General features: G+C 39.3%; 56 protein-coding genes (1 of these 56 running past the window's edge). 24 read left to right on the top strand and 32 right to left on the bottom strand.

Going from position 1 to position 57,671, the window contains the following annotated elements:
• Nucleotides 1-268: the 3' portion of a rod shape-determining protein RodA gene (gene rodA / locus LO761_RS03555; protein ID WP_272816953.1), read on the top strand. 1,190 nt of this gene lie to the left of the window's left edge; the window shows 268 of its 1,458 coding nt (coding positions 1,191-1,458); the start codon falls outside the window, past its left edge; its stop codon occupies nt 266-268.
• On the opposite strand, the gene LO761_RS03550 is transcribed toward rodA, so the two are convergent.
• From LO761_RS03550 to metF, 4 genes are read right to left on the bottom strand one after another with little or no spacing between them, the layout of a single operon-like run.
• Nucleotides 262-813: a gliding motility lipoprotein GldH gene (locus LO761_RS03550; protein WP_272816952.1), complete on the bottom strand. Its 552-nt coding sequence runs from the start codon at nt 811-813 to the stop codon at nt 262-264. The two genes, rodA and LO761_RS03550, sit on opposite strands and share 7 nt — an antisense overlap.
• Nucleotides 722-2,254 carry a PSP1 domain-containing protein gene (locus tag LO761_RS03545; protein ID WP_407951541.1) on the bottom strand — a complete coding sequence of 511 codons (1,533 nt, stop codon included), beginning with the start codon at nt 2,252-2,254 and terminating at the stop codon, nt 722-724. The genes LO761_RS03550 and LO761_RS03545 overlap by 92 nt, the downstream gene beginning before the upstream one ends.
• Before the next feature lie 9 nt (nt 2,255-2,263).
• The gene (locus LO761_RS03540) at nt 2,264-3,391 is read right to left on the bottom strand and encodes a DNA polymerase III subunit (RefSeq protein ID WP_272816950.1); all 1,128 of its coding nucleotides are present in this window, start codon (nt 3,389-3,391) and stop codon (nt 2,264-2,266) included.
• 2 nt (nt 3,392-3,393) lie between these two features.
• The gene (gene metF / locus LO761_RS03535; RefSeq protein WP_272816949.1) at nt 3,394-4,347 is read right to left on the bottom strand and encodes a methylenetetrahydrofolate reductase [NAD(P)H]; all 954 of its coding nucleotides are present in this window, start codon (nt 4,345-4,347) and stop codon (nt 3,394-3,396) included.
• A gap of 931 nt (nt 4,348-5,278) precedes the next feature.
• Here metF and purB point away from each other — a divergent pair.
• The 4 genes from purB to LO761_RS03515 all read left to right on the top strand — a co-directional run bounded on the left by purB (nt 5,279) and on the right by LO761_RS03515 (nt 10,097).
• Nucleotides 5,279-6,625 carry an adenylosuccinate lyase gene (purB, locus tag LO761_RS03530; RefSeq protein ID WP_272816948.1) on the top strand — a complete coding sequence of 449 codons (1,347 nt, stop codon included), beginning with the start codon at nt 5,279-5,281 and terminating at the stop codon, nt 6,623-6,625.
• Between the two features lie 58 nt (nt 6,626-6,683).
• Nucleotides 6,684-8,027 (top strand): pseudouridine synthase, encoded by a 1,344-nt coding sequence (locus LO761_RS03525; protein WP_272816947.1) that lies wholly within the window; start codon nt 6,684-6,686, stop codon nt 8,025-8,027.
• Between the two features lie 28 nt (nt 8,028-8,055).
• Nucleotides 8,056-9,447: an asparagine--tRNA ligase gene (gene asnS / locus LO761_RS03520; protein WP_272817007.1), complete on the top strand. Its 1,392-nt coding sequence runs from the start codon at nt 8,056-8,058 to the stop codon at nt 9,445-9,447.
• A gap of 161 nt (nt 9,448-9,608) precedes the next feature.
• Nucleotides 9,609-10,097 carry a DUF4488 domain-containing protein gene (locus LO761_RS03515; RefSeq protein WP_272816946.1) on the top strand — a complete coding sequence of 163 codons (489 nt, stop codon included), beginning with the start codon at nt 9,609-9,611 and terminating at the stop codon, nt 10,095-10,097.
• Here LO761_RS03515 and LO761_RS03510 read toward each other — a convergent pair.
• Complete coding sequence (locus tag LO761_RS03510) at nt 10,090-10,788, bottom strand: phosphatase PAP2 family protein (RefSeq protein WP_272816945.1); 699 nt, start codon at nt 10,786-10,788, stop codon at nt 10,090-10,092. The two genes, LO761_RS03515 and LO761_RS03510, sit on opposite strands and share 8 nt — an antisense overlap.
• Before the next feature lie 382 nt (nt 10,789-11,170).
• Here LO761_RS03510 and thiD point away from each other — a divergent pair, with 382 nt between their 5' ends.
• The 12 genes from thiD to ispF all read left to right on the top strand — a co-directional run bounded on the left by thiD (nt 11,171) and on the right by ispF (nt 20,322).
• Complete coding sequence (gene thiD / locus LO761_RS03505; RefSeq protein WP_272816944.1) at nt 11,171-12,256, top strand: bifunctional hydroxymethylpyrimidine kinase/phosphomethylpyrimidine kinase; 1,086 nt, start codon at nt 11,171-11,173, stop codon at nt 12,254-12,256.
• Between the two features lie 14 nt (nt 12,257-12,270).
• Complete coding sequence (gene pdxS, locus LO761_RS03500) at nt 12,271-13,146, top strand: pyridoxal 5'-phosphate synthase lyase subunit PdxS (RefSeq protein WP_272816943.1); 876 nt, start codon at nt 12,271-12,273, stop codon at nt 13,144-13,146.
• A gap of 19 nt (nt 13,147-13,165) precedes the next feature.
• The gene (gene pdxT / locus LO761_RS03495; protein ID WP_272816942.1) at nt 13,166-13,729 is read left to right on the top strand and encodes a pyridoxal 5'-phosphate synthase glutaminase subunit PdxT; all 564 of its coding nucleotides are present in this window, start codon (nt 13,166-13,168) and stop codon (nt 13,727-13,729) included.
• 174 nt (nt 13,730-13,903) lie between these two features.
• A complete protein-coding gene (locus LO761_RS03490; RefSeq protein WP_272816941.1) occupies nt 13,904-14,479 on the top strand; it encodes a zeta toxin family protein in 576 nt (191 codons plus the stop codon).
• The gene (locus LO761_RS03485; protein WP_272816940.1) at nt 14,469-14,696 is read left to right on the top strand and encodes a hypothetical protein; all 228 of its coding nucleotides are present in this window, start codon (nt 14,469-14,471) and stop codon (nt 14,694-14,696) included. The genes LO761_RS03490 and LO761_RS03485 overlap by 11 nt, the downstream gene beginning before the upstream one ends.
• 204 nt (nt 14,697-14,900) lie before the next feature.
• Nucleotides 14,901-15,362: a 50S ribosomal protein L13 gene (rplM, locus tag LO761_RS03480; protein ID WP_272816939.1), complete on the top strand. Its 462-nt coding sequence runs from the start codon at nt 14,901-14,903 to the stop codon at nt 15,360-15,362.
• 6 nt (nt 15,363-15,368) lie between these two features.
• Nucleotides 15,369-15,755: a 30S ribosomal protein S9 gene (gene rpsI / locus LO761_RS03475; protein ID WP_272816938.1), complete on the top strand. Its 387-nt coding sequence runs from the start codon at nt 15,369-15,371 to the stop codon at nt 15,753-15,755.
• Nucleotides 15,756-15,875: 120 nt separating this feature from the next.
• Entirely contained in the window at nt 15,876-16,718 is an 843-nt protein-coding gene (gene rpsB, locus LO761_RS03470) for a 30S ribosomal protein S2 (RefSeq protein WP_272816937.1), read from the top strand.
• Nucleotides 16,719-16,848: 130 nt separating this feature from the next.
• Nucleotides 16,849-17,844: a translation elongation factor Ts gene (tsf, locus tag LO761_RS03465; RefSeq protein ID WP_272816936.1), complete on the top strand. Its 996-nt coding sequence runs from the start codon at nt 16,849-16,851 to the stop codon at nt 17,842-17,844.
• A 118-nt stretch (nt 17,845-17,962) separates the two neighbouring features.
• Entirely contained in the window at nt 17,963-19,090 is a 1,128-nt protein-coding gene (locus tag LO761_RS03460) for a hypothetical protein (protein WP_272816935.1), read from the top strand.
• A gap of 138 nt (nt 19,091-19,228) precedes the next feature.
• A complete protein-coding gene (locus tag LO761_RS03455) occupies nt 19,229-19,846 on the top strand; it encodes a fumarylacetoacetate hydrolase family protein (protein ID WP_272816934.1) in 618 nt (205 codons plus the stop codon).
• Nucleotides 19,843-20,322 carry a 2-C-methyl-D-erythritol 2,4-cyclodiphosphate synthase gene (ispF, locus tag LO761_RS03450; protein ID WP_272816933.1) on the top strand — a complete coding sequence of 160 codons (480 nt, stop codon included), beginning with the start codon at nt 19,843-19,845 and terminating at the stop codon, nt 20,320-20,322. Before LO761_RS03455 ends, ispF begins: the two co-directional genes overlap by 4 nt.
• A 166-nt stretch (nt 20,323-20,488) precedes the next feature.
• Here ispF and menA read toward each other — a convergent pair whose 3' ends face one another.
• The 5 genes from menA to LO761_RS03425 are packed head-to-tail and all read right to left on the bottom strand — an operon-like array spanning nt 20,489 to nt 23,594.
• Nucleotides 20,489-21,373 (bottom strand): 1,4-dihydroxy-2-naphthoate octaprenyltransferase, encoded by an 885-nt coding sequence (menA, locus tag LO761_RS03445; RefSeq protein ID WP_272816932.1) that lies wholly within the window; start codon nt 21,371-21,373, stop codon nt 20,489-20,491.
• A complete protein-coding gene (gene nadD / locus LO761_RS03440; RefSeq protein ID WP_272816931.1) occupies nt 21,366-21,950 on the bottom strand; it encodes a nicotinate (nicotinamide) nucleotide adenylyltransferase in 585 nt (194 codons plus the stop codon). The genes menA and nadD overlap by 8 nt, the downstream gene beginning before the upstream one ends.
• A 4-nt stretch (nt 21,951-21,954) precedes the next feature.
• On the bottom strand, nt 21,955-22,146 hold the full coding sequence (locus LO761_RS03435) for a hypothetical protein (RefSeq protein WP_272816930.1): 192 nt from the start codon (nt 22,144-22,146) through the stop codon (nt 21,955-21,957).
• Nucleotides 22,147-22,719 carry a guanylate kinase gene (gene gmk, locus LO761_RS03430; protein WP_272816929.1) on the bottom strand — a complete coding sequence of 191 codons (573 nt, stop codon included), beginning with the start codon at nt 22,717-22,719 and terminating at the stop codon, nt 22,147-22,149. It abuts the gene before it with no gap.
• Nucleotides 22,720-22,721: 2 nt separating this feature from the next.
• Complete coding sequence (locus tag LO761_RS03425; RefSeq protein WP_272816928.1) at nt 22,722-23,594, bottom strand: YicC/YloC family endoribonuclease; 873 nt, start codon at nt 23,592-23,594, stop codon at nt 22,722-22,724.
• A 94-nt stretch (nt 23,595-23,688) separates the two neighbouring features.
• Here LO761_RS03425 and tsaB point away from each other — a divergent pair, with 94 nt between their 5' ends.
• The 5 genes from tsaB to rseP are packed head-to-tail and all read left to right on the top strand — an operon-like array spanning nt 23,689 to nt 28,039.
• Nucleotides 23,689-24,378, top strand: a complete 690-nt coding sequence (tsaB, locus tag LO761_RS03420; RefSeq protein ID WP_272816927.1) for a tRNA (adenosine(37)-N6)-threonylcarbamoyltransferase complex dimerization subunit type 1 TsaB — start codon at nt 23,689-23,691, stop codon at nt 24,376-24,378.
• A gap of 3 nt (nt 24,379-24,381) precedes the next feature.
• On the top strand, nt 24,382-25,014 hold the full coding sequence (locus LO761_RS03415) for a DUF4290 domain-containing protein (RefSeq protein WP_272816926.1): 633 nt from the start codon (nt 24,382-24,384) through the stop codon (nt 25,012-25,014).
• A gap of 10 nt (nt 25,015-25,024) precedes the next feature.
• A complete protein-coding gene (rimM, locus tag LO761_RS03410) occupies nt 25,025-25,543 on the top strand; it encodes a ribosome maturation factor RimM (protein WP_272816925.1) in 519 nt (172 codons plus the stop codon).
• A complete protein-coding gene (locus LO761_RS03405) occupies nt 25,540-26,682 on the top strand; it encodes a 1-deoxy-D-xylulose-5-phosphate reductoisomerase (protein ID WP_272816924.1) in 1,143 nt (380 codons plus the stop codon). The genes rimM and LO761_RS03405 overlap by 4 nt, the downstream gene beginning before the upstream one ends.
• Before the next feature lie 16 nt (nt 26,683-26,698).
• Nucleotides 26,699-28,039, top strand: a complete 1,341-nt coding sequence (gene rseP / locus LO761_RS03400) for an RIP metalloprotease RseP (RefSeq protein WP_272816923.1) — start codon at nt 26,699-26,701, stop codon at nt 28,037-28,039.
• A gap of 115 nt (nt 28,040-28,154) precedes the next feature.
• Here the strand turns inward: rseP and LO761_RS03395 are convergent, their stop codons facing one another.
• Nucleotides 28,155-29,381 carry a carcinine hydrolase/isopenicillin-N N-acyltransferase family protein gene (locus LO761_RS03395; RefSeq protein ID WP_272816922.1) on the bottom strand — a complete coding sequence of 409 codons (1,227 nt, stop codon included), beginning with the start codon at nt 29,379-29,381 and terminating at the stop codon, nt 28,155-28,157.
• 170 nt (nt 29,382-29,551) lie between these two features.
• Here LO761_RS03395 and LO761_RS03390 point away from each other — a divergent pair, with 170 nt between their 5' ends.
• A complete protein-coding gene (locus LO761_RS03390) occupies nt 29,552-30,964 on the top strand; it encodes a hypothetical protein (protein ID WP_272816921.1) in 1,413 nt (470 codons plus the stop codon).
• Nucleotides 30,965-31,030: 66 nt separating this feature from the next.
• A complete protein-coding gene (locus LO761_RS03385) occupies nt 31,031-32,674 on the top strand; it encodes an OmpP1/FadL family transporter (RefSeq protein ID WP_272816920.1) in 1,644 nt (547 codons plus the stop codon).
• A gap of 72 nt (nt 32,675-32,746) precedes the next feature.
• Here the strand turns inward: LO761_RS03385 and LO761_RS03380 are convergent, their stop codons facing one another.
• The 21 genes from LO761_RS03380 to LO761_RS03280 form a co-directional block, all read right to left on the bottom strand.
• Nucleotides 32,747-33,886, bottom strand: coding sequence for a DUF4421 domain-containing protein (locus tag LO761_RS03380; protein ID WP_407951539.1), 1,140 nt, complete (start codon nt 33,884-33,886; stop codon nt 32,747-32,749).
• A 61-nt stretch (nt 33,887-33,947) separates the two neighbouring features.
• Nucleotides 33,948-34,937: a Gfo/Idh/MocA family protein gene (locus tag LO761_RS03375; protein ID WP_272816919.1), complete on the bottom strand. Its 990-nt coding sequence runs from the start codon at nt 34,935-34,937 to the stop codon at nt 33,948-33,950.
• Between the two features lie 72 nt (nt 34,938-35,009).
• A complete protein-coding gene (locus tag LO761_RS03370; protein ID WP_272816918.1) occupies nt 35,010-35,870 on the bottom strand; it encodes a transporter substrate-binding domain-containing protein in 861 nt (286 codons plus the stop codon).
• A gap of 17 nt (nt 35,871-35,887) precedes the next feature.
• The gene (locus tag LO761_RS03365; RefSeq protein WP_272816917.1) at nt 35,888-38,017 is read right to left on the bottom strand and encodes a putative porin; all 2,130 of its coding nucleotides are present in this window, start codon (nt 38,015-38,017) and stop codon (nt 35,888-35,890) included.
• 414 nt (nt 38,018-38,431) lie between these two features.
• Entirely contained in the window at nt 38,432-38,977 is a 546-nt protein-coding gene (locus tag LO761_RS03360) for a 2-oxoacid:acceptor oxidoreductase family protein (RefSeq protein WP_272816916.1), read from the bottom strand.
• Between the two features lie 37 nt (nt 38,978-39,014).
• Nucleotides 39,015-39,791, bottom strand: a complete 777-nt coding sequence (locus LO761_RS03355; protein ID WP_272816915.1) for a thiamine pyrophosphate-dependent enzyme — start codon at nt 39,789-39,791, stop codon at nt 39,015-39,017.
• A 9-nt stretch (nt 39,792-39,800) separates the two neighbouring features.
• A complete protein-coding gene (locus LO761_RS03350) occupies nt 39,801-39,965 on the bottom strand; it encodes a hypothetical protein (protein ID WP_272816914.1) in 165 nt (54 codons plus the stop codon).
• A gap of 9 nt (nt 39,966-39,974) precedes the next feature.
• Nucleotides 39,975-41,060 carry a 3-methyl-2-oxobutanoate dehydrogenase subunit VorB gene (locus LO761_RS03345; protein ID WP_272816913.1) on the bottom strand — a complete coding sequence of 362 codons (1,086 nt, stop codon included), beginning with the start codon at nt 41,058-41,060 and terminating at the stop codon, nt 39,975-39,977.
• Nucleotides 41,061-41,070: 10 nt separating this feature from the next.
• Entirely contained in the window at nt 41,071-41,301 is a 231-nt protein-coding gene (locus LO761_RS03340; RefSeq protein ID WP_272816912.1) for a 4Fe-4S dicluster domain-containing protein, read from the bottom strand.
• Between the two features lie 10 nt (nt 41,302-41,311).
• On the bottom strand, nt 41,312-41,587 hold the full coding sequence (locus LO761_RS03335) for a tetratricopeptide repeat protein (protein WP_272816911.1): 276 nt from the start codon (nt 41,585-41,587) through the stop codon (nt 41,312-41,314).
• A 19-nt stretch (nt 41,588-41,606) separates the two neighbouring features.
• Nucleotides 41,607-42,758: a DUF4468 domain-containing protein gene (locus LO761_RS03330; RefSeq protein ID WP_272816910.1), complete on the bottom strand. Its 1,152-nt coding sequence runs from the start codon at nt 42,756-42,758 to the stop codon at nt 41,607-41,609.
• Between the two features lie 138 nt (nt 42,759-42,896).
• A complete protein-coding gene (gene rpiB, locus LO761_RS03325) occupies nt 42,897-43,346 on the bottom strand; it encodes a ribose 5-phosphate isomerase B (RefSeq protein ID WP_272816909.1) in 450 nt (149 codons plus the stop codon).
• Nucleotides 43,343-45,361, bottom strand: coding sequence for a transketolase family protein (locus LO761_RS03320; protein ID WP_272816908.1), 2,019 nt, complete (start codon nt 45,359-45,361; stop codon nt 43,343-43,345). The genes rpiB and LO761_RS03320 overlap by 4 nt, the downstream gene beginning before the upstream one ends.
• Nucleotides 45,362-45,927: 566 nt before the next feature.
• Nucleotides 45,928-47,526, bottom strand: coding sequence for a xylulokinase (locus LO761_RS03315; protein ID WP_272816907.1), 1,599 nt, complete (start codon nt 47,524-47,526; stop codon nt 45,928-45,930).
• Between the two features lies 1 nt (nt 47,527).
• Nucleotides 47,528-49,042 carry an L-arabinose isomerase gene (gene araA, locus LO761_RS03310; protein WP_272816906.1) on the bottom strand — a complete coding sequence of 505 codons (1,515 nt, stop codon included), beginning with the start codon at nt 49,040-49,042 and terminating at the stop codon, nt 47,528-47,530.
• 30 nt (nt 49,043-49,072) lie between these two features.
• Nucleotides 49,073-49,765 carry an L-ribulose-5-phosphate 4-epimerase gene (locus tag LO761_RS03305; protein WP_272816905.1) on the bottom strand — a complete coding sequence of 231 codons (693 nt, stop codon included), beginning with the start codon at nt 49,763-49,765 and terminating at the stop codon, nt 49,073-49,075.
• 2 nt (nt 49,766-49,767) lie between these two features.
• On the bottom strand, nt 49,768-50,445 hold the full coding sequence (locus LO761_RS03300) for an NUDIX hydrolase (protein WP_272816904.1): 678 nt from the start codon (nt 50,443-50,445) through the stop codon (nt 49,768-49,770).
• A 3-nt stretch (nt 50,446-50,448) separates the two neighbouring features.
• Complete coding sequence (locus LO761_RS03295) at nt 50,449-52,131, bottom strand: sodium:solute symporter (RefSeq protein WP_272816903.1); 1,683 nt, start codon at nt 52,129-52,131, stop codon at nt 50,449-50,451.
• Nucleotides 52,132-52,156: 25 nt separating this feature from the next.
• On the bottom strand, nt 52,157-53,302 hold the full coding sequence (locus LO761_RS03290; protein WP_272816902.1) for an aldose epimerase family protein: 1,146 nt from the start codon (nt 53,300-53,302) through the stop codon (nt 52,157-52,159).
• Between the two features lie 498 nt (nt 53,303-53,800).
• The gene (locus LO761_RS03285) at nt 53,801-55,357 is read right to left on the bottom strand and encodes a sulfatase family protein (RefSeq protein ID WP_272816901.1); all 1,557 of its coding nucleotides are present in this window, start codon (nt 55,355-55,357) and stop codon (nt 53,801-53,803) included.
• A 19-nt stretch (nt 55,358-55,376) separates the two neighbouring features.
• A complete protein-coding gene (locus LO761_RS03280; RefSeq protein WP_272816900.1) occupies nt 55,377-57,371 on the bottom strand; it encodes a beta-galactosidase in 1,995 nt (664 codons plus the stop codon).
• Nucleotides 57,372-57,671 lie beyond the last annotated feature (300 nt).

Below are 57,671 nucleotides of genomic sequence, written 5' to 3'. Positions count from 1 at the left end.
TGCTGTACTTCTTTTGTTTACGATACTCATACTTAGACTAATCTATCTGGCTGAGAGGCAACATACAACTTTTGGTCGAGTGTATGGGTATGCTGTTGTGAGTATTATTTTCTTTCACTTATTTATTAATATAGGTATGGTATTAGGTTTGACGCCGGTTATTGGTATACCATTACCTTTTTTTAGTTATGGAGGTTCTTCATTGTGGGGTTTTACTTTGTTGCTTTTTATCTTTTTGAGAATAGATGCAGGTCGGAGCAATCATTGATGATGTTTAATGAATAATCCTATATCACTCAATCCTTTTAGTGATTCATCACGCATATAGGGAATAATTTTAAAAACACGTACTTCTTTTTCTTCCTCTATCTCTACGTTTCTTAAATATGAAACTTTTAATTGATACAAACTGCTGATTCCTACTCCTTTCCATGTCCCATCGGGATTAGCTATGGCAAAGTGTACTTTTTCGTACTTAAACTGATTTGTTCCATCAAGATTATGCATAATGCGGAGCCATATATCTTGGTAAGGGTAGCTGCTTTTATTACGTACTCCAATAAAGACGTCATAAAAGCCTTTTTGAAATTTCTTAGGAAGGGCGAAAGTGAGCGTGTCACTATTCGTCCAACCTGCGATAGGAACAGGTTGGTACGAGTAGTATGCAATCTCTTTTTGACAGGAGAGAAAAGAAGAAAGACAAATTATAGAAAGAAGATATTTAAGCGTTCGGGCTATTACTCTCTTTCTTAGGACGTTCGCTCGGATTATGGAACCTTTCTGAAGGTTGTTTGTTATTGGATTTCGAAGCATTCGGCTTAGTGTTTTGAGTCTGATTAGACCTATTATTTGCTTGTCTGTTTTGTTGATTTTGCTGATGATCTTGTTGTTCTTGATTTCTATTTTGATAATCTCTGTTGTTGTTTCTATTTCTTGGATCGCGATTTTGATAGTTTCTTCGATTGCGGTTATCATTTCTAAAATTGCGACTATGATTAGTTGGCTGTTGAAAAGAATCGTTGCTATCGTGAGATGAACGATTTTGATTCCATTGTTTATTTTGATTATTAATGTCTTTCTGTTGAACTATCGGTTGTTGATTCCTTAAATCGTCTTCAATTTGTATCTGATTCTGTTGAGGACGATTATTATTTTTATTGCGCTTTTTCTTTTTGTTATTTCTACGGTTATCAAAACGTGTCAGGCTCTCTTGCTCAAGCAAGTCGATAGGTTTGTTTGCGTGTTTTTTTGCTTGTTCTGCAGTCTCTTCCAAAGAATCCGGCTTTTGCCCCTTTTTATTCATATTTATAATTTCAAAAGCACGAGCTACCGGTATGGTTACAGTATTGGCAAGAATTGTTTTATCAGAAGAATAGGTAATTAAACCTTTCAAAATATCAGCTTTGAAGAAGTAGAATGTACCGGTTGTGGTTTCCAATTCAATCTCTTTACTTGGCAATTTATGCTGGGCTTCAACGTACGAGTCAACTTCATAATTCAAACAACACTTCAACTTTGCACACTGACCGGCCAATTTTTGTGGATTCAGTGAAATATCTTGAATTCGAGCGGCACCGGTAGATACAGAAACAAAACTGGTCATCCATGTAGCACAGCAAAGTTCTCTGCCACATGGTCCGATTCCTCCAATTCGTCCGGCTTCTTGACGAGCACCGATTTGTTTCATTTCTATGCGGACATGAAATGTTTCAGCTAAGACTTTTATCAATTGACGGAAATCGACACGTTCATCTGCAATGTAATAGAAGATAGCTTTGTTGCCGTCGCCCTGATATTCTACATCACCAATCTTCATCTGAAGGTTTAAATTCTTGGCAATCTGTCGGGAGCGAATCATCGTATCATGCTCTTTGGCTTTTGCTTCATTATATTTTTCGATATCAACGGGTTTAACTTTTCGGTAAATACGTTTGATTTCTATATCCGGCTTTAGATTTGCCTTGCGCATTTGGAGATGGACCAAACGTCCGGTTAGCGTAACCCGTCCGATGTCATGGCCCGGATTGGCTTCTACGGCTACCACATCATCTTTCTCTAAACGAAGATGATTGCTGTTTTTATAATATCCTTTTCGGGTATTCTTGAACTGAACTTCTACCATTTCTTGTTCATCGGTATTCCCCGGAATATCAGCCAGCCAGTCGTATGTATTTAGCTGACGGTCTTGTCGCCCACACCCTTTATAGCATAGACAACTTTCACCGCAATACTTCAGTTTAAAATTATTATTTATCATATATATTTATTTCTTTCTTAACAGCATAATGATTTTCAGCGCAAAATCAAAGAAAACCATTTTTGCGTTGACGTTTCGTTCAACATGTAATGCTGCTTCATTTAGTTCCTTCATTATTTCAATAACATTTCGCTCGTTTATATAAGGAGCAAAATTCTGAGAAAACTTCTTTTCTTCTGTATTCAGATAAACCATATCCGGCTGATGGAAGTTGTAAATAAAGTCCTCTCGAACCATTCGTTGGCAGTAAGATAGAAAACTTTTTTGCCACTCTCTTCCGTAATTTGCAATCTTTTCGCTCCAATCCTTCAGCTCTTTTACTTTTTTCATATAAGCCAGCCGCGTCAGTTGGACAAAGAAATCAAAATATTCTTCATTATCTTCACTGATAGACAACGTTTCTATTGCTTTCAAGTAACTGCCTTCGGCATTATGAGCAATGGCTCTTGCGTCTGTTTCGGTTAATCCGTTTTGTAATAAGCGATTTGCAATTTCCGTTTCCGGCAGGCTATGAATATTAAATCGCTGGGTACGGCTCAGAATAGTAGGCAGCATGACTGACGGATCATCTGAAACCATTAGAAAAACAGTTTGCGAAGGTGGCTCCTCAATAACTTTCAATAGTTTATTGCTGCATTCCAAGTTCATTTTCTCGGGTAACCAGATAATGACTATCTTATATCCGCCCAGCATAGACTTAACGCTCAGCTTACGAATAATCTCATTGCTTTCCTTTACATAAATCAACGGTTGTTGATTGTCAGCCTTCATTGTGGTTAACCAATCATTCAAACTAAAATAAGGAGATTTTAGTACCATCTCACGCCATTCGTTTATATAATCATCAGATGAGAATTCCTTACTGCTTCCTTTCTTCTTGATGACCGGAAAAACATAATGAACATCCGGATGAATTAGTTTATCGAATAGCCGACAGCTCTGACATTCTCCGCATGAATCCGTATCGGTCGGATTTGTACAGCAGATGTATCGGGCATAAGCTATGGCCAAAGCAAGTTTTCCTACGCCTTGAGGACCTGTCATCAACAACGCGTGAGGGATTCGTTGTTCCTTCACTTCCTGAATCAGTCGCTGTTTCGCGGTTTGCTGTCCTATTACATCTTTAAAATACATATTTAATATATAGCTTTTGCTATCTGTTTTATACTGTCAGCTACGCCCATTGAGTAGAAGTGGATGCTTGGTACTTTATGCGCAATCAATTCTTTGCATTGACTGATGCACCATTCTATACCTAATGCTTTGGCTTCTTCATCGGTCTTACATTTAATTGCTTCCTTTGCTAATTCTTCCGGAAGATCTATCTTAAATGTCTTTGGGAGCATGTTAATCTGATTCAGATTGCTGAATGGCTTGATGCCCGGAATGATGGGAACTTCTATTCCTATTTTCTTTATCCGATCAACAAAACTGAAGAACTTTCGATTATCAAAGAACATCTGTGATACCGCGTATTCGGCTCCCGTCTCTATTTTCTTTTTTAACCAATATATATCCTGTTCCATATTCGGAGCTTCCTCATGCTTCTCCGGATAACATGACACTCCATAATGAAAAGGAGCACCTGTAACTTTGATGGGAGACCCGTCGACAAATAATCCGTTATTAAAATCATTTATTTGCCTCTCCAAATCAATGGCATGCTCATGTCCATCCGGTTCAGGAATAAATCTCGGCTGGTCTTTGGCTTTATCTCCGCGTAGAATAAGGATATCTGTTATGCCTAAGAACTGAAGGTCGAGTAACTGATATTCTGTATCTTCGCGAGTAAATCCACTGCATAAAACATGTGGAACAGTCTGTATCTTATATTTATAATGTATGGCAGCTGCTACAGCTACGGTACCCGGACGGCGACGAACACGGTTACGTTCGTAAAGGCCGTTACCCAAATCCTTATAAATATATTCGCTCCGATGGGTAGTGATATTTATGTATTTTGGATCGAATTCACGCAGCGTATCTATTGTTTGATAAAGTTTCTCTATTCCCGTTCCTTTTAACGGAGGGAGCACTTCAAACGAAAAAGCTGTGTGGTCGGTCTTCTTTATAAAATCTACTACACTCATGTTTTTTTCAATTCGTTAATAACGATTCCTTCTTAACAGAAAGTATATATAGCTTACAAAGATAAGAAAAAGATGAGAAAAGTTGAGTGGTTTATAAATTTATTTGAAGATAAGAGTACTGATTAAAATAAATTTGTGACGTTTTAAATATTAATATTTCCTTTGGTCTGTTATTGTTTTTCTCCTGCGCCATATTTAAGGTGATTCCGAAAAAATATATCAATCGGAAGATTAATTCAGGTTGTTTTGTCGTTTATTTTTATCACACAGCTTATCTGATGGTAATTTTTCAAGGTTGTTTGCGTTTTGTGTGATACAAAAGAGAAATGTTATGTAGAATCAAAAGAAGAGATAAAAGTATCCACAGAATATATTTAAACGATGTTTTTACGTTTCCGTCAGGTTCATTAAAATATATCATAAAGAGAGTTGAAAATGTGATGCGTATGAGTTGAGCTACTCATGTGGATGAATCACTCAACTTATACTGATAATTTATTTGTTTCACTTAAGTGATTCTCTCGTTTCACTGATGTGATTCACTTGTTTCACTGATGTGATTCACTTGTTTCACTGATGTGATTCACTTGTTTCACTGATGTGATTCACTTGTTTCACTGATGTGATTCACTTGTTTCACTGATGTGATTCACTTGTTTCACTGATGTGAAACAAATAAATCTTCTGATGAATACGGGAACTCATCCATATCATTTTTCATTGTTTCACGTACAACTCAGTAGCTGTTGCTTTATATTCGTCGAATTCTCCTTATTTTATGTCGTCTTGCTCGGAACCGGAGCAATCTTTTGCACCCTTTTCTCCATACTTTTTAAGTATCTTTAGTGATAAACTATGAGTGTGATTTGAAAATTTGCTTAATTTTGCAGCAAATATATCATTATTACCAATTTTAATAGCTTGAAGGCAAATGGAACTTGATATGCTTACGGCCATATCACCAGTAGATGGTCGCTATAGAGGGAAGGCGGGAGTCTTGGCCTCTTATTTCTCGGAATTCGCTTTGATTCGTTACAGAATACGCGTGGAGATAGAATATTTTATCGCGCTATGCGAATTGCCTTTGCCACAACTAAAAGACTTTGACCATGAGCGGTTTGAGACTTTACGCAATATTTATAAGAATTTCTCAGAGAAGGACGCGTCTCGTGTAAAAGAAATGGAAAGTGTGACTAATCATGATGTTAAAGCAGTGGAGTATTTCATTAAGGAACAGTTCGATCGAATGGGTGGACTGGAGAAATACAAAGAATTCATACACTTCGGATTAACTTCACAAGATATTAATAATACGTCTGTTCCTCTTTCACTGAAAGACGCGCTTAACGAAGTGTACTATCCTCAGCTTCAGGAACTAATTGATTTACTGGATGAGTATGCAGAGTGTTGGAAAGATGTTCCTATGTTGGCAAAGACTCATGGCCAGCCGGCTTCTCCGACCCGTTTGGGAAAAGAGATAAAAGTCTTCTCTTATCGTTTAATTCGTCAGATGGACGCAATGAAGCAACTTCCTGTTACTGCTAAGTTCGGTGGCGCGACAGGCAACTATAATGCTCATCATGTAGCTTATCCGGAAATTGATTGGAAAGAGTTCGGTAATAAGTTTGTCAGTGAAAAACTGGGAATGGAGCGTGAACAGTATACTACTCAGATTTCGAATTATGATAGTTTGGGCGCTATTTTTGATGCCATGAAACGTATTAATACAGTTATGATTGATATGAATCGTGACTTTTGGATGTACATTTCAATGGAATATTTCAAGCAAAAGATTAAGGAAGGTGAAGTAGGGTCGAGTGCCATGCCTCATAAAGTGAATCCTATTGATTATGAGAATGCGGAAGGTAATCTGGGATTGGCAAACGCTATTTTGAACCATTTGTCACAGAAGTTGCCGATATCCCGTTTGCAACGTGATTTGACCGATTCCACAGTACTTCGTAACATCGGTGTTCCTATGGGACATACTATCATCGCAATTAAGAGCACCTTAAAGGGATTACATAAATTGCTATTGAATGAGAAAAAGATTAATGAGGACTTGGACAACTGCTGGAGTGTGGTAGCTGAAGCGATTCAAACTATTCTTCGCCGTGAAGGTTATCCGCGTCCTTATGAGGCTTTGAAAGCTTTGACACGAACGAATAATGTAATTACTAAAGAATCTATTCAGAATTTTATTAATTCTTTGACCGTGAGTGAGAATGTAAAAGAAGAGTTGCGTGCCATTACACCACACAACTATACAGGTATTTGATTTTTTAATCTTAACAACAACGCCCGAGAGGGCTTTTCCGAATTTTAATTTTAAAGCCATGAGTACAGAAAATGAAGACAGACTTACGCAGTCTGAAAATGATGAAAATCAGAGTCAAGGTCAGAATGTAAACCGTGAAGGTGGCTATCGTCCAAGGACAAACGGTTACAATCCAAATTACAATCGTGACAATCGTCAGAGACCTTATCGCCCATATAATCAAAACGGACAGCAAGGAGGATATAATCGTTACAACAATTATGATCGTCCGCGCCGTCCACGTTTCACTCCCAATAATGGTGATAATGAAGATGACGGGCAGCAACGTTCGTATCGCAGAGTAAATAGCTATAATCCAAATTTTAATAATGGTGGTGAAGGTCAGCAAAGATCGTATCGACCACGTACCAATAGCTATAACAGACAGGGCAATTATAATAGTGGTCAGCCCGGAGGTTATTCTCCTCGTTATAATAATGGCAGTGATGACCAGCAAGGAATGCGTCCGCATCGTCAACGTATTAACGATGGATATAATCAAGGGTATAGGCAGGGACGTCCGAACAATCGTTATCAACAAGGAGGAGGCCGTAGCTTCCGCCCTCATACAGCCGACTATAATCCTAATGCAAAATATAGTATGAAGAAACGAATTGAGTACAAGGAGCTTCTTGCTGATCCGAATGAACCGATTCGTTTGAATAAATATTTAGCAAATGCAGGTATTTGTTCTCGTCGTGAAGCAGATGAGTACATCACGCAGGGTGCTGTATCTGTAAATGGTGTAGTCGTAACAGAGTTAGGAACTAAAGTGCTTCGCTCTGACGAAGTTAAATTCCATGATCAAAGAGTTCGTATCGAGCATAAAGTATATATATTATTGAATAAACCAAAAGATACTGTCACAACTTCGGAAGATCCACAAGAACGTAAGACGGTTATGGATCTGGTTCGGAATGCTTGTCCTGAGCGTATTTATCCGGTAGGTCGACTCGATCGTAATACCACAGGTGTTTTACTTCTTACTAATGATGGAGATTTGGCTTCAAAACTGACTCATCCGAAATTCCAAAAAAAGAAAATTTATCAGGTTACACTTGACAAACCTTTGGACGAAGAAGATTTGGAAAAGATTAAAACTGGTATTGAATTGGAAGATGGAGAGATCCATGCTGATGACATAAACTTTCCTAAATTGGAAGATAAGAAAATAGTAGGAATTGAAATTCATTCAGGACGTAACCGTATTGTTCGTCGAATATTTGAAGCTGTTGGATATAAAGTATATAAGTTGGATCGTGTCTATTTCGCTGGTTTGACAAAGAAAGGCCTGCGTCGTGGAGATTGGAGATTTCTTACTGAACAAGAAGTAAGTATACTTCACATGGGATCTTTTGAATAATTAAGAGAAAGGAATTTTAATGGAGGAAATTCGTAGAACAAAAGTTGTCGATCTGCTGAAACGTACAGATTACGGCACTATTGTTAATGTAAAAGGATGGGTTCGCACCCATCGTAGTAGCAAAGCTGTTGATTTTATCGCGTTGAATGATGGTTCTACTATTAATAATGTGCAGGTGGTAGTTGATACCGCGAAATTTGATGAAGAGCAGTTGAAACAGATTACAACAGGAGCTTGTATCAGTGTAAAAGGTAAGTTGGTCGAGAGTGTTGGTTCCGGGCAAAGCTCAGAGGTGCAATGTGAGGACATTGAGATTTATGGCTTGTGCGGAAGTGATTACCCTATGCAAAAGAAGGGACAAAGTTTTGAATATATGCGTCAATATGCTCATCTCCGCCTTCGTACCAATACTTTTGGCGCTGTATTTCGCATTCGTCATCACATGGCTATTGCAATACATCGTTATTTTCATGAACACGGATTCTATTACTTTAACACTCCTTTGATTACAGCAAGTGACGCAGAAGGCGCAGGTGAAATGTTTCAGGTTACTACCTTGGATTTAGATCGTATCGCAAAAGAAGGACAAGTAGATTATGAACGTGATTTCTTTGGAAAGGAAACGAGTTTGACTGTCAGTGGGCAATTAGAAGGGGAACTTGGCGCTACTGCATTAGGCGCTATATATACCTTTGGACCGACATTTCGTGCGGAGAATAGCAATACACCTCGTCACTTAGCGGAATTTTGGATGATAGAGCCGGAAGTTGCTTTTCTTGATAAAGAAGGTTTAATGGACCTTGAGGAAGATTTTATTAAATATTGTGTTCAATGGGCGTTGGATAACTGCAAAGATGATCTGGCATTCTTAAATAAGATGATAGATAAATCATTGCTTGAGACACTTCAAAGTGTATTGAAGGAAGATTTCGTTCGTTTACCTTATGGTGAAGGACTTAATATTCTTGAAGAGGCTCAAAAGAATGGCTATAAATTTGAATTCCCTATTACTGGTTGGGGCATGGACCTTGCCAGCGAGCATGAGCGCTATCTGGTAGAAAAACATTTTAAACGTCCGGTTATAATGACTGACTATCCAAAGGAGATAAAGGCTTTCTATATGAAGAAAAATCCGGATGGTAAGACTATGCAGGGAACGGATGTGCTTTTCCCTCGTATTGGAGAAATTATTGGCGGATCGGTTCGTGAAGAAAGTTATGCAAAATTAACTGCTGAAATGAAAGAACGTGGCATGGATGAAGCTAATTATGGTTGGTATCTTGATACTCGCCGATATGGTTCTTGTCCTCATGCAGGATTTGGACTTGGTTTTGAGCGGTTGATTCTGTTTGTTACAGGTATGGCCAATATTCGTGATGTTATTCCATTCCCACGAACACCGAAAAATGCTGAATTCTGATATGGCTGATAGTCTAAATCAGAGGTTGAATTAATGAATATAAAATCAGGCAAATTTTAATTTGCTTGATTTTTTTTGTTTAAAACCTTTGAAAGTTAGAAAAAAATGTTATATTTGTCCATAGAGAACTTTTGATATTAGTTAACTAAAAATGTAATGCTATGAAACAATTTTCTCATTTCTTATTTGTGTTGATTCTTTTATTGGCAGGATCAGTTAGTGTAATGGGACAAAAGCACAGTAAGCCGGACATTCGTGGTATATGGCAGATGTGTTTCTATGTATCAAGCAATCAGGATATGGTTGGTGAATTGAAGCCGAGCAATTCATTTAAGATGTTAACGGATAACGGAAGGTTTATAAATATGACCGTTATTCCGAATCACGGCGCTATTATTATTGGTGAAGGAAAATATAAAGTGAACTCTGACAGTGTTTATACAGAGCATGTGGAGAAAAGTATTGATTTACCACAGTTGTCAGGTGCGGATAATGTGCTTCATTTCTCCTTGAAAGATAGCAATGAACTGATGGTTCTGAAGTATTTTATTGCAAAAGATAATAATGGCAATGATATTAATTCTTGGGTTTATGAGACTTGGAAGAAGGTAGAAATGCCTTTGAGAGTGCCTCAAGATTTGGTCAGATAACACCTGTAAGCGCTAATATGGGAATGTTAAAGCCAATTCGCTCTAAGCATGCGAGGAGCGTAAGAATCCCCATTATGGTTAGTCCGGTATAAGGTATTAAATTAATATATTTTTTAGAATTGTCGTGCCGGATATTCAACAAATATTGAAAGGACAGGAATACGCAGCTTGCTATTGTTATTCCAATTATTGCGCCTACAAAAATGTCTCCGGGGTAGTGAACTCCTAAATATATTCTGCTATATGAATGGATAGCTGCCCACGAGAACATAAACAGTGCCATGCGTTTTCTTCGAAATAGAAGATATGTCAACATTGCTAATCCAAAGGAATTGGCAGCGTGGCATGACGGAAAACCATAATGGCCACCACGATACCCGTTTATAATATGAACAAATTGCCAGATAGGACTTTCCATATTGGCTGGACGTGGGCGGCAAATAAGATGTCGTAGAAAATTGCCACAAAAGAAATCGCTAATGGCAAAATTAATGAAGAACATAGCTATAAGAAATAACTGTAAATGATGCGATTTATACTTTTTCAGTATGACATATAAGAAAATAGTGTACATGGGAATCCATATAAACTTTTCTGAGACAAACCACATTAGTGAGTTGAAAAAGGAATTGTGGAATCCATTCAGCCATAAAAATAAGTTGGTATCTATCTGCTGTAAATAATCGATCATCTTCTTCTAACAATTTGAGAGGCAAAGATAATGCTTAATTCTGTAGAAAGTCTGAATTAATAAAAGTTTTTTTTGAAACTACCTATAATAGCATTGTTTTCATGCATTAGAATGTGGAAAGAAATATGGTTGAGTTTCCGTATTCTTCATAATATTCATTTAGTAATGCGTATGAGTCGGGTGATTCATACGTATTACTTTTATCAGTCTCTTTATAGCGCATTGAGCATATCAGCATATATTTTCATGTTGCAAGTTTTTTAATTGAGTTATAAAAAGATGTTGTATTTTAATGCCTATTATTTGTCAAAATGAGAACTTGATTTTTTTATTTCTGTTTTTTCTGTTTTCTTTGTTTTAAAAAGGAAAGATGTCTATGAATATGAATAACAAAACACTTCCCGTCCTGACAATTACCGGTTCCGATAGTACCGGTGGATCAGGTGTTCAAGCAGATATAAAGACTATTACAGCCTTGGGAGGTTATGCTGTTTCGGCTATTACTTCAGTGACAGTTCAGAACACGTTAGGTATTCAGGAGTTTTTTGATTTGCCATCAGCCATTGTTGTTGGACAGATTGAAGCTATTATTGATGATATTCAGCCGGTTGCTGTTAAAATCGGTATGGTTAGGAGTGTTGATGTCGTTGATGCTATCACATTAGCTCTTACTCGTCATAATCCGAAGTGTATTGTTTATGATCCGATAGTAGTGTCAAGTAGAAATGATCAATTAATGTCACCGGACGTAATTAGCCGTATTAAAGCACAGTTCCTTAAACTATGTACATTAGTGGTTGTCAACAGGCAAGCCGCATCTCATTTCCTTAATAAAAAGGTGGAGAATGTAGGGGAAATGACTGCTTGTGCTAAAGAATTTTTAAAATATGGTAGTGAAGCGGTATTGTTTCAAGAAGGACATACTTCGGAAGAAACGGCAACAGATGTGCTGCTGATTAAGGGAGTGAAGGAACCATCTTATATCTCTTATCCTTCAGCGACAGAGTCAATGCATGGCATCGGAGGAACACTTTCATCTGCTATTGCCACTTATTTGGCTCAAGGTTTTACCATTTCGGAATCGGTAGAAAAAGCAAAAACATATATTCGTCAGCAATATGTATTGGCTGGGAATTTGGAAGGTCGAGGCAGTGAACTCTATAATGAGTTCATTAGTCTTATTACTTTAAATAGTCAAAGAAGTAGTGATGTGCGTTATTATGCTGATCAGTTGAATGTTACCTCACGTTATCTTGCTCAGGTTACGAAACGATTAGCAGGGAAAACACCGAAGATGCTGATTGACGATTATTTATTGAATCAGGCAGAGGGACTATTGAGTGGTAGTAATAAGACTGTACAGGAAATAGCATACGATTTGGGTTTTAGCTCTCAGGCACATTTTACCAAGTTCTTTAAAAAAGCGAGAAATATTACACCAAGAGAATTTAGAAATAAATCAAATTAAAAAGAAATAGAATTATGAAAGAAGACAGACAATCATTGAATCGAAATTTGGCTCAGATGTTAAAAGGTGGAGTTATTATGGATGTTACTACTCCGGAACAGGCAAAGATAGCACAAGATGCAGGTGCATGTGCAGTGATGGCATTAGAACGCATTCCTGCAGACATTCGCGCCGCAGGCGGAGTGTCAAGAATGAGTGATCCGAAGATGATTAAAGGTATTCAAGGAGCTGTATCTATTCCTGTAATGGCAAAGTGTCGTATTGGCCATTTTGTTGAGGCTCAAATTCTTCAAGCTATTCAAATAGATTATATTGACGAAAGTGAAGTCCTTTCACCGGCAGATGATGTATATCATATAGACAAGACAAAGTTTGATGTTCCATTTGTTTGTGGAGCAAAGAACTTAGGAGAAGCACTTCGTCGCATAGCAGAAGGTGCTACGATGATTCGTACGAAAGGAGAACCCGGAACAGGTGATGTAATACAGGCTGTTCGTCATATAAGATTGATTCAAAGTGAAATTCGCCGTATTGCTTCCTTAAGCGAAAATGAAGTTTATGAAGCTGCCAAGCAATTGGGGGCACCCTATGATTTGGTCCTTTTCGTTCATCAACAAGGAAAGTTGCCTGTAGTAAATTTTGCGGCAGGTGGTGTGGCTACTCCTGCTGATGCGGCATTAATGATGCAGCTTGGTGCCGAAGGTGTATTTGTCGGATCCGGTATCTTTAAGTCGGGTAATCCTGCTAAGCGTGCAGCAGCTATTGTACAAGCAGTTACTAATTATAACGATCCTGACAAGTTGGCTGAACTTTCCGAAGACTTAGGTGAAGCCATGGTGGGAATTAATGAACAGGAAATTAGTTTGTTAATGGCTGAACGTGGAAAATAGATTATACGTGATATAGTTTATGAAAAAGATTGCGGTATTGGCTCTTCAAGGAGCTTTTATTGAGCATGAGCAGAGGCTTCAACAATTAGGTGCAGAAACATTTGAGATTCGCCAATTGGATGATTGGAATCACCCCAAAGACGGATTGATTCTTCCCGGTGGGGAGAGTACAACTATGATAAAATTACTCCACGATTTGAATTTGTTTTTTCCTATCCGTGATGCCATATTAGGAGGATTGCCGGTTTATGGAACATGTGCAGGATTAATATTATTAGCCAAAGAGGTGGAAGAAGAACCTGCAGATCGTTTGGCGACTATGGATGTTACTGTGAAACGTAATGCCTATGGGCGTCAGTTGGGAAGTTTCCATACAGTTGCTTCTGTTAAAGGGATAGGTGATATACCTATGACATTTATCCGAGCTCCTTATATAAATAAGGTAGGGAATAATGTTGACATACTTTCTATTGTTAATGGACATATTGTTGCTGCTCAACAAGAAAATCAGTTAGTAACTTCATTTCATCCGGAACTTGACTCTGAGGTTTCTGTTCATCAATATTTTCTTGATATGATTTAAATTAATATTACATAAGAAAGGTGGAGAGACTGTAATAGTTTTCTCTCCATTTTTTTGCACATAAAATCATAACATGTGCACATTTTAACACTTTTACACGTTTCTAATTTGGAAAGCATTTTAGGAATTATTTATTTTGTAGCCTGATATTGTATTGTGTAAAAAGGGAAATGAATGGCTACACTATATATCATTGCCGGTTGTAATGGCGCAGGGAAAACTACAGCATCCTATTCGGTTTTACCGGAAATTTTAGGATGTCGCGAATTTGTCAATGCTGATGAAATCGCCAAGGGGCTTTCCCCGTTCAATCCCTCAAGTGTTGCTATTCAGGCAGGTCGACTGATGATACAAAGGATCATGGGGTTGCTAACATCTGGAGAAACATTCTCTGTTGAGACCACATTATCTACACGTTCTTATCTTAGCTTGATTAAACAGGCTCAAGAAAAGGGATATACAGTGAGTCTGATTTATTTTTGGCTTAATTCCCCGGAATTAGCAATAGAACGAGTAAGACAGAGGGTGGCCAATGGAGGGCATGATATACCTCCATTAGTTGTTCGAAGACGTTATCGGTCCGGTTTGGAAAACCTTTTTAAAATTTATATGCCTTGTGTTGATTATTGGATGCTTGCAGATAATAGTAATACTCCTCGAGTAATTGTTGCAGACGCATTTCGAAAAGGCGATGAGATTAATATTTATGATAAAAATTTGTTTAATCAAATAAAGCGATATGTCAACTAAAGAAGATTATCAGGAATTTAGCAATAAGCTTCGCTATGGATTGGAAGTGGCAGAGCGTCAGCTTATTGAAGACACAGCTCGTCGTGATGGTGAGTTGTGTTACGGTAGTTCTGATGGAAAGGTTATACATGTACCGGCATCCAAAGTGTTGAGTGAAAGGAACAGTGGTATTGCTCGTCCAAAAGATGAACCTGTTGATGGCACATGGTTCCGTTAAATAACTTTTAAGCTGTTGGTTTTTCTAAAACATCAAAAAAAAACTGATTTTGTTTGTCAGTTAAAAGAAAAGCCGTACTTTTGCAAGCCGATTATTATCAAAAGAATAAAAGAAAAATCTGGCACTACGATTATTCGGTCCGGGGATAATTGTAGGAGTCGGAAAATTGTTTTTTAGTAGTTAACATTAAAAAGAATTTTTAAAGTGGATACTTTAAGTTACAAAACTATTTCTGCAAACAAACAGACAGTTCATAAAGAATGGGTTGTTGTTGATGCAACGGATCAGATCTTAGGTCGTTTCGGTTCGAAAGTTGCAAAATTGTTGAGAGGAAAGTACAAACCAGATTACACCCCTCACGTTGACTGCGGTGACAATGTGATTGTCATTAACGCGGATAAGATTAAAATGACCGCCGATAAAATGCATACTCATGTATATGTTCGTTACACAGGTTATCCTGGTGGTCAGCGCGAATCAACTCCTGCAAGTATTTTAGCAAAACCAAATGGTGCAAGAGAGTTAGTAACAAGAGTTGTTAGAGGCATGCTCCCTAAAACTCGTTTAGGCGACAGAATCATTAGAAATCTGTACGTTTATGGTGGTAGTGAGCACAATCAGATTGCTCAGAACCCCAAATCAATTGACATTAATACACTTAAATAATATAGAATGGAAGTAGTAAATGCATTGGGTAGACGAAAAAGTGCAGTAGCACGTGTTTTCGTAACCGAGGGTTCAGGAAAGATTACAATTAACAAGAGAGACATTGCACAATACTTTCCATCCTCAATTCTTCAGTATGTAGTAAAACAGCCTCTGAATAAACTGGAGGTTGCTGAAAAATATGATATAAAGGTTAATCTTCAGGGTGGTGGTTTCACCGGTCAGTCGCAGGCTTTGCGTTTGGCTATTGCTCGTGCTTTGGTGAAAATCAACGCCGATGATAAAGCAGCTCTTCGTGCTGCAGGCTTTGTTACTCGTGATTCACGTGAAGTGGAGCGCAAGAAGCCGGGTCGTCCGAAGGCACGTCGTAGATTCCAGTTCAGTAAACGTTAATTATAGGATTGGAAGATTGCGTTTAGTATCTAAACTATCGGGATTCTTTATACGGACAGACTACCCGATGGCTGGTTAGAAAAACAAAAAAGAAAGTAAACGATTAAAAGAATTAATAAGATGTCAAGAACAGATTTCGATACATTATTAAAAGCAGGTTGCCACTTCGGTCATTTAAGAAGAAAATGGAATCCTGCAATGGCTCCTTATATTTTTATGGAGCGCAATGGTATTCATATCATTGATCTTAATAAAACAGTAGCTAAGGTTGATGAGGCTGCTGAAGCATTGAAACAAATCGCAAAATCAGGCAAGAAAATCCTGTTTGTCGCTACTAAAAAACAAGCTAAACAGATTGTAGCTGAGAAAGCCACTTCTGTTAATATGCCTTTTGTTATTGAACGTTGGCCGGGTGGTATGTTGACTAACTTCCCAACGATTCGTAAGGCGGTGAAAAAGATGACAAATATAGATAAGTTGACAAGTGATGGAACTTACTCAAACTTGTCTAAACGTGAAATGTTGCAGGTTACACGTCAGCGTGCTAAATTGGAAAAGAATCTTGGCTCTATTGCTGACTTGACTCGTTTGCCGGCTGCATTATTTATCGTTGACGTATTAAAAGAGAATATTGCAGTTCGTGAGGCTAATCGTTTGGGAATTCCTGTATTCGGTATTGTTGATACGAATTCAGACCCAAATCCTATTGATTTCGTTATTCCTGCAAATGATGATGCTACTGATTCTGTTGGTGCTATCCTTGACGCTGTTTGTGGAGCCATCGCTGAAGGATTGGAAGAACGCAAGGCTGAAAAATTAGATCAGGAAGCTAAAGAAGAGGAGGCTCCAAAAGTTAGCAAGAAAAAATCTACGAGAGCCCGCTTAGGTAAAGCTGAGGAGGAAGCTATCAATGCTTCTAAAGCAGCTGCCTTTATGAAAGATAAAGACGAAGAAGAGGCTTAACACATAGTTGTTGAGAGTTGAGAGTTTGAATATGGGAGTCTACGGGCGTTTGCTGCAAACTCTTTTAATTCTCTCTCAGCTCTCAATTTATTTTGAAGATAATATTTAATTAAAAGAAAGGATATAAATTATGGCTGTTACTATAGCTGATATTACCAAGCTTCGTAAATTGACCGGAGCGGGTATGATGGATTGTAAGAAAGCTTTGGAAGCTTCGGACAATGACATCGAAAAAGCAACTGAAATTCTTCGCCAAAAGGGACAGGCTGTTGCTGCTAAACGCTCTGATCGTGATGCTTCTAATGGTTGTGTCTTGGTTAAGTCTACCGGAACATTCGCTGTGTTGGTTGCTTTGAATTGTGAAACAGACTTTGTTGCTACAAATGCTGATTTCGTGAAATTAACTCAGCAGATTATTGATGCTGCCGTTGCCAACAAGTGCAAGACGGTTGAGGAAGTTAAAGCTTTAAAGTTGAACGATAAGGATACTGTTCAGGATGCCATTGTTGCACGTAGTGGTATTACCGGTGAAAAAATGGAATTGGGTGCATACCTCACAGTTGAGGGAGAATCTGTTGCCGTATATAATCATCAAGGTAAGAACATTTTGGGCACTTTAGTTGCATTTAATAAGGTTGCTGATGAAACTGTAGCTCATCAGATTGCTATGCAAATTGCCGCTATGAATCCAATCGCTATTGATCAGGATAGTGTTTCTGAAGAAGTTAAGGAAAGAGAATTCAAGGTTGCAATTGAGAAGACGAAGGAAGAGCAGGTTGAGAAAGCTGTTCAGAATGCTTTGAAGAAAGCCGGCTATAACCTCTACATTGCCGAGAATGAAGAGCATATTGAAGAAGGCATTGAAAAGAAGGAGATTACTCAGGAGCAAGCTGACGATATTCGTAGAATTAAGAAAGAGGTTGCAGAAGAGAAAATGGCTAATCTTCCGGAACAGATGGTTCAGAACATCGCAAAGGGACGTATGGCTAAGTTCTATAAAGAAGTTTGCTTGGTTGAACAGGAAGATATTATGGATCCAAGCCAGAACATTGCTCAGTTGATGGCTAAGTCGGATAAAGAATTGAAAATAACGGCTTTCCAACGTTATACATTCCGTGCTGAATAAATTGGTGCTATTATATAAAAGAAAGAGGAACTCAAACGAGTTCCTTTTTTTTATGCCTTAATCTCTCTTTATAAGCAGAAAAGTAATAACTTTGTAATTACAAAGATGCATATATCGAATGAAAAAGAAAGTATTTCTACTGACCGTATGGGTACTTGCAGTAACGGCTCTCTATGCTCAGAAATCATGTGTTCTGTGGGATAAGGAATATAGTGTACCCATTAGCAAGGTCAGTGTCTTTGCCGCTGTTGACGGACGTGTGAATAGTACTACCAGTGACGACGAGGGGCGAGTGATAGTGGACTTTGCTTTTGACAGTCTTACCATTTCGCACGTTAACTACCGGAAGCAGGTTGTTACGTCGCTGCCTGATACCTTGTTTCTTGTTCCTTTGGTTCATATACTGCCAGAGGTTGTTGTCGTTGGTGGCGAGCCATCATGGATACGACAAAAACTTGGACAATTCTTGAAAGTGAAAGAAGAAATATATGGTAATTCGAGCGTTTTCAGCTACGACTATCAGACGCAGAACGTCGGCAATGAAATGTTGTACGGATTTAGTAGTAAAGGACTTATTCGTCGCGGAGAGGAATTTGAGATTCTTCCATCGCAGAGTATTATTATTTACAAGGATAGGACAGCAGGATGTGATTATACTAATTTGAAGAATTCGCTCTACCATGATTTTGTTTCTGACTTGGACAAACGTTTTATAAAGGAGCACCGTTTTGTTGGCGGAAGCAGTCAAGAAGATAACGATAGTCATATTGTCAAGGTTGCCTTCCGTTCGAATAAGGTGGCAAACGATTCCGGATATTTTTATATGGACACGGCACGTTGTGTTATTCTCAGTGCGGTTAGGCATACCGGACTGGAGTATAATGTCAAGACGAGGACTAATTCTCTGGTATTGGCGACATTTAAAACTTTTTATGGGCATAACTATAAGGACTGGAAGATTGATTACCAAGTTACATATAATCAGCATGATGGGCATTACTATTTGAGTGACTGTCGATATTCCAATTATATGATAGAGGAGTTTGACCGAAAAAAGATGAAGGGTATCCGCTTCTATCATCTGACATCGACTTATACAGCGCAACCCAAACAAGGAAATTGTTACAGTGAGGCTGAATTTCTGAAACTCCCTCGTCCTTTTGCAATGAAGATTATCATGAGCAAGAAAGAAGCCAACAAGGAAAAAAGATTGCAAGATGTCGATAAAGAATATATTATTTATTGATGTGTCATGATGTTGCTTACCATAAACTAAATCTGTATATAAAAGAAAAAGGAACTCAAACGAGTTCCTTTTTTTTATGCCTTAATCTCTCTTTATAAGCAGAAAAGTAATAACTTTGTAAATATAAAGATTAGTGAAATGAAGATATTTGCTGTTGGAATGAATTACAGGGAACACTGTCAGGAACTTCATCAGGGAATGGAGTTGCCGTCGGAACCGGTTATTTTTATGAAACCGGATTCTGCTTTATTAAAAGACAGTAAACCTTTTTTCTTACCCGATTTTTCAAATTGGATAGAATATGAAACAGAACTTGTGGTTCGTATTAATCGACTTGGTAAGTCTATTTCCGAACGTTTTGCGTCTCGATATTATGATGCTGTTACTGTGGGAATCGATTTTACTGCTCGAGATTTGCAGCAGAAGCTGGTGGCAGATGGACGTCCATGGGAAATATCGAAAGGGTTTGACGGCGCGGCCGTAATAGGAGACTTTATTCCTGTGGATAAGCTACCCGAGATTCAGCAACTGGAGTTTAATCTGAATGTTGATGGTAAAACGGTTCAGCGCGGAGACACCTCTGATATGATTTTTCATGTGAATAAGATTGTCTCATATATCAGTCGGTTCTATACTTTGAAGATGGGTGATTTGCTTTATACAGGCACACCGGTAGGAGTAGGACCTGTCAGTATAGGACAACATTTGGAAGGTTTTTTGGAAGAGAAAAAAGTTTTAGATTTTTATATACGATGAAGATACGTGTAGGTTTTGGTTATGACGTTCACCGCTTGGCTCCCGGTCGTGAGTTATGGTTAGGGGGGATAAAGTTTGATTATCCCATGGGATTATTGGGACATTCGGATGCGGATGTGTTGATTCATGCCATTTGCGATGCTCTGCTTGGAGCGGCAAATATGCGGGATATCGGTTATCATTTCCCTGATACCGAAGCAGAATATAAAGATGTTGACAGCAAACTCCTTCTTTCTGAAACTGTTGAATTGATTGCTACAAAAGGCTATCGTGTAGGGAATGTAGACGCTACTATCTGTGCTGAGAAGCCTAAGTTGAATCCTCATATCCCTGCCATGCAACAAGTCCTTTCAAGGCTCATGAAAGTTGACATTGACGATGTTTCCATCAAGGCAACTACGACAGAAAAGCTGGGTTTCACAGGTAGAGAAGAAGGCCTATCTGCTTATGCGGTGGTGCTAATAGAGAAAGATTGAAATATTGATTTGTATTCTCTGATTATATCATCATGAGTTTTTTGAAAGTCATCAGAAGTTTTCCGAAAGTCATGCGTATGAGTAGATCGTTTCACAGTAGTGAAACAATGATTTCATACGCATGAAATGATGATTTCATCTTCATCATTTGCTTCGTTGTCGGGCATCACTTTAGAATGAATCCTAATGTAAGCAGAATTCCAAAAAGAAGCATATTCCGTGAGGTCTTTCCAAGAATGATATTCAGTTTCTTGCCTTGGCAGATATGCGTCATCTCTTTCCATGTGGACAAATGAAAAATAAGATATAGTTGAGGTAAAAAGGCTGCCCAAATATGGCCTTTCGGAATAAAAAACAGACAAAGTCCGGTTCCTGTTATGCCTAATAGTAAATAAAGTTGTTGACCTGCTTTCTCTCCATAACGGACAACAATAGTGCGCTTGTTGCTTTTCTTGTCCTGTTCTCTGTCACGATAGTTATTCACCATCAAAAGCGTGTCAATTACTAACCCACAAGCAAGGGACGCGATGATGACCTCCCATGTCAAGGAATGAGCCATAACATAGAATGTTCCACATACCGGAACAAGTCCGAAGAAAATGAGAACTAATATGTCCCCTAATCCCAGATGCCCGAGTCGAGTGGTATAAAGGAATGCAAATAACACACAAAGAAGTCCGACAATAATCATAATACTGTCGGCATAGAATAAAATACAACTGCCTATGGAACAAGCCAGTATTGAGGTGATGGTAATTCCTTTTTTCATGGCTTGAAGTGTTATCCATCCTTGTGCGCATGCACGTTCCGGACCTAATCGGTCTTCTCTGTCATCTCCTTTTTTAAAATCAAAATAATCATTGATAAAGTTTGCGTCAATTTGCATGACAAAAGCAAACAGGAAGCAAATTATGGAAGGAATCAGTTGGAATACATTTTCGGAATAAGCCAATCCGCAACCAATCAATACAGGCACTGCGGCTCCTGCCAATGTTTTGGGCCGTGCTGCCAGCATCCATGCCTTGAAAGAGTTGGTTTTTATATTATTCATGGCTTAATTCTTTGGTGATACGTTGGTAAACTGTAGGATGGAGGAAGTAACGAATATCTTTTCTTTCACGAATGGCTTCCCGAATGATGGTAGAACTCATCTCAAAGATTGGCGCATTGACCAACTTAACATGTATTGGGAGTTTATTGGTATTGATGTTATAGCCTAATCGCGGATAGATTAGCAGATGATATCTGTCAATGATTTCCTGTGGTTTGTGCCACTTGTTAAAAATCTCCCAATTATCGGAACCGATGATTAAAGTAAAATCTCTTTCCGGATACTGTCTTTTCAGCGCGTCAAGTGTAGTAATGGTATACGATGGTTTGGGTAAGTGGAACTCTATGTCGCATACAGAAAACTTTGGATAGTCACCTATAGCCAAACGGGTAAGTTCCAAACGAAATTCATCATCCCAAAGTTCTTTTTCCTCCTTTAACGGATTGTGAGGGGAGACGAGAAACCATACTTCATCCACTTCTCCATATTCGCACAAATAATTGGCTAAGGCTAAGTGTCCGATATGAATAGGATTAAATGAACCACCAAATATCCCGGTCTTTATTTGTGGTTTCATAGGATTATTTTTTATTTAATTCTTTTTCCTTTTTGTTCCAAGCCCTGTAATTATAAATTTGTCCCAGTGCGCATAAAGCCATAGCAGCGGTTAATATCCATTGTTTCAGGTATAGAGAAACAACCATTAACGCAATGGACGCGGCAGCAATTATTACAACGATAACTTTCATTGTTTGAATTTCTTTAGTCGTCATTTATTTCCTCTTTAAGAATGATTGAATGGTTTCTAATGCCTTAGCTTTTGCTTTTTCCAAATCATCGTTAATGATAACTGTATCAAATTTATCAGCAAAGGTTAACTCAAACTTAGCTCGTGCTATACGGTCTTCAATGACCTCCGGTTTATCTGTTCTACGATTTACTAAACGATGCCTTAATTCTTCAATGCTTGGTGGCTGAATAAATACAGACAGTGCTTTATCTCCATAGAACTTTTTTATGTTGCATCCTCCTTTTACGTCAACATCGAAGATGACATTGTAACCTTCTTCCAACTGTTTTTTCACAGGAGCTTTCAACGTACCATAAAAGCGATTGGGGTAAACTTCTTCGTATTCTAAGAACTCATCGTTAGCTATTTTCTTTTTGAACTCTTCGGGAGTAAGAAAATAATATTCAACGCCATCCTTTTCTTTTCCACGAGGATTTCTGCTTGTCGCGGATATGGAGAATGCCAAATTCAAGTTTCGAGTTAGTAAGTAATTAATGATGGTTGATTTTCCTGAACCGCTTGGAGCAGAAAAGATGATCAGTTTACCTTTTTCCATAGTTACATCACATTCAAAACTTGTTCTTTAATCTGTTCTAACTCATCTTTCATCTGAACAACGATATTTTGCATCTCGGCTTGATTGGACTTGCTGCCTGTAGTGTTGATTTCACGTCCCATTTCTTGAGCGATAAATCCTAATTTTTTTCCTTGTCCATGACCATTTTTCATTGTTTCCCGAAAATATTTCAAGTGGTTTGTCAAGCGTTGTTTTTCTTCGCTGATATCCAACTTCTCAATGTAATAGATGAGTTCCTGTTCCAATCGGTTCCGGTCATAGTCTACAGGTAGTGTTTTTAATTGCTCAATAATGCGGTCTCGAATCTTTTGGACACGTTCTTTTTCAAAAGGTTCAATAGAGGCTAACAAACGTTCTATGTTATCAATTTTTTCAGTAAATTTCTTTTCAAGGGCAGCCCCCTCTTGTATACGAAAGTGAACTAAATGCTCTATGGCTTCTTCAACAGCTTTCCAAACCACTTGCCATTCTTCATCTTCCAATTCCGCGGATTCCACCTTATTCAGTACATCAGGCATACGTAGAAGTGTGCTAAACCAATCGATAGGTTCCGGAATATGCTGTTCTTTTGCAATAGATATAATTTGTTTATGATAATTGCTTATTAAGGTAGCATTAATAGGAGTAGCGGAAGAATCGGCCTGTACTTCGATCCAAAGGCTGAAATCCACTTTTCCCCGCTCTAACTTTTTTGAAATAAGCGTTCGGATATCCATTTCTTTTTCGCGATAATCGGGCGCGATGCGAGTGAATAAATCCATTGCCTTGCTATTGAGCGATTTAATCTCTACGATAATTTTTTTATTTCCGAATGTGGCAGTTGCTTTGCCATATCCTGTCATTGATTGTATCATATAATATATATTTTTCACAAAAGTAGTGATTTTAGAAGAATTAAGTGCAAAGAAAAGTGTATATTTGCAGGTTATAATTTGAAATTCGACGATTATGTCTTGTATTCTTAATATAGAAACCTCTACAGAAGCATGTTCGGTGGCGTTGAGTCAGGATGGGATGACTATTTTTAATCAGGAAGACTTGAATGGGCCTTCACATGCAACACAGTTAGGCGTTTTTGTTGACGAGGCCTTTTCTTTTGCCGATAGTCATGCTATCCCTGTTGATTCCGTTGCAGTTAGCAGTGGTCCGGGGTCTTATACAGGTTTACGAATAGGCGTTTCTATGGCTAAGGGAGTTTGTTTTGGGCGTGGTATCCCTTTAATAGCTATTCCGTCATTAAAGATTCTTTCCGTTCCTGTTTTATTGAATCATGACATTCCGGAGGATGCGTTGCTTTGCCCTATGATTGACGCACGGCGTATGGAAGTATATGCTGCTGTCTATGACCGTTCTCTAACTGCTATTCGTCCTATAGCAGCTGACATTGTAGATGAATATTCTTATCAAGAATATCTGGATAAAAGACCTGTTTATTTCTTTGGAAATGGAGCATTGAAGTGTAAAGCAAGAATAAATCATCCTAATGCTCATTTTATTGAAAACATCGTTCCTGAAGCAAAATGGATGTTTCCTTTGGCGGAAAAAGCGAATGTAAATAAAGAATACGAAGATGTTGCTTACTTTGAACCTTTCTATTTGAAAGAGTTTGTGGCTACTAAACCTAAAAAAATGTTGTAATGTATGGAATATAATACCCAACGGCGGAAATTACCGCTTCCACAATATGGAAGAAGTGTGCAGAATATGGTTGATTATTGTCTGACAATAGAAGACCGCAAAGAACGTCAACATTGTGCCAATACCATTATTGATATCATGGGGAATATGTTCCCCCGTTTAAGAGACTCGGAAGATTTTAAGCATAAATTATGGGATCATTTGGCCATTATGTCTGATTTTCAACTTGACATTGACTATCCGTATGATATAGTCAGGAAGGATGAACTTCATGTAAAACCGGATCAAATTCCTTATCAGCAAGAGAGAATCCGGTATCGTTATTATGGACACTTGGTTGAGATGATGATTCAACGTGCTGTCGCTTATCCGGATGGAGAAGAAAAGATGCAACTTATCAATTTGATAGCCAATTACATGAAGCGAAGCTATGTGAATTGGAATAAGGAGAATGTAGAAGACCAAAAGATAGTAGATGATCTTCGAGAATATTCGAATGGAGCTATCAATTTGTCAATAGAAGATTTATATTTGGCAGAAACGAAGGTTGTTTCTTCAAAGAAGCAAAATAATATTCAGCGAAAGCAGAGTAATCAACGAAAACAAAATAATCAGTATCGGAAGAGTAATTTTTAAAATGTCCTAAATGATAAAAGTTGAGGATGTCTATAAAATAGGGAAGTTTAATCGCCCTCATGGAATAAATGGTGAACTGTTATTTACGTTTACTGATGATATCTTTGATAGGGTGGATTGTGATTTCTTTATTTGTGATATGGACGGAATCCTTGTTCCTTTCTATATAGAAGAATATCGGTTTAGGTCGGACATGACGGCTTTAGTGAAGTTGGAAGATGTGGATTCGGAAGAAAAGGCCAAGATGTTTACCAATGTAGAAGTTTTTTTCCCTAAAAAATATGTGGATAAGTTATCGGACGACGAAGTGCTTTCATGGAATTATTTGGTAGGTTTCAGTGTGGAAGATGTCAAATATGGTATTTTAGGGATGGTGGTTGATTATGACGACAGCACTATGAATGTACTTCTTAAAATAGATAATGCCGGTAAGGAACTCTTGCTTCCGGCTCATGAAGACTTTATTATGGAAGTAGATAAGGAAAATAAGAAGCTTATAGTACAAATTCCGGAAGGTTTGTTAGAATGAAGAAGCAGATAGCGATATTAGGTTCTACCGGTTCCATTGGAACGCAAGCTTTACAAGTGATTGGAGCTAATCCCGATTTATTTGAGGTTTATGCGTTAACGGCAAATAACAGTGTGGAACTATTGGCAGAGCAGGCACATCAATTCTTGCCCGATTGTGTGGTTATAGCCAATGAAGCTAAGTACAATCGGCTAAAGGATTTAGTTGCGGATATACCTGTTAAAGTATATGCCGGCATGAAAGCTATCTGTGAGGTGGTTACTGCAGATCCTATAAATATCGTTTTAGCTTCAATGGTTGGATACGCAGGTTTAAAGCCTACAATGGAGGCTATTAAAGCCGGAAAGGTCATAGCATTGGCTAATAAAGAAACGATGGTCGTGGCAGGTGAGATTATTACCGCTATGGCGAATGAATATCATGTTCCAATTCTTCCTGTTGATTCGGAGCATTCGGCTATCTTTCAGTGCTTGGAATATGGAAATCCTATAGAGAAAATTTTATTGACAGCTTCAGGAGGTCCTTTCAGAACATATTCTATGGATCAGATTGCTAAGGTTACTAAGGAGGAAGCTTTGAATCATCCGAATTGGAAAATGGGAGCAAAGATTACTATCGATTCCGCTTCTATGATGAACAAGGGCTTTGAAGTAATGGAAGCAAAATGGCTTTTTGATGTTCATCCGGACCGGATAGAGGTGTTAGTTCATCCGCAGTCGATTGTGCATTCGGCTGTTCAGTTTGTGGACGGATCGGTTAAAGCCCAATTGGGAATGCCGGATATGCGACTTCCTATTCAATTTGCTTTTTCTTTTCCTAAACGATTAAAGTCAGATTTTGAACGTTTGGATTTATTCGATATAAAAAGTCTGACTTTTGAAAAACCTGATTTGGGGAAGTTTCGGAACTTAGCTTTAGCGTATGAGGCTATTCATAAAGGTGGGAATATGCCATGTATTATTAATGCCGCGAATGAAGTTGTCGTTGATGCTTTCCTGCATGATAAAATCTCGTTTTTAGGAATGAGTGATATCATAGAAGAAACGATGTGGAAAGCTTGTTACATCAGCAAACCGACATACGAAGATTATGTGGCGACAGATGCCGATGCTCGAAGAATAGCACAAGATTTATTGTAAATAATAGAAAATAGATATGGAAACATTTTTAATACGTGTCCTTCAATTGATTTTAAGTCTTTCACTTTTGGTTATTATTCATGAAGGAGGACATTTTGTTGCAGCTAAAATATTTAAGGTTCGGGTAGAAAAGTTCTACATTTTCTTTGATCCTTGGTTTGCTTTGTTCCGTTGGAAACCAAAACGTAGTGAAACAGAGTATGGAGTAGGGTGGTTACCATTAGGAGGTTATGTGAAAATAGCAGGAATGATTGATGAGTCTATGGATACCGAGCAAATGAAGAAAGATCCCCAACCATGGGAGTTTCGTTCAAAACCGGCATGGCAACGATTGATTATTATGGTTGCGGGAGTGGTAATGAATTTCTTGCTCGCTTTGTTTATTTATTCCATGATTCTGTTTCATTGGGGAGATTCTTATATCTCTTTGCAGGACATGACCAATGGCATGAAATTTAATGAGACGGCCCAGAAGATAGGTTTTCAGGATGGTGATGTACTGTTATCGGCAGATGGCAAACAATTGCAACGTTTTGACATTAATATGTATCGTGCTATTGCGGACGCTCGTGAAGTAACCGTTTTACGCCATGTGCAGAAGAAGACTATTTTGATGCCGGAAGTCAGTTTGCTGGAAATGGCGAAAGAAAATCCTCCGTTTATAGATGTGTTGATTCCAAATGAAATAGATTCCGTTTTGCCTAATCATGCTTTCGCTAATGCAGGCATTCAAAAAGGCGATAAGATTTTAGCGGTAAATAGTCAGTCGGTTAATTCATGGAACACTTTCCTGCAAATAATGGACGACTTAAAAGCCGACGCGCTTGCTAAAAACGAAAAAACGGCAACATTAAGTGTCGTTTACGGTCGGAATGGAGTGCAAGATACTGTCACGTGTCAAACAGATACCGCTTTTATGGTTGGAACAATAGCAAAGAAGATTGACTATAGGTATACTAACTTAAAATATAGTTTCTTTGAGTCTTTCCCGGCAGGCATAAGATTAGGTGTAAATACATTGAAAGGATATGTAGACGATATGAAATATGTATTTACCAAGGAGGGAGCTAAGAGCTTGGGAGGTTTTGGAACTATAGGAAGTATATTTCCAAAGCAATGGGATTGGCATAAGTTTTGGTCAATGACAGCGTTTTTATCTATTATCTTGGCATTTATGAATATTCTTCCGATACCTGCTTTGGATGGCGGTCATGTGCTATTTCTATTCTACGAAATTATTGCACGGCGTAAACCAAGTGATAAATTCATGGAGTATGCCCAAATAACAGGTATGTTCATATTGTTTGCCTTGTTGATATGGGCTAATTTTAATGATGTACTACGATTCTTGTTTTAAAATTGGGGTATAAATAAGGTCAATTGACGATTTAAAATAACACAAGCCGTGTATCTATTTAAAAAGAAGTAATGATACACGGCTTTTTTATTTAAATTCATTAAACTCACTTTCACTACAATTCGAGTCCGAAGATTTGTTTGTATTTTTCTTTTATGTATTGGTTAACCCAATCGTAGTATTGCTCTATGGATGTGTCAGTTTTTCCTGCTGAGCGAATCTTTCTTAACTCTTCGTCTCCACGTCGGATGATTTCTTTTTCCACCGGAAGAATCTGTTGTAGAATTCCTGTTCCTTCTTTATTTATTAAGGCTGCAATATTGATATAGTCGGTAGCGGAACCTCGTCTTAAAGGGAATAATTTATTTTTTAATCTCAATCCGGCTTCACATAGCGAAGAACAACCGTCTTCTCCTTTTGTTATCACCTGCGGAAGCTTATGCGTGGAAGTAATAACTAAAGGAACAGCTACAGTGGTTAATGGATTACCGACAATTGTCCAACTGACGGTTAATAAAGGATTCTCTCCTTTTTTAACTCCTTGGATTAGAACGGAACATGAAGTATAAGACCGGGAAATATAATCGTGGAAAGGAAAGAACCTTGTTTCATTGGCAGATTCCGGCATAAAGTCGCGTATATCAATTTTCGTCAATCCATGTTTTAATGTTCTTGGAACATTCGTTATCAGATATTCGGCATTTAGGTTATTTGAATATTCTGCGTTCATCATCACTTCAGATATAGCCATATATCGCTCAATTCCTTTATCTTTTGAGCGGTCACCCGAAAAGCCATGATTGGTACGGACCAGATAGCCATAAGGAGCAATATTCGGATCGTTAGCGTCAAACTTCACATACGTTGAATTTCCGACTTCATAATATGCACAGCCACCATTCGCGTCGATAACGCCAAAGTTAGAGTCAACAAGCATCGGGCGTTGTAGGGTATCAAGCATATTTTCAAAGTCGGAAAGCGATGCGCAAATTTCCAACGCACGGCGCATGACTTCACCGTCCAACTCAATTGGACCATCTTCTTTATCATTTAGATTATAAGCTGCCGTATTAAAAATGGCAAATCCTGCTTCATTATGTCCAACCCATACATCGCGGACTTCTTTTGTTTTTCCAGCTACAATACCTATATAGTTATATTTCTCTCCTTTGACAAAAAGACTCATATTGCTCAAATTGTCCGCATCACGATTTTTAAAGATCATAGGACGTCCATCAGCAGTCACTCTCCCCGATACAATGAAAGAGGTACATGCACTTATTTCGTTAACAGATAAAAGTAATATAGCAAAAATTAAGAAAAATAATCTTTTTGTATTCATTTGAGGTATATTATTTGTTTTAATTTTATTGGTTACAAATATAAATAAAAAAAGAAATAAATAGGGATTTCCCTATTTAAAAGTAGGGATTTTCTTTTTTGAGGCTATTTTTCTTTATTTATTTTTGTGAAAGAGAAAAAGCGAATAATAACATTTTAAAAAAATAGCGTATGAAAAAGATTGTTTTAACTTCACTTTTGATGATGAGTTTGCCTATTTTGGCGATTGCTCAGGATGTGAACGATGACCTCTATTTCATCCCTAAGAAGAATACTGAAACTAAGTCAGCGGTAAAGACTACTGAGGTGACTAAAACAGAATCTCATCGTCCAACCACGAACTCTATTTCGAATGTTTATAATAATAGTGGCGCAAATAGTAATCGTACTGTTATTAACGACCGAAATGGCTATACTCGTGATGTTGACGAATACAATCGCCGTTATACTTCGCGCGACAATAACTTTTCTATGGACAATGACACTTTGTACATAGAAGAAAAGCCTGTAGGAGAACGTGGGGAGTGGGTCAATGGTTTTGAAGGTTCTCAAAGTGATTACGATTATGCAATGAGAATTGTTCGTTTCCATCATCCTCGTTTTGCTGTTCCGATAAGTAGTCCGTTATATTGGGATATGATTTATATGCTTCCTTCGTGGGAATGGAACGTTTATGTCGATGATTTTTATGCTTATGCTTTTCCTACATATACGAATCGTTTATGGTGGGACTGGCGTTATAATTATGGATGGGGATGGGGATCTCCTTGGTATTATAGCAGTTGGTATTCAACTCCTTGGCATTACGGATGGTATGATCCTTGGTACTATGGAGGCTGGTATGGAAGCTGGTATAGTGGTTGGTACGGTGGCTGGGGAAGCTACTGGGGCTGGAGCAGTCCTTATTACTACCATTATGCAGGCTGGGGGCATCATGGCTATTGGGGCGGCTGGGGCTGGAATGGCTCAAGTAAAATGAGATCCGGTATCCATAGCGATCGATATGTCAATAACTACAGACGTGATAATTCCGGTTATACGAGAGCAACTCGCTTTAGTCAAGGTACTCCTGCTACTCGTGACCGTTCTTCTAATTATAGTAACGGTAGAAGCGCGCAGGATTACAGAACTCGTAACTCTGCTTCCGGTACTTATACGAGAAGTGGCAATTATAGTGGTCGTGTAGTATCTGGAAATACGAATGACGGATCGGTTCGCTCTTCCGGCAGCCGTTCAAGAACAGGTGGTAGCATTATTAATAATGGAAATTCGGGTTATACCCGTTCGAACAGTGGGACTTATAATCGTCCGAGCAGTACCCGTTCGAGTGTAGGTGGCAGCTATAGCGGAGCAGCTGAAAGAGGAGCATATAGTCGTTCTTCTAATAGTGGCGGCAATAGTCGTTCCTATTCTCCGGGTGTACCCCGTTCATCTAATAATAGTAGTGGCTATTCTCGATCATCAAGTGGTAGTTTTGGCAGTAGTACCCGTTCATCGGGTGGCAGCTTTGGTAGTAGCCGTTCATCAGGTGGCAGTTTCAGTGGTGGAAGTCGTTCTTCTGGAGGTGGGTCACGTAGCCGATAACTAAAAAAAGATCGTTTGTATTAGCATGAATTAAATAAATTGTCTGTTATATTAAATTTGCTTGAAATGAATAAGAATAAATTGATAATAGCAGTTTCTATGTTGTTATCCGTATCAACAATAGACGCACAAAACTTGTATGACGCGGAACGTGTAATCAGCAATGAACTAAATGGTACAGCTCGTTTTGTGGGTATGGGGGGCGCTATGGGCGCTTTAGGAGGAGATATATCTACTATCAGTACGAATCCGGCCGGTATTGCCATATTCAGGAGTAATGATATTTCTACTTCTTTTGGCTTTAATAAAACCATGGCGGACGCTACTTTCAACGGAACAAAGATAAGTCAGGATAAAACTCGTGCGTCTTTTGATCAGATAGGTTTTGTATATAGCAATAAGATAGGCAATACGACAACTTTGAGATATGTAAATTTTGCGTTTAACTATCACAAAGGTCGTAACTTTAATCAGCTTTTTGAAGCCGGTGGTGATTTAGATGGTTATTCTCAGACTTGGCAGTTAGCTAATAACTTGGGAAAAGCTGGTATCAATGAAAGCCAGTTGAACGCAATCTTTGAATCGAAGGGTAATCCATATTCTCAGAGTGATTACAAAAATTTCTCAGTGCTTGGCTTGATGGGAATTCGTTCAGGTCTGGTCGGTTGGGAGTCTAATAGTTCTCTTGGATATAACAGTCCTGCGGGATGGAATGGAGCTAATAACAATTATTATCATAAAGTAGAGGGTGGAATCAATACATACGATTTCAATGTCGCTTTTAACTTGAACGACCGTGTTTACTTGGGAGTGACAATGGGCATATACGACTTGAATTATTCTCGTTATTCTTCTTATACAGAGAATCTGATTGGTTTCCAAGGCTCTGATGGTGGAATCTATTCTATTAAACAGGAAGGTGATACACCTGTTAAGAATGGCGGATATACTCTTGAGAATGATTATAAGTTGGAGGGTACGGGTGTTGATTTGAAGTTAGGCGCTATTTTCCGTCCGTTGGAGGATTCTCCATTTCGTTTCGGTATCGCGATCCATACTCCTACATGGTATGATTTGACTGAATCTTATAATGCGAAAATTTCATCTGATATTGTAGCTTTTCATAATCGTGAGTTGAAACCGGTATCTCCTGAGGTCTTGAGTGACTACTTGAATCCTGATTATTTGACTTACGATTATCGTGTGGAGACTCCGTGGAAGTTCAATGTGAATATGGGTACTACTATTGGTCGTTCAGTTGCAATTGGCGCAGAGTATGAATATTCTGATTATGGCACAAGTAAGTTAAAAGATACTGATGGTTATGAATTGGGCGATCAATCAAGTGTTAAGGATTATCTGAAAGGCGTTCATATTGCAAGAGTAGGTGTTGAATATCGTGTGATTCCTGCTTTCAGTCTTCGTGCCGGTTATAATTATTCTACTGCTGCTTTTAATAAGGATGCTTATAATGCGTTGGCTCCTTATAGTACAAATACAGCATGGATGAATTCAAAAGACAAGCATACTATTACTTGTGGAATCGGTTACCGTGGTAATGTGATTTATGCTGACTTAGCGTACAAGTATGATATGTATAAAGCAAAGTTTTCTCCATTTGATGATACTGTAGACAAAGTTTATCTTCCTTATACGGATGTTGACTTTTCTCGTCATCAATTACTTTTCACAATAGGGGTGCACTTTTAATAGCATAAGAACAACATAATAACATTTTTCATTGATGTTTTTTAGGAGGATGGCCTTTGTGGTCATCCTTATTTATTTCTTTTTCCAGAAATTGAATCCGGCATAAATACGGGCTGTGATATAGTTATTTGTAACCGAGAAGCTTTCGCGTTTATAATTATATGAATGGAAGAGAACCGAACCTCCTATGAAGTATTTGCTATTGTTCCAAACAATTCCGGTACGACCTATTAAGTCAAGATTAACTTCCTTAAGCCATTTGAATTTTAATATATTCTGTGGAACTCCATTTTCTTCATTACTATATGTTTTCGCTTTTTTATAAGCGATGGCCGGAGATAGAGAAAGATTCACTACACAATTCTTGGCGAATACCCAATTATATCCGTAGCCTATGTTGATACTATAATTTGAATACTTTTCCTCGTTAATCATCATGGCATTGTTCAGTTGTCCCAATATGGACATAGGCAGTTGAGTGTAGTCGAATGTATAATGGTTCTGTGTATATGAAAAGCCGGCCATCAAAGATCCTGCGCTTTTTCGTTGATTAGTTGATTGACTGTATACGGCAGGGTAGGAGAATTTTTTATAGTTAAAAATCCAGTATGCGTTTAATCCTTTCACATTACACTCCAATCCGTTGAAATTTCCCAAATAACTTTTCTCATTTTCTGTCAGTTCAAATCCGCTTGTCGAACGAATTTTAAAGTTACTACCGGTTTTTCGCCAATATAAGTCCACTCCAAAACGAGAGCTATAAATACTCAGTTCAAACTCTTTTTTATTTTTGGTATCTTTCTTATTTTTGCCAAACACATCATTTAAATCGAATGTATAGCCGAGAAATATCCATCGCCAGCCGAAATAAATTCCTAACTTTCTGTCTGGGTTAGGAGCAAATACGATGTTTTGTCTGCTCTCATTAGTTGTTCCACCAATGATACAGTTCTCGTACCAGAAACTACGTTCTAACATAAATGCCAAATTATATTTGTTTGGAGAAATATAAGTGGTGTCAATGGCATTTATTTCTTTTATTTCTTTTTTAATCTTTCGTCGTGTATGACGCCAAGTTCGAGTTACTTCTTTTGTTAAATTGTAGTCTTTCTTTGCGGTATTGCCTTGTTTTATAAAATGTCGGGGGGTAGCGACAGTATCGATTGACGTATTGGGAATACTATCCCTTACATTTTGAGCATTTGAATTCAAAATGCAAAATAGTAGTAATATGAAAAGTAATCTAATGCGTCGGAGGGTAATCATTGATAGATTAGATTTTACTTAAGATACGATCCATAACCCAATTGGTAGGAGTTGCGCTGATATTATCGCATGTGCAGATTGCTTTGCCTTGCAGATGTTCTACAACGTTCTTGATCAATGGCAATTGGACATGTGGTGGATTTGACGGGCAGAATTCTTCCTTTCCTCTTTCTGTATGGAGCTCAATCGGATCGTAAGTATAAACCGAGAAACTAAGCATACCTTTATCTCCGATAATTTCTATTCTATCTTCTTTTGCTGATTCATGTGCCACAAAGCACCAGGAACCGGACCCCGGTAGACCGGATTCGAATTTGAAGCAAGCACTTACTGTATCTTCAGCATTATATAATCTTCCACGATTGCTCTTATATCCTTCAGCTTCAAGAATGCAGCCGAACATATCTTGCAATAAATCTAACTGATGTGGCGCTAAGTCATAAAAATATCCACCACCGGCTATATCCGGTTGAACACGCCAAGGCAGATTGGTACTATTATAATCCAAATCTCTTGGAGGTTGGGCAAATCGGATTTGTATATTGATGACATTTCCTATTTCTCCGTCCTCAATGATTTTTCTTACTTTTTGAAAATAAGGAAGATAACGACGGTAATAAGCTATAAAGCAAGGAATTCCTGTCTCTTTTGAAATTCTGTTGATACGGCTGCAATCCTCATAACTGGCAGCCATAGGCTTTTCTATGTAAACTGCTTTACCGGCTTTCATGGCCATGATAGCAAACGTAGCATGCGAAGATGGCGGAGTAGCAATATAGATAGCATTCACCTCTTCATCGTCAATTAACTCTAACGGGTCGGAGTACCAACGAGGAATGTTATGCCGTTTTGCGTATGATTCTGCTTTTTCTTTGTCGCGGCTCATAACAGCTATAACGCGTGATCCGTCAATCATAGAAAATGCAGGGCCACTCTTTTTTTCTGTGACCACACCGCAACCAATAAATCCCCAATTTACAGTCTTCAATGGTTCCATAGTTATCCTTATAAGTGATTTTACCTTATTCTGATGGGCAAAGATAGCAAGAATCGCAAACTTTATGAAGTTCTATTGCAAGTATTTTTCTTGAAGCTTCTTAAAGTCAGGTGTTTTAAGAAATTTGTCAAGCCAAACATTCAGTGTGTCGAGTAAGGAAAAGGCCGTTTTATTTACTCCCCATGAGCAGAATTGGGAAAAACTGATATCTATACTGACGTCCAGATTCGGGAAGTCTTTCAATGAGGCTTTCGCTATATTTGCATCGCATACGGCATAGTCAATGTCTCCGTTTGAAACTAAAGCTAACAATTGCTCGGGTCCATATTTTTCTATCTCTTTTACTTTTATGCTATCACCGATTTCATTGCTTAAGTTATGAATTCGCACAATGACAGGACTCCCTTTTGCGACGTAAATGGTCTTTTCTGCCAAGTTCAGATGATTTTTTATAAAGGTGGTATCGTCCTCATTCTTTGCTTTACGTTGTACCAGAACTTGGCGACTGACCTGTATAGGATGGGTAAATAAGAGTGAATCTTGTAAATCAGTCGTGATTGTCGTGCTATTTGCCAAAATGTCAAAGCGTCCTTCCACAACACCTCTTAAACGTTCTTCAAAACTCATTATCGGAGTAACTTCTAATTTTAATCCTTTGCTCTTTGCAAAAGTCTGCAGAAGGGCATAATGGAATCCATCGACGGAATCGGCGTCAACGTGGAAACTGATGGAATTATATTCCGTAACGGCTCTGAGAATCCCTGACTTGACTATTGCGGCATAGTCTCGAGGTTTATATTTATGCCTGCTTCCTATGATATCGTTATATAGATTGCCAATAAGGACTCCGGCAAAAATGGCAAATCCTACCCATAAGCTTTTTTTAAATCTTTTATATTTGAGTCCGCGTTGAGGTTTTGCAGGTTCGTTCATGACGAATAAATTTTGATTTAGTCAAAGAAATTCCAAGAGAGTCCGATCTTAAATATTTTCGGATTAATAGGGTAATGTGGCGCTAAGAAATAGTTTGAACTGCCGGACCCTTGGTTAATATGTGAGTACATTACGAAGAATCGGGTACGTTTTAAGTGTATATTGAAATAGGCATTTATAATGGGGTATCCGCCAATGGATACGGCATTATCCTGATTCTGTAAATAGTATTGCCCAATAGCTACTGCATAATCCGGAGCGTTATATTTGGTAAAATAACGGACATCGGCTCCAAGTTCGTATTTCAACACTTTCTTTGCCAATGTGCCTTGCAAATATACATTACCATATAAGTTTAACTCAGGAAGAGGGAGAATATTCTGCTCACTCGATTTCTGGTAGGTAACTTCTGCGTCAAGGTGTAATAATCCTAAATGAAAGTTTTGCTGAATCTGCGCAGTTAATATTTGTATATTACCATTATGTTGCTTAATCGCGGCATTATTCAAATAACTTGATTTGTTATCCGGATTAACAATACCGGTATTGGCTAAATAGGTATAGTTCTTTATATTCTCAACTCCTGCCCGTAACGTAGTGCCAAGCTTATCGAATGAAAGTTTTCCTTCGATATGTGTACGTGTCTCTTTACTTAAATCCTCATTATCCCACCAATAGTGCTTGGAATGAAAATGCCGGAAATAGAAGATAGGTTTCTTGTTCTTCATGAATCCCATTAAATCTAAACGCACAGTATCGCCAAACAAACGGACATTTAAATCGGCTGTACCTTCTAATGTTAAATCTCCTGAGTTCTCACCCGCGATATTGAATTCTCCTAAGGCCGAGTAATGTATAGTTTTGCCTTCACGCTTTGCCAACTGTCCTCCTATTGAAATGTTATTCTCTTTATAGCGTGTATGCTGACGCAGATCATGGATAAAAATACTGTCGGGCAGATGATAACTCCGCATCTGGTGCGAGATAAACGCGGTAAGTCCCGCTTGGGCCCATTTGTTGAATCCTTCGCGAAGTTCAATGGCGAACGTATTCTTGATAGAGATGTAGCGTGTATTATCGATGGAATCATTTGCTAAATACATGTTTTCCCAGTACTTTTCGTTCTGCGATGTATTATAGGAATAATATTTTCGCTTATTCGTATCATATTGTACGGTATGAACGAAACTGGTTACGGGAACAAATTCACGGATAATTCGGATGGAATCGGTATGAATAGTGTCGGTATGCAACAACAATCTTAAACTATCCGCTTTTATCGTGTCGGCATGTTCCCGATGCAAGCCCAGACTATAGCGATGTGTCAGAAAAATATGCTTTCCCGAGTTATGATTCCATATTTGTTGTAGCTTGACAGGTATGTCGTACGATCTGTATTGGCGCTTTCCTTCAGCCATATCCAGTGGGTTAGTGATATAACGGTCGTCGGAGATGCCACCATTTTCCGACATCTTGTAGTTGTTACGATTTATAAGTAAGTGCATTTCATACTTTCCAAACCTGTAGGAAGAGAAGAGTCCTCCGTTAAACAGCGCGGTCGACTGGTCGGTGTAATGCCCCCTGCCGTATATATAATCAGCATAAAATCCGAAACTTAATCGTTTGTTCGCGTTGATGGCAAAATATGATTTGAATCGTTCTTCTCCGTTCTGGCTATCAAACTCTTTGTAATAAGAAATATTGGTAAAGGGAGACTTTGTATTGGTAAAAATCATGTCTTGCGGGCGGACAAAGATGATATCATACGGGTCGGTAAAATACTCTTCACTATAATTTCTTCTATCGAAAAATATCCTGTTTAAGCGTGGTGATCCAAGGTTCCCCAAGTGATTATATTGTCCTTTCATACCATCGTTCATGTTCGTATTCTGAAACATGTGTTCAATGGTGTCGACCGGAATTTCCGTCACGTCACCGAATCGTTCGTCTATTTTCCATTGCTGAACGCCGACAGGAATTGTACTTGCGTCTGTTACAGCAGCCGTATCAATAGGAGTACCATTGCGGTCGCGGTTACCAAGCGACTGCCCGCTTGAAGAAAAGCCGCCTCCGGTATTCAGCTGTGCCATCACATTCATTTGGCAACACAGAAAACTGATAATGAGACAAAAGAAAATCCTTTTCATAATTTGTTTGCAAAGATAAATCAAATCACAGTTACAAACAAAAAATTGTCATTTTATACACATATTTTATGTTCCGGCAACGTGTGTTATTTGTTTTTTATTTGAAGATTTAATTTATTTATAAAATCAATTAGGTGTACCACGCTCGTGATACATGTGTACTACCTGCGTGAGACATGTGCGCCACGTGCGTGGTTCACGTGCACCACCTGCGTGAGACACATGCATTTCCATCGAGACACACTTAGTTGTTATTATAAAGCAGATAGATTAACTTATAAAATGATTAATTTTCTTAGATGGATACTTAAATCCGATAGGATAGGCTAATAATACGAAGCAATAGAATAGATAATAAAAAACAGAGTCGAAGCGCAAAAGAATGTTTCGACTCTGTTTAATACCGGTAAATATTTACTCAGCTTTTTTTATGATATCCATACCAATACGGATAGCACTCTCATTTTCCGGAATTAAGTCGTAGTGTCTTTCCGGTAGTGTCTTATGCAAACCTTTAATGACACTTTCGATAGCCACGATAGGACGGACTTTCAGCAAACCGCCAAGGATAATCATATTAAATGTCTTGGCAAGTCCTCGCTCGTTGGCCTCATCCATGGCATCAATGCGGTAAACGGTGATGTCTTTTCTTGTTGGCGGATTCATTATTCCGTAACCATCGTAGATTAGAATGCCTCCCGGCTTCACTTTGCTTTCAAATTTCTCGAGTGAAGGCTGATTCAGAATGACGGCTGTATCGTATCGACTTAATATAGGTGAAGAGATTCGTTCATCGCTGATGATAACCGTCACATTTGCCGTACCACCACGCTGTTCCGGACCGTATGCAGGCATCCATGTTACTTCCTTTCCTTCCATTAGACCTGAATAGGCTAAAATTTTGCCCATGGATAATACCCCTTGACCGCCGAATCCTGCTATAATTATTTCTTGTTTCATTTCTTTTCGATTAATCGTTTATCAATCTGTATAATCATTAACGTTTAACTCCGTCCGTATTTTTCAAATCACCCAACGGATAGAACGGAATCATGTTCTCTTCCATCCATTCGTTTGCCTTATTCGGACTCATCTTCCAGCCTGAGTTACAGGTTGATACGATTTCCACCAGACTTGCTCCTTTCCCTTCCATTGAGTTATCGAATGCCTTGCGGATAGCAGCTTTTGCCTTGCGGATATGAGCAACAGAATCGACAGCTTGGCGGGTTACATAGCAAGTTCCGTCCAGTTGAGCTGCAATATCTGCGATTTTCAAAGGGAATCCATGAATCTTAGGGTCACGGCCATAAGGACAAGTCGCTGTCTTCATTCCAACCAATGTGGTAGGAGCCATTTGACCACCTGTCATTCCGTAGATTGCATTGTTAATGAATATGATGGCGATATTTTCTCCTCTGTTCAGCGTATGAATTGTTTCGCATGTACCGATGCAGGCTAAGTCACCATCTCCTTGATAGGTAAAGACGAGTCTGTCCGGCCAGAGTCTTTTTATGGCAGTTGCTACTGCAGGTGCCCTGCCATGAGCGGCTTCCTGCCAGTCGATGTCAAGATAATTATACGCGAAGACAGCACAACCGACCGGAGAGATGGCGACAGTTTTGTCTGCCATTCCTATTTCCTCTACGATTTCCGCTATCAATTTATGAACTACGCCATGACTACAGCCCGGACAGTAGTGCATGGAGTTGTCGTTCATAAGGTCGGGTTTCTTATAAACTAAATTCTCGGGCTTAATTATTTCTTCTTTTGTCATAATCTTTTTTTATAACATGAATCGCATGAAGAATTCTATCAGTTTGACAACGATAGCTATTGCGCATACTATGATAAATGTGGAGAATCCTGCTGTGAAATAGAGGATGATGGCTACGACTGCCAATGCTAAGAATAGCATGTTTAGAATGTTTCTTATTTTGTCCGTATTCATACGATTCAATTATTTGATGATTTTTTCTTTTAAAGCAGCAATTACTTCTTCCGGATTAGGAACGATACCGCCTAATCTGCCGAAGTGTTCAACAGGAACGTTACATTCTACTGCAAGTTTTACATCTTCAATCATTTGACCGGCATTAAGCTCAACAGTCAAGATGCCTTTGACTTGTTTAGCGCGCTCTTTGATAGCTTTGCTTGGGAACGGCCATAAAGTCTTCGGGCGGAAGAGTCCCACCTTAATACCTTCTTCACGTGCTTCCTCCATGGCTTTTAAAGCGATACGAGCACACGATCCGAAAGCAACAATCAGGTATTCAGCGTCTTCACAGAGAATCTCCTCATAGCGGACTTCTTTTTCTTCAATTTCTTTGTATTTTGTCTGAATATGAATGTTTCTTTTCTCCATGGCTGCCGGATCTAATTCCAGAGAAGTGATGATATTTGGTTTCCTGTCTTTTCTTCTTCCGTTTGCAGCCCAAGGACAACGAGCGATGACTTGTTCGTCTGTTAAGCGAGGTCTTGGCTTTGGCAAAACAACTTTCTCCATCATCTGACCAATGACTCCGTCTGCTAAGATAATTGCCGGATTACGATATTTGAAAGCTAAGTCGAAAGCCAGTCCAACAAAGTCGGCCATCTCTTGAACGGATGCCGGAGCTAAAGTAATCAGACGGTAGTCACCATGACCACCACCTTTTGTTGCTTGGAAATAGTCTGATTGACTTGGTTGAATCGTCCCTAAACCAGGGCCGCCACGCATAACGTTCACAATAAGTGCCGGGAGTTCAGCACCGGCGAGATAAGAGATACCTTCCTGCTTTAAACTAATGCCGGGACTTGATGAAGATGTCATACACATTTTTCCACTGGCGGCACCTCCGTAAACCATATTAATAGCAGCTAACTCACTCTCAGCTTGAATAACTACCATTCCTGTGGTTTCCCACGGCTTTAGTTCGGCAAGTGTTTCCAAGACTTCAGATTGAGGGGTGATAGGATAGCCGAAATAAGCATCCACACCGAAGTTAATGGCTGCTCGGGCAATAGCTTCGTTCCCCTTCATTAATACTACATCTTCTTCTGCCATATTAAAATTTTTATTGTTCTTTTACTCTATATACGCTGATGCAACCATCCGGACAAACAATAGCACACGAAGTACAGCCGGTACAGGTGTCATCTTTTATCTGTTGTGCAAAAACGTATCCTTTTTTATTTACCTGCTTAGTAGTAAGTGCGATGATTTGCAACGGGCAAGCAACTACGCAAAGTCCACAGCCTTTACACCGTTCCGTATTCACTACAATTGCACCTTTTATTTTTCCCATAAGTCAGTTATTATTGATTATACATGTCCTTATTATAAAAGTTCAGAATGTCCATCAACATCGTATGTGCTTGAACCGCCGGACTATTCGAGTTCAGATTGATGGCTTCCAGGTAATTGTTCAAAGCTAACTGCCAATTACCTTGTTTGCGATAAAGATTTCCGAGAAGATAATAAGCTTCATCACTTTGAGGGCTGCTACAGATATATTCTTTTAGCTTAGTGGTAGCGGTGTCTAATTCATTGTCTTGAATTAAAGCCTTAATTTCTTTGAGCTTTTCATTCATGTCACTATGGTCTCCCCTTTTACTCAACTTCACCGACATACATATTATATGTACTTTCCGGCTTGGCTTTTGAATTGATCTTCATTGCTTCCGAACCTTTCGTAGACTGTTGCGTCAGTTTTTTACATTTAATAGTCTGAACAGGCTGATTTTGCCCATTCTTGTAGAAACGAATCTCGTATGAATCATTGTTTGTGAACATCATATTGGCCATTGTCTTTTGTGTGTCCACCAAAATAAACAAAACCTTCTTTCCGAACATTTCGCCAAATCCGCCCCAAGACTCTTCACTTAAAGTGAGTTCATCGCCTTCGGAAGCAACAGTGATGCGGGAAGCATCTTTAATTTCTTTTTCAATTGTAGCTGTATTATCTCTTGTGATTGTAGTTTCATCTTTCAGCGTGTTTACAGCTTCTTTTATATTCGATTGTTTAACTTCTCTAATCGGGTTATGTTTTGGTGGAGTAACCACAGATTCATTGTTTTGCTGATCGGTTACGTTTTGAGTCATAGTGACTTGTTGCGCTGGTTGCTGAGTTTCAACTTGTTTTTGCTGAGCCTGAGCGTTTTTCTGATCACGACTGATTAAGTATTCTCCGACTGCATTCTGAGCACTCTTGAAAATTTCATCTTTTAAATCAATGGTTTTCCTACGGAACTTACCACAGATAGGTTGAAGTTTCGTATTTTTCTTATTTACGGCTGTCTTATCATCAATCCACGTTTCAGCATCATATTTCAGTCCGCCGTTGCGGTTCTCATCATATAAATAATGTATACGCATCATATCCATGTTGACTTTTCCATCAACGCAGTTTATGATAAGATGATACATGACGCGAGTACGGTCGAGAGACATAAATGAAGAGGTAAATACTATATATTGTTCTCCATATCCTACAATTTGTCCCTCGTCAGCATTTTGAAGAATAACGCGTGGGGCTAATTTCCCATTATCATTTGGGTCAGGTTTAAAATAATTGTTTGCCCAGTTTAATATAATATTGTAAAGTTCGGCTTTCGTTAATGTTGGCGCGTTGATTGTCGAGCTGAATACTACTTTTCCGTTTGTCATTGGAACGGCTCCTCTTAAATATTTACTGTCATCTTGGGCGAAAACCACGTTCAAACTCATAATCATACAGTATATGATAAGTAAGGCCTTTTTCATCTTTTTGATAAATCTTTTTGTTATTTCTTTAGCAAATATAGTCAATAAAAAAAAGAGAAACTATAAAGCTCCTCTTTTTTTGCTTTTATTACTTATCTTTTAATTAAATCTAATCAAAATGTTGTTGTTTTTTAGAGACTATTTTATTTCAACAGGTATCAATGGTATTTTCTTGATACGACGAAGATGTCGTCCACCATCGAATTCTGTTGAGAAAAATTCTTCAAGAACAGGAACGGCCTCTTCTCTTGTCATGAATCTTCCGGGAAGAATCAAAACATTTGCGTTATTGTGTTGACGAGCCAGATGAGCAATCTCCGGTTTCCAGCATATTGCTCCGCGGATGCTCTGATGTTTATTGACTGTCATACCAATTCCTTCACCTGAACCGCAAATAGCAACAGCTAAATCACATTGGCCTGACTCAACTCCGAACGCAACTAAATGTCCGTAGTCAGGATAGTCACAACTGTCGGTGCTATGTGTACCGAAATCAATGGTGTTATATCCTTTGTCTTTCAGCCATGATTTGACAAACTCTTTTAGTTCAAAGCCTGCATGATCGGATGCTAATCCAATTGTTTTCATTTGAGCATATCTTTTACTTGGTTGTAAACATTCTCGGCAGTGAAGCCTAATTTCTCATCGAGTACTTTATAAGGGGCACTGAATCCGAAAGACTCTAATCCGAATACTTTTCCATTGGCACCAACCAATCCTTCAAGTGTGACAGGCAAACCGGCAGTCAGACCGAATATCTTTGCATTCTTTGGAAGAATACTCTCTTGATATTCTTTTGGCTGTGATCGAAACAGCCCCTCGGACGGAGCCGATACGATGCGTACCTTTATTCCGTCTTTTCGAAGGAGTATGGCACCTGCTTCCAATGTAGCCACTTCCGAACCGGAAGCTACCATGATAACATCCGGGTTATTTTCTGAACCTTTGACTATATAAGCTCCTTTGGCAGCCTGAGAATAGTCGTTGCCTTCGGGTAACATTTCAATTGTTTGGCGAGAGAGGATTAAGGCGGTAGGAGAGGCGGTGTTTTCCATTGCCAATTTCCATGCGACTGTTGTCTCTTCAGCATCAGCCGGACGAAGAACAAGGAAAGAATTCTTTCCATGATGATTTTTCAATTTCTCCATCAGGCGAATCTGAGCTTCTTGCTCAACAGGCTCATGAGTAGGACCATCTTCACCGACACGGAATGCGTCGTGTGTCCAGATGAATTTGATAGGTGTCTCCATTAAACCTGCTAAACGTACAGCCGGCTTCATATAATCTGAAAATACAAAGAATGTTCCGCAAGTCGCAATGACTCCGCCGTGGAGCATCATTCCGATGCAGCAGCAAGCCATTGACAATTCTGAAACTCCGGCTTGGAAGAATGCCCCGCTGAAGTCTCCGTTTTTGAACGAGTGAGTCTTTTTCAAGAAACCATCGGTCTTATCTGAATTGGACAGGTCGGCAGACGCGCAGATCATATTTGGAACTTGTTCAGCCAATAAGCCAAGTACTGTAGCAGATGCGTTACGGGTAGCAACTCCCGGTTTCTGTACAATGGATTTCCAATCTACTTTCGGAGCTTTTCCCGAGAACCACTCGGCTTGTTGAACTGCCATGTCAGGATTCGACGCAGCCCATTCAGCTTCTTCTTTATGTCGTTCGGCAACTATGCTTCTTAACTTAACTTTTCTGTCTTCATAGAGTTTCTTTACATCATCGAATACAACGAACGGATTCTCCGGATTGCCACCTAAATGTTTAATGGTATTAATATATGCGCCGTTGCCTAAGGGCGAACCATGAGTTTTACAAGTGCGTTCGTATGAGGAACCGTCTTCTTTCAGAGCACCTTTGCCCATAATGCATTTGCCTATGATGATAGTAGGACGTTTTGTCTCGGCTTTTGCCTGCTTCAAGGCTTCTCGAATCTGTTCGCAATCATTACCGTCAATCTGAATCACGTTCCAGTTCCAAGCACGATACTTCATGGCTGTGTCTTCAGCGTCAACATCTTTTGTATCAGTAGAGAGTTGAACATCATTGGAATCATAGAACATAATCAGGTTATCTAAACCTAATGTTCCGGCAATTCTTCCGGAGCCTTGAGAAATCTCCTCTTGGATACCACCGTCGGAGATGTAGGCGTAAATAGTTTCTTTGGTAAATGTAGGATTCCCTGTGCGAGCAGCAAGAAATTTAGCAGCCATAGCCGCTCCGACAGCAAAACAGTGTCCCTGTCCCAACGGACCGGATGTGTTTTCTATGCCACGCGTCACGTTAAGTTCGGGATGTCCCGGAGTAGGTGAACCCCACTGCCTGAACTGTTGTAATTCTTCTATGGTAAACTTACCTGTCAGAGCAAGTGTGGAATAAAGCATAGGAGACATGTGCCCGGGATCAAGAAAGAAACGGTCGCGTCCTTCCCAATCAGGTTTGTCTGGATCATATTCTAAGAACTCAGTAAATAGCACATTGATAAAATCGGCACCACCCATTGCGCCGCCCGGATGACCGGAATTAGCTTTCTCAACCATGGAAGCAGCTAAGATACGAATATTATCAGCCGCGTGATTCATTAAATTCTTGTTGTTCATGATGAATAAGTTTAAAGTAGTACAAAGGTAGTTAATTCTTTTACATAAAGTATGTTTTATGCAGGGAATATTTTATTTCAGTCTGACTGAAGGATTGGAGCTTGGTGGGCATATCTTTTGCGAGTAATGAGCTTCTTTACCCTTAAAACGGGCATAGAACATGGTAGCAGTAAGATGTTTCCTTTATGCTTGTCAGGGATAAATTTAAGGATATGAAGTGAAAGGCGTATCTTTTTAGTAAGAGATTTCCGTTTTTTCGGATGAAGATGATGAATGGTAAAATGAATATTATCTTGTGATGCTGATGTCCCGTTGAAGTGATGCGTATGAATGGAGAAAATGATGCGTATCATTTGCTCAACTCATACGTATGAGTTGTTCAACTCATGCGTATCATTTGATTGACTTATACGTATGACTTTTCAGAGTGTTGTATATCATCCGTTTCGTTGATGTGGATTAAGCTTTGAACTTATTTTATTCCTTTCAAATGGTATAGTCAGAAAAAGAGGCCGCAACTCAATGCAACCTCTTTTTATCTATAAGTGATATGTAAGGTATAACGTTTATTTCTTGAATTCTACGGCAGCCTGTTCTATCTTCAGCCCTGTCTTATAACTCTTGATATATTTGTTGAAACCTTTCACATCTTCAGGATCCGGTTTTACTTCTACGCCTTTGTCTCCCGCAAATACATTCTGATCCAGAAAATCTGCCAACGACTGATCTTTTTTCTTATTGATTAAATAAGAGCCGAGCAACGCAATACCCCAAGCCCCGCCTTCTCCCGCTGTTTCCATAACAGAAATAGGAGAGTTGATGGCTGCGGCCAAGATACGTTGACCGACACCTTTTGTTTTAAACAGTCCGCCATGACCGGTGACGCGGTCTACCTTGACACCTTCTTTATTGAACAGGATATCGTTACCTATCTTCAATACGCCAACCGATCCATACAGATGCGCACGCATAAAATTGGGTAAGTTGAACTTGTCGTTAGCCGAACGAATAAACAGAGGACGACCGTTGGTGAAACCGGTTACCGGCTCACCTGATATATAGTTGTATGATATCAGGCCTCCACAGTCGGCATCCCCTTTTAGAGCCTGATTGAACAGTCTATCGTATATTTCGCTTATATCAACTTTTACTCCGAGCAATTCTTGATATTCCTTGAACAGACCTACCCAAGCATTGATGTCGGAAGTGCAGTTATTACAATGAACCATCGCGACCGGACTGCCGTCGGGAGTAGTTACCATATCAATTACCTTATAAGGTTTCGATAAGTCTTTTTCCAATACTATCATTGAGAAAGAGGATGTTCCGGCAGAGACGTTGCCTGTACGTTGTTTAACGGCATTGGTCGCAACCATACCTGTACCTGCGTCACCTTCCGGCGGACAAAGCGGAACTCCGGCTTTTAAATGTCCGGAAGTATCCAACTTCTTTGCGCCTTCTTCTGTCAGTCTACCAGCGTCCTCTCCTGCAAGCACTACTTTCGGAAGGATATCAAGTAGTTTCCATGAATATCCTTTCGGAGCAATTAATTCATCAAACTTCTTTACCATCTCTGCTGAATAGTCTTTTGTAATCGGATTGATAGGAAGCATACCGGATGCATCGCCAATACCTAAGACTTTTTCACCGGTCAGCTGCCAATGAACATAGCCGGCCAACGTAGTTAGATAGTCGATATCTTTTACATGCTCTTCTTTGTTCAGTATAGCTTGATAAAGATGTGAGATACTCCAGCGCAGCGGAATATTGAATGCAAACAATTTCGAAAGCTTTTCAGCAGCCTTGCCGGTATTCGTATTTCTCCATGTGCGGAATGGAACAAGAATCTTTTCTTTGCTGTTGAACGGCATGTAGCCATGCATCATGGCACTGATTCCAATTGCCGCGAGCGATTCTATTTCTACTTTATATTTCTTTTTGACATCATCGCGCAAATCGGCGTAGCATTCCTGTAAACCTTTCCAAACAGCTTCGATGCTGTATGTCCACAATCCGTTGACAAGTTTGTTTTCCCATTCATAACTGCCTTGCGCGATAGGTCTGTTTCCTTGGTCAATCAGGACAGCTTTAATTCGGGTAGAACCAAACTCGATACCCAGAACAGCTTTTCCTTTTTCAATGGTCTTTATTGCGTCTGCTGTCATACTAATTCAATGCTTTGTTTAACATGTAATAAACCTCATTCATGCGAAGCTCTTTCTTAAACTTGCTGATGGTAGTATCCTTATTAATATAAAGCATTTCTATTCCGGCAATCTCAGCGTAGTCTTCCCAGTACTCAGATGTTAAGTCGTAAGAGAAGCAAGAGTGATGTGTTCCTCCTGCAAGAATCCATGCTCCGGCTCCTACTTCAAAGTTGGGACGTGGAATCCATAGAGCAGACGCAACCGGCAGTTTTGGCAGCGGTTTTGGCTTGATACAGTCCACATCACTTACAATCAGGCGGAATCGATTACCAAGATCGACTACGGTAGCTGCTACGCCGGCACCCGTCTTTGATGTAAATACCAATCGGGCAGTATCGCTATCAATGCCAATGCTTAAACGATGTACTTCCAACTTAGGCTTCTTCTCGGCGGCAATCAAAGGACAGATCTCTAACATGTGAGCTTCAAGAATAGCACTCTTATCGCCATCGAAGTTTAATGTATAGTCTTCTAAGAACGAACAGCCTTTGCCCAAGCCTTGGCTCATGAACCAAACGGTGCGATATAATGCGGCCGACTTCCAATCACCTTCTGCGCCGAACCCGTAACCTTCTTGCATCAAACGTTGAGACGCCAGACCCGGAATCTGATCGAATTCACCAAGATCATTAAAGTTAGTAGTGAAACCTTTGGCACCTGTATCTTTCAATACTTTGCGGATAGCTATCTCTGCTTTCGCGGAATTCCATATTTTTTTATATGCGACAGTACGCTTGTTTTCTAATTTAGCGTCATGATCGTATAAATTGAAGTATTCGGCAACGAGTGTTTCTACTTCTGCTTCTTTGACTGCATTATAATATTTCATAACATCGTTGATTGGGTAATAATCAACATGATAGCCAAGACGTTGTTCTGCTTCAACTTTATCACCATCGGTTACGGCAACATTGTTCATCTGATCTCCAAAACGAATAATCAGCATATCTTGAGCATCAGCCCATGCAGCAGCTACACGCATCCAGACGGCAATCTGTTTTTGAGTCTTTTCTTCTTGCCAGTAGCCGACAACCAGTTTATGACGGTAGCGCATACGGGAAAGAATATGTCCGAACTCGCGGTCGCCATGAGCAGACTGGTTCAGGTTCATAAAATCCATATCCATAGTATTCCAAGGAATTTCTTTATTGAACTGAGTATGCAGGTGGAGCAAAGGTTTCTTTAGTTGCTGTAAACCGTGAATCCACATCTTAGCAGGAGAGAACGTATGCATCCAAGTAATAATGCCAATACATTTATCATCATTATTAGCTGCTTTGAATATTGTTTCAACTTCTTTAGAAGAGTTGGCTGTTCCTTTATATACTACTTTGACAGGAAGATTATCCGAGGCATTCAAACCGTCAACCATTTTTGTTGAATGTCCGTCAACAGCAATGACAGCGTCACCTCCGTACAGAAGTTGTGCTCCTGTTACAAACCATACTTCATAATTAGAGAATGCTTTTTTCATGATATAAATATTTTAATGTGACTAATCAGTTTATTTCTTTTTCTGTCCGTAATAAGCGTTTGGGCCGTGTTTACGACTGAAATGTTTTTCTATCAGATACGGGCTCATGGTGAGATTCGGATTAATGGCAAACGAAATACTTGCCATTTTTGCTACCTGTTCCAACACAACAGCATGATAAACAGCCTCATCGGCATCTTTTCCCCATGAGAAAGGTCCGTGGTTCTTTACCAATACGCCGGGGGTATGAATTGGATTGATCTTTTCAAAACGCTTGACAATTACGTTACCTGTTTCCGTTTCGTATGATCCTTTTACTTCCTCTTCAGTCATATCGGCAGTACACGGAATGGCATCATGGAAATAGTCTGCATGTGTCGTTCCGATATTAGGAATGTCTATTCCTGCCTGAGCCCAGGCCGTAGCATAAGTAGAATGTGTATGGACAATTCCTCCAATATCGGGAAATGCTTTATAAAGTACTACATGAGTAGGAGTGTCGGAAGAAGGACGTAAATCACCTTCCACCACTTTGCCGTTTAAGTCGACTACCACCATATCATTTGGCTTCATGATATCGTATGATACACCACTCGGTTTGATGACGACCAAATTCGATTTGCGGTCGATGCCCGAAACATTTCCCCATGTAAACAATACAAGTCCGTGTTTGACAAGGTCTATATTAGCTTTATATACTTTCTCTTTTAATGTTTCTAACATAATTATATTTTGAATTTAGGATCCTTCGAATATGCGTTATTGTTGAACTTCCACAGGTACGGATGACGGGTATTAGAACTCTTGTCCTTAATGTCTGTTCGCTCTATAAAGTTCATTTCGGCAATGCGCTTCCTAAAGTTCCGTTTGTCAATAGCTTCTCCGTAGATTGCTTCATACAGGCTCTGTAGTTGAGGAAGCGTAAAGAGTGGTGGCAGCAAGTTGAATCCTATTGGACTGGCCGATGCTTTTTTACGCATTTGGTTGAGTGCCATCAGTACCATTTTCGGATGGTCGAATATCAGTTCAGGAATGGCATCCGTACTGATCCAATACGCATTGTGCTTCTTCACCAGATTCTTGTTATAATCGTTGACATTGATCAGTGCATAATAAGCGACAGATATTACCCGTTCTCCCGGATCACGATGTACGTCACCGAAGGTTCCAACCTGTTCCATATATACATTTCTCAGTCCTGTCAATTCTTTCAGTACGCGTTTTGCCGCGTCGTCTACACTTTCATTGTCTCGAACAAATCCACCCATCAGCGACCATTGTCCTAATGACGGCTCAAAGTTTCGTTTCAATAGGAGGAGCTTGAGCTCCCCCTTATCGAAACCGAATATGATACAGTCTACAGAGACATAAAACTTTGTATTCTTGATGTAATAGTCTGTCATAGTTTACCAGAAGTACCAGTAGAATGCAACAGTAATAGCTATGATAATTACAGAATGAATAACATCCCAATGATTCCAACTTGCTCGTGAAGCTGCTTTCTGCTCAGGGGTAGCTGTACCGAATACCAACCCTTGAATCTTTTCAGCGCTTGGAGCTTCTGTACAAAGGCTGATAATGATAACGGTCAATAAGCAAACAATCAGCATACAACCGCTGAAGAACAGCCAATTGAAGTCATAGAATACAGCTTTGAACCAAGTTTGAGCAGCATCAGTTACAATGCTATAGTATACTTTTGCTCCTAATCGGATAATTGCGATTACGAGACCTGTGACTAATCCCCACTGACCAGCTTTGGCAGATGTTCTCTTCCAGCAGATACCTAATAAGAAGACTGACGCAATGCCCGGAGCTAAAAGAGATTGAACATCTTGCAGGTAGTTATAAAGGACATTACCTATGCTTCGCATGATAGGAATCCAAAGAATACCGAGGACAACAACTACAACAGTCGCTATTTGACCGATACGAACCAGATTCTTTTCAGAAGTATTTGGCTTTAATCGTTTATAGAAGTCGATAGTGAACAGCATGGACGAAGAATTGAACAAAGAAGCTAAAGAACTCATCAAGGCAGCGAGAATACCGCATACCACCAAACCTTTCAGTCCGGCAGGTAATAGCTTGGATACTAATGTTGGGAATGCTGCATCCGATAGCACATTGCCGGCATTGTCCAAAGGTAAGAACGCGCCGCCTGTTTTGACGTTAATGGCATAGGCAATCATACCCGGAATTAAGAAAATGAATACCGGTAATAATTTCAGATAAGCTCCAAAGATAGTACCACGGCGGGCTTCTTTTTCATTCTTTCCGGAGAGTACGCGCTGAACAATGTATTGATCGGTACACCAATACCAGAATCCAATAACGGCAGATGTGATTAACGCGCCCAGCCATGGGTATTGCGGATCTCGATTATCACGGATAAGGTCGGTCATCTTGTCTCCGTAATCATTGATGGTTACGGCACTACAAGTAGACATGAACTCATCCCAACCGCCAACTGCTTTCAGTCCTAATACGAGTATGATGATAGATCCTAAAAGCAGAATAGGAGTTTGTAAAATGGAAGTATAAAGAACCGACTTCATACCGCCTACAATGGTATAAATTGCAGTGATTAAAACTAAACCTATGGCCGCTATCCAAAAGAAATCTATTCCCCATAGCTCTTTAATACCAAAAACTTGTTGGAATACCAGACCTCCGGCATATACAGTAACAGCTACTTTCGTCAGTACATAACTGATAAGTGAGATTCCGGAAAGGATGGTACGCGATTGCGGATTATACCTTTTCTCAAGGAATTCGGGCATGGTATATACCATACTTCGCATATAGAATGGGACAAATACCCAGCCAAGAATAAGAATCATCCATCCTTGGATTTCCCAATGAGCCATAGCCATACCACTTGAAGCTCCTGTTCCGGCTAAACCTATCAAGTGCTCAGAACCAATATTGGAAGCAAAGATAGAAGCACCGATGGCAATCCATGTTGCGTCACGTCCTCCTAAGAAATAATCTGCGGAGTTATCATTTTTCTGGCGCATAACCCAGATAACGATACTTATGAGAATCACGCAGAATACACCAATAACTAACCAGTCTAAAGATTGCATATTATTAGCTTTTATGGTAGAACAATTATTTTTCTACACCAAATTTAAAGATACAATGGCTGTGATATTTCTGTCCCGGTTCTAGATAGGCTGTTGGCCACTGTGGTTTGTTTGGAGTATCGGGATAATGCTGTGTTTCCAGACAAACAGCTGCACGTTGAGGATATACGGTGCCACGTTTGCCTGTAACTGTACCATCGAGGAAGTTGCCTGTATATACCTGAATACCCGGTTCGTTTGTATAAACTGTCAAAGAAATGCCGGTTACGGGGCTAACTAATTTAGCGGCAGGTTTAGTATCATCACCTTTTGTTGTAAGAACGAAGTTATGATCAATGCCACGACCGAATTTAATCTGTTCGTTGTCGGAAGCATTTATTCTGTCGGTCAGAGGGGTAGCGGTACGGAAATCGAAAGGAGTACCTTCAACAGCCATCATATCACCTGTAGTCATGAACGTGCTGTCGACGGGGGTAATGCTGTCTGCAGCGACATAAAGAATACCATCCATAGTAGCCGCGCTTGGATTGGCATTAAGATTGAAATAAGAATGGTTGGTCATGTTGATGACTGTCTTTTTATCGGTAGTGGCGTTATAATCAATGTCAATACCATTGTCTTCTGTTAATTTGTAAGTTACATTGACTGTAACGTTACCCGGGAAATTCATATCGCCATCGGGAGATACCATGGCAAGTTGTAACGTTGTCGAGTCGGGCTGAGTAGCATCGTAAACAGCATATTGCCATCCTTGAGGACCACCATGTAAGCAGTGTCCGTAATTGTTTGTAGGCAATTGAATAGTATCGCCGTCAATGGTAATCTTACCCAATGCGATACGGTTGGCATAACGGCCTATGATTGCGCCGAAGTCGCTTGGAACGTTCTGATAATCCGCAATGCTGTCAAAGCCAAGAACAACATCTTTGAAGTCACCGTTTTTGTCGGGAACCATAATTGAAACAATACGACCGCCGAAGTTAGTAATGCAAACTTCCATACCGGCTTTGTTTTTCAATGTGTAAAGATGAACTTGTTTTGTTCCGTCAATGGTGGTCTCAAATTTAGCAGGATTTAATCCTGACATAGTCAGTGCTTCTTTTTTTTGTTGTGGAGCACAAGCAGTAAGCATGGTTAACGCTAAGCCTGCAGCGAATAATGTCTTTTTCATAAAGCGTTTTATATAAATTAAAATAGACTCTTTTTTATAGGATGACGCAAAAGTAATGCTTATTTTAATTTGTTGACTTTGAACATGATATGTTGTTCAACATACAAGTGTATATTTTACACTTTTGAGCTCTTGCTAAACAGAAGCTGGGTGTTTATAATGTGAATTCGATGAGTTAAAACGATGCTCGTGGTATATTGCTGTATCTTTTTAGATGGATATAAGGCTTTAGGAAAAACTGATCATGGACAACAATTGCATTGATATATACGAACGAAAAAAGTGATGCGGATGAATTGCCTAACTCATCCGCATCAGTTGAGTAACTCATCCGCATGAACCGAGCAACTCATCCGCATCAGTTGAACAGTTCATACGTATCACTTTGTATAATCTCTTTATGACCAATTGAATTGTATCTGATAGAATGGTAAAAACACCGTTTAAACATGCTGTAAGAGCGTTTTTATCTTTCCCGTTGTTTTTAGTCCTTTTATGTCAGAGCTTATAGCCGGAAGCCATTTCTTTCTCTAAAACAGCTTTTAGCTCTTTTACTTTCTCTGGATATTTGTCGGCTACATTATGTTTTTCGCCTATATCCTCTTTTAAGTTATACAGTTGGTCTTTCGGATCGTTCCCTAATTCCGTATTCGTTAATTTGTTGTATGCCGGTCCTTTGCTGGGGACGATGTAATGCCATTCTCCATCGTTAATAGAAAGAATCCAAGGCGAAGCTTCAATGACATAATTACGTCCTTTTTTATCTTTCCCTAACAACGCCTCAAGGTTATTCTGACTATCGGGAGCCGCGCCATCTTTAATCTTTTGTCCAACTAAATTTGCCAAGGAAGCATACAGGTCGATATGTGAGAAGAGTGCCGGGGATTCCCCTGCGTCTACTTTTCCCTGCCAACAGACGATGAATGGAACTCTTGTCCCTGCCTCGTAACTACTGTATTTTCCGCCTCGCATATCTCCCCATGGATGATGATTTCCTAACAGTTCTACAGCACGGTCTTGATAGCCATCATCAACGACAGGCCCGTTATCGCTGGTTAAGATGACCAACGTATTTTCCAATAAGCCATCTTTTGTTAACTCACTCATAATTTGACCAACAGTCCAGTCGAACTGAAGGATGACATCTCCTCTATATCCCATTCCGCTTTTGTCGCGGAAGTTCGCGTTCGGATAGCGTGGGACATGCACATCGTTAGTCCCGACATAAAGAAAGAATGTGGTATCTTTTTTGTTTCGGATAAAATCGACGGCTTTGGCTGTTAAGGTATCCGCGATATGTTCATCTTCCCAAAGCGCTTTTCCGCCGCCTTTCATATAGCCAATTCGGGAGATGCCATTGACAATAGCTTGGTTATGCCCATGATTAGGTGAAGGTTTCAGTTTTGTTAATAGTTCGGGATGATTTCTGCCTAAAGGCTCGTCGGGAAAAGAGTCTTTATAACTCACGTATATAGGAGCAGAAGAATCATAGTTGGCAACCTTTTGATTATCCATCCATACACAAGGAACACGATCGCCGGTAGCTGCCATTAAATAAGAATAATCAAAACCTATGTCTCGAGGTCCCGGAGAAACTTCTTTATTCCAGTCTTGTGAACCTGTTTCATTACCTAAACCGAGGTGCCATTTACCAATTGCGCCCGTAGTGTAACCTGCTTCTTTAAACATATCGGCAATGGTGATTTGTTCGGGCCGGATAATCATTCCCGCGTCACCGGGAGCAATGCCTGTGTCATTCCTTCGCCAACTGTATTGCCCTGTAAAGAGCGAATAGCGTGAAGGAGTACTTGTTGAGGCTACTGCATGCGCGTCAGTAAACCGCATTCCATGACGAGCAAGCGAATCTACATTGGGAGTTTGAATTTGAGTCGCGCCATAGCAACTTAAATCACCATAACCTAAATCATCTGCTACAATGAAGATAATATTCGGATGTTTGGGCAGAGGAGCCTCAACTTTCTTTTGATTCTGCTGAGCGCAACCTGTCAAAGCCGCTATTCCGAATCCAAATTCGCATAATTGTTTAAAATGCATATAAGTAGAGTTTAATATATTAATAATGTATGGCAGGAGTTTCCGGTAAATCTACTCTGTAAGGTGGAACTCTTTTTGAGGCTACTTCATAAATGCGCTCGTTAGTTTCTGTCATTCCATTTACTAATTCTTCATAAGGAATATTGGCAGTGGTAACGATGCCGATGTTATAATTCTCTCCATCAAACCTACCCGTATAAGGTTGGTCTATCCATTGGAAGTAGTGCATGCCAACCAATTCCGGACGCGAGAATCCATCTTCCATATAATTCCGGTATGCGATTGCACGTTCTTTTTGATTCATAACTCCGGTAATTCCGGTGGCAGGTAAAGCACAGTCAACTGCGCCATGATGGAATTCTCCGATCATGACAGGTTTTCCACTTCTTTCAGATATTTCTGCTGTTTGTGGGGGGAACATTCCATATCCGTTTATAGAGAATACATCGAAACGTTCACCTGCTTTATAAAGCAGATCGGAACTAATCCAAGCGTATCGCATTCCTAAATTTAAATGATTCTTATCTACTTTCGCAACTTCATCACAAGGAATATCAACGTATTTCTTGACCATGATTTCAGAGAATTCATTAAAGTCATTCTTAGCAATGTCAGAAGGATAGTCTTTAAATGTTTTATCTTTTAATTCGGCAGGGCTTGAAAGATTCAGTTTCCATGCCTCATTGATAGCTTTAATATCTTTATATTTGTTTTCCAACCAGTGGATAAATTCCTTTTTTGATTCAGAGACTTGAGTTGTCGCAAACATTTCGTACGCTAAATTATGATAGCCAAAAGCCCAGTTGGGCTCATTGCGTAAGAAATAACCTATAAGATATGGATCATCTTTATAGTTGTTCAATTGTTGAGCAAACTTTTCGGCGTTTTTTTGATATTCATCCGAGAAGACATCAGGGAAGTCGCGATAAACAGCTACTTTTGTTGAGGGGAAATCAGATAGAGGCAAAACGTAAGGAATATGACTGCTCTTAGCGAAGTTGATATCCGACCAGTTGCCAATGGTATTAAATCGGGTCTTTTTCAATAAATTGATTGTAAAGTTTTCCCATTTCGTTCTCCAATCCTTTCCGTAAATACGGATTAGATTAGTCACGTAAAAGTCAACTGTTTTATGGTCTTTCCATTGCGAGATAACATTCTTGAATTGTTCTTCATCTTCGTTTGGCAACCATTCAAACAAATCTTCTATTCCGGCATAAGGACCGGTTGCGTTAGTTCCGACGCAATCAATTCCGGCACTGAGAAAAGCGTAACCTTCCGGATCGACAAGCCACCAACGAGTGCCATCGTATTGTGTACGGAAGAAACCGGTTGCTTGGAATTTCTTCTCTTTCCATCCTCCATACTTGCTCCATTTCGAAGGGTATTCTGTTCCTTCTAATGATTTAGAGATAGTTTCGCTTCGGTTTATTAAATCTTTTTCGTCTTTCAACTTGCCCCCCCATGACTTATCTATTCTTTGCCCTAATTTATCGATGATAGGTTCGTTAGCTTCATAAGGCTCAGGTTGTTCTTCACTTAATGAAATGGATGCTATCTCGAATGCAGTTCGGTAATTTGTTTTATCATTTGGTCCAAAGCGAATAACCACTTTAGAAATGTCGGCAGGATCTAATCTGTTTCCTGTTACTGTAGCTTTCAGTTGGCGAGGGAATCGTTCGAGGAATATATTTTGCGCGTCTAAATAGGAAAGGGGGAAAATAACTTTAGTCTTTAGCTTTGGCAAGACGCCTATTAAACAAGAAATCCAAGGTGATTCTGCTTCGGTTCCTGAAATTTGTCCGCCTTGAACAATTTGTTTTTCTGATTTGCTGTTCGATTGATAAAACTCCAAATTAATGACTCCACTGTAGTCGGCTTTATTATAAACTTCGAAAGAGAAATATTTCGTGTTCCAATCCTCTTTGTCTCCTTTCTTCCAAACAGTAATTCCTTTATTTCCATCGTCGGGAGTTATCAGAAGAACTGTCTTATTGAAGATATCGCTTTTCACAAGCGTCGAACCTTCGTTTAGTTCTTTTGAAATCTTCTTGAGGTTAAAAGATTGAGTGTTTTCTTGCTTCCGGTTACAAGAGAAAGAAAAAAAGGAGATGAACCCAATTAGTAGAAAAAGAATAATTTTTTTCATGGTGATAAATGATATTGAACAGGTCAAAACTACTAAATGTATAATCCGCAAAACGAAATGTTCCAAAAAAGCAAAACGAAACGTATCTATTTAACTTTTGTTTAGAAACAGAAAACACACCATAACTATTTGATAACCAAAAAGATACACATAAAAAGGTTTACA

Source organism: Phocaeicola oris, assembly GCF_021295095.1.
Lineage (GTDB): Bacteria > Bacteroidota > Bacteroidia > Bacteroidales > Bacteroidaceae > Phocaeicola > Phocaeicola oris.
This window is presented reverse-complemented; position numbering and strand designations above follow the sequence as displayed.

Excerpts from the sequence above, each read along its gene's own strand:
- LO761_RS03550 (WP_272816952.1), bottom strand. The coding sequence starts at position 813 with ATGCTTCGAAATCCAATAACAAACAACCTTCAGAAAGGTTCCATAATC.
- LO761_RS03540 (WP_272816950.1), bottom strand. The coding sequence starts at position 3,391 with ATGTATTTTAAAGATGTAATAGGACAGCAAACCGCGAAACAGCGACTG.
- metF (WP_272816949.1), bottom strand. The coding sequence starts at position 4,347 with ATGAGTGTAGTAGATTTTATAAAGAAGACCGACCACACAGCTTTTTCG.
- purB (WP_272816948.1), top strand. The coding sequence starts at position 5,279 with ATGGAACTTGATATGCTTACGGCCATATCACCAGTAGATGGTCGCTAT.
- LO761_RS03525 (WP_272816947.1), top strand. The coding sequence starts at position 6,684 with ATGAGTACAGAAAATGAAGACAGACTTACGCAGTCTGAAAATGATGAA.
- LO761_RS03515 (WP_272816946.1), top strand. The coding sequence starts at position 9,609 with ATGAAACAATTTTCTCATTTCTTATTTGTGTTGATTCTTTTATTGGCA.
- LO761_RS03510 (WP_272816945.1), bottom strand. The coding sequence starts at position 10,788 with ATGATCGATTATTTACAGCAGATAGATACCAACTTATTTTTATGGCTG.
- thiD (WP_272816944.1), top strand. The coding sequence starts at position 11,171 with ATGAATAACAAAACACTTCCCGTCCTGACAATTACCGGTTCCGATAGT.
- pdxS (WP_272816943.1), top strand. The coding sequence starts at position 12,271 with ATGAAAGAAGACAGACAATCATTGAATCGAAATTTGGCTCAGATGTTA.
- pdxT (WP_272816942.1), top strand. The coding sequence starts at position 13,166 with ATGAAAAAGATTGCGGTATTGGCTCTTCAAGGAGCTTTTATTGAGCAT.
- LO761_RS03490 (WP_272816941.1), top strand. The coding sequence starts at position 13,904 with ATGGCTACACTATATATCATTGCCGGTTGTAATGGCGCAGGGAAAACT.
- LO761_RS03485 (WP_272816940.1), top strand. The coding sequence starts at position 14,469 with ATGTCAACTAAAGAAGATTATCAGGAATTTAGCAATAAGCTTCGCTAT.
- rpsI (WP_272816938.1), top strand. The coding sequence starts at position 15,369 with ATGGAAGTAGTAAATGCATTGGGTAGACGAAAAAGTGCAGTAGCACGT.
- rpsB (WP_272816937.1), top strand. The coding sequence starts at position 15,876 with ATGTCAAGAACAGATTTCGATACATTATTAAAAGCAGGTTGCCACTTC.
- tsf (WP_272816936.1), top strand. The coding sequence starts at position 16,849 with ATGGCTGTTACTATAGCTGATATTACCAAGCTTCGTAAATTGACCGGA.
- LO761_RS03460 (WP_272816935.1), top strand. The coding sequence starts at position 17,963 with ATGAAAAAGAAAGTATTTCTACTGACCGTATGGGTACTTGCAGTAACG.
- LO761_RS03455 (WP_272816934.1), top strand. The coding sequence starts at position 19,229 with ATGAAGATATTTGCTGTTGGAATGAATTACAGGGAACACTGTCAGGAA.
- ispF (WP_272816933.1), top strand. The coding sequence starts at position 19,843 with ATGAAGATACGTGTAGGTTTTGGTTATGACGTTCACCGCTTGGCTCCC.
- menA (WP_272816932.1), bottom strand. The coding sequence starts at position 21,373 with ATGAATAATATAAAAACCAACTCTTTCAAGGCATGGATGCTGGCAGCA.
- nadD (WP_272816931.1), bottom strand. The coding sequence starts at position 21,950 with ATGAAACCACAAATAAAGACCGGGATATTTGGTGGTTCATTTAATCCT.
- LO761_RS03435 (WP_272816930.1), bottom strand. The coding sequence starts at position 22,146 with ATGACGACTAAAGAAATTCAAACAATGAAAGTTATCGTTGTAATAATT.
- gmk (WP_272816929.1), bottom strand. The coding sequence starts at position 22,719 with ATGGAAAAAGGTAAACTGATCATCTTTTCTGCTCCAAGCGGTTCAGGA.
- LO761_RS03425 (WP_272816928.1), bottom strand. The coding sequence starts at position 23,594 with ATGATACAATCAATGACAGGATATGGCAAAGCAACTGCCACATTCGGA.
- tsaB (WP_272816927.1), top strand. The coding sequence starts at position 23,689 with ATGTCTTGTATTCTTAATATAGAAACCTCTACAGAAGCATGTTCGGTG.
- LO761_RS03415 (WP_272816926.1), top strand. The coding sequence starts at position 24,382 with ATGGAATATAATACCCAACGGCGGAAATTACCGCTTCCACAATATGGA.
- rimM (WP_272816925.1), top strand. The coding sequence starts at position 25,025 with ATGATAAAAGTTGAGGATGTCTATAAAATAGGGAAGTTTAATCGCCCT.
- LO761_RS03405 (WP_272816924.1), top strand. The coding sequence starts at position 25,540 with ATGAAGAAGCAGATAGCGATATTAGGTTCTACCGGTTCCATTGGAACG.
- rseP (WP_272816923.1), top strand. The coding sequence starts at position 26,699 with ATGGAAACATTTTTAATACGTGTCCTTCAATTGATTTTAAGTCTTTCA.
- LO761_RS03395 (WP_272816922.1), bottom strand. The coding sequence starts at position 29,381 with ATGAATACAAAAAGATTATTTTTCTTAATTTTTGCTATATTACTTTTA.
- LO761_RS03390 (WP_272816921.1), top strand. The coding sequence starts at position 29,552 with ATGAAAAAGATTGTTTTAACTTCACTTTTGATGATGAGTTTGCCTATT.
- LO761_RS03385 (WP_272816920.1), top strand. The coding sequence starts at position 31,031 with ATGAATAAGAATAAATTGATAATAGCAGTTTCTATGTTGTTATCCGTA.
- LO761_RS03375 (WP_272816919.1), bottom strand. The coding sequence starts at position 34,937 with ATGGAACCATTGAAGACTGTAAATTGGGGATTTATTGGTTGCGGTGTG.
- LO761_RS03370 (WP_272816918.1), bottom strand. The coding sequence starts at position 35,870 with ATGAACGAACCTGCAAAACCTCAACGCGGACTCAAATATAAAAGATTT.
- LO761_RS03365 (WP_272816917.1), bottom strand. The coding sequence starts at position 38,017 with ATGAAAAGGATTTTCTTTTGTCTCATTATCAGTTTTCTGTGTTGCCAA.
- LO761_RS03360 (WP_272816916.1), bottom strand. The coding sequence starts at position 38,977 with ATGAAACAAGAAATAATTATAGCAGGATTCGGCGGTCAAGGGGTATTA.
- LO761_RS03355 (WP_272816915.1), bottom strand. The coding sequence starts at position 39,791 with ATGACAAAAGAAGAAATAATTAAGCCCGAGAATTTAGTTTATAAGAAA.
- LO761_RS03350 (WP_272816914.1), bottom strand. The coding sequence starts at position 39,965 with ATGAATACGGACAAAATAAGAAACATTCTAAACATGCTATTCTTAGCA.
- LO761_RS03345 (WP_272816913.1), bottom strand. The coding sequence starts at position 41,060 with ATGGCAGAAGAAGATGTAGTATTAATGAAGGGGAACGAAGCTATTGCC.
- LO761_RS03340 (WP_272816912.1), bottom strand. The coding sequence starts at position 41,301 with ATGGGAAAAATAAAAGGTGCAATTGTAGTGAATACGGAACGGTGTAAA.
- LO761_RS03335 (WP_272816911.1), bottom strand. The coding sequence starts at position 41,587 with ATGAATGAAAAGCTCAAAGAAATTAAGGCTTTAATTCAAGACAATGAA.
- LO761_RS03330 (WP_272816910.1), bottom strand. The coding sequence starts at position 42,758 with ATGAAAAAGGCCTTACTTATCATATACTGTATGATTATGAGTTTGAAC.
- rpiB (WP_272816909.1), bottom strand. The coding sequence starts at position 43,346 with ATGAAAACAATTGGATTAGCATCCGATCATGCAGGCTTTGAACTAAAA.
- LO761_RS03320 (WP_272816908.1), bottom strand. The coding sequence starts at position 45,361 with ATGAACAACAAGAATTTAATGAATCACGCGGCTGATAATATTCGTATC.
- LO761_RS03315 (WP_272816907.1), bottom strand. The coding sequence starts at position 47,526 with ATGACAGCAGACGCAATAAAGACCATTGAAAAAGGAAAAGCTGTTCTG.
- araA (WP_272816906.1), bottom strand. The coding sequence starts at position 49,042 with ATGAAAAAAGCATTCTCTAATTATGAAGTATGGTTTGTAACAGGAGCA.
- LO761_RS03305 (WP_272816905.1), bottom strand. The coding sequence starts at position 49,765 with ATGTTAGAAACATTAAAAGAGAAAGTATATAAAGCTAATATAGACCTT.
- LO761_RS03300 (WP_272816904.1), bottom strand. The coding sequence starts at position 50,445 with ATGACAGACTATTACATCAAGAATACAAAGTTTTATGTCTCTGTAGAC.
- LO761_RS03295 (WP_272816903.1), bottom strand. The coding sequence starts at position 52,131 with ATGCAATCTTTAGACTGGTTAGTTATTGGTGTATTCTGCGTGATTCTC.
- LO761_RS03290 (WP_272816902.1), bottom strand. The coding sequence starts at position 53,302 with ATGAAAAAGACATTATTCGCTGCAGGCTTAGCGTTAACCATGCTTACT.
- LO761_RS03285 (WP_272816901.1), bottom strand. The coding sequence starts at position 55,357 with ATGCATTTTAAACAATTATGCGAATTTGGATTCGGAATAGCGGCTTTG.